52 protein-coding genes, 1 pseudogene and 1 riboswitch are annotated in these 54,710 nt (G+C 70.5%); of the genes and pseudogenes, 22 read left to right on the top strand and 31 right to left on the bottom strand.

Annotated elements, in window-relative coordinates; all coding sequences use genetic code 11:
* Positions 1-100: 100 nt before the first annotated feature.
* The gene (locus K7W41_RS13490) at positions 101-889 is read left to right on the top strand and encodes a Nif3-like dinuclear metal center hexameric protein (protein ID WP_380055228.1); all 789 of its coding nucleotides are present in this window, start codon (positions 101-103) and stop codon (positions 887-889) included.
* A gap of 286 nt (positions 890-1,175) precedes the next feature.
* The gene (gene tmk, locus K7W41_RS13485) at positions 1,176-1,832 is read left to right on the top strand and encodes a dTMP kinase (protein WP_224609470.1); all 657 of its coding nucleotides are present in this window, start codon (positions 1,176-1,178) and stop codon (positions 1,830-1,832) included.
* A gap of 103 nt (positions 1,833-1,935) precedes the next feature.
* On the opposite strand, the gene K7W41_RS13480 is transcribed toward tmk, so the two are convergent.
* The 6 genes from K7W41_RS13480 to gnd all read right to left on the bottom strand — a co-directional run bounded on the left by K7W41_RS13480 (position 1,936) and on the right by gnd (position 9,506).
* Positions 1,936-2,745 carry a glutaminyl-peptide cyclotransferase gene (locus K7W41_RS13480; RefSeq protein WP_380058187.1) on the bottom strand — a complete coding sequence of 270 codons (810 nt, stop codon included), beginning with the start codon at positions 2,743-2,745 and terminating at the stop codon, positions 1,936-1,938.
* A gap of 104 nt (positions 2,746-2,849) precedes the next feature.
* On the bottom strand, positions 2,850-3,962 hold the full coding sequence (gene queG / locus K7W41_RS13475) for a tRNA epoxyqueuosine(34) reductase QueG (protein WP_224609467.1): 1,113 nt from the start codon (positions 3,960-3,962) through the stop codon (positions 2,850-2,852).
* A gap of 203 nt (positions 3,963-4,165) precedes the next feature.
* On the bottom strand, positions 4,166-5,638 hold the full coding sequence (locus K7W41_RS13470; protein WP_224609464.1) for an arabinan endo-1,5-alpha-L-arabinosidase: 1,473 nt from the start codon (positions 5,636-5,638) through the stop codon (positions 4,166-4,168).
* 169 nt (positions 5,639-5,807) lie between these two features.
* A complete protein-coding gene (locus tag K7W41_RS13465; protein WP_224609461.1) occupies positions 5,808-6,758 on the bottom strand; it encodes a glucose-6-phosphate dehydrogenase assembly protein OpcA in 951 nt (316 codons plus the stop codon).
* A gap of 16 nt (positions 6,759-6,774) precedes the next feature.
* Positions 6,775-8,439, bottom strand: a complete 1,665-nt coding sequence (gene zwf, locus K7W41_RS13460) for a glucose-6-phosphate dehydrogenase (protein WP_224609458.1) — start codon at positions 8,437-8,439, stop codon at positions 6,775-6,777.
* A complete protein-coding gene (gene gnd, locus K7W41_RS13455; protein ID WP_224609455.1) occupies positions 8,436-9,506 on the bottom strand; it encodes a phosphogluconate dehydrogenase (NAD(+)-dependent, decarboxylating) in 1,071 nt (356 codons plus the stop codon). The genes zwf and gnd overlap by 4 nt, the downstream gene beginning before the upstream one ends.
* Positions 9,507-9,756: 250 nt before the next feature.
* On the opposite strand from gnd, the gene mqnC reads away from it, so the two are divergent.
* Entirely contained in the window at positions 9,757-10,941 is a 1,185-nt protein-coding gene (gene mqnC, locus K7W41_RS13450; protein ID WP_224609452.1) for a cyclic dehypoxanthinyl futalosine synthase, read from the top strand.
* A 283-nt stretch (positions 10,942-11,224) separates the two neighbouring features.
* Here the strand turns inward: mqnC and K7W41_RS13445 are convergent, their stop codons facing one another.
* The 4 genes from K7W41_RS13445 to K7W41_RS13430 form a co-directional block, all read right to left on the bottom strand.
* Positions 11,225-11,491 (bottom strand): hypothetical protein, encoded by a 267-nt coding sequence (locus tag K7W41_RS13445; RefSeq protein WP_224609449.1) that lies wholly within the window; start codon positions 11,489-11,491, stop codon positions 11,225-11,227.
* A gap of 363 nt (positions 11,492-11,854) precedes the next feature.
* Positions 11,855-12,430 carry a YcjF family protein gene (locus K7W41_RS13440; protein ID WP_224609445.1) on the bottom strand — a complete coding sequence of 192 codons (576 nt, stop codon included), beginning with the start codon at positions 12,428-12,430 and terminating at the stop codon, positions 11,855-11,857.
* 260 nt (positions 12,431-12,690) lie between these two features.
* Complete coding sequence (cysS, locus tag K7W41_RS13435; RefSeq protein ID WP_224609442.1) at positions 12,691-14,160, bottom strand: cysteine--tRNA ligase; 1,470 nt, start codon at positions 14,158-14,160, stop codon at positions 12,691-12,693.
* A gap of 128 nt (positions 14,161-14,288) precedes the next feature.
* Positions 14,289-15,245: a LysR family transcriptional regulator gene (locus K7W41_RS13430; RefSeq protein ID WP_224609439.1), complete on the bottom strand. Its 957-nt coding sequence runs from the start codon at positions 15,243-15,245 to the stop codon at positions 14,289-14,291.
* A 129-nt stretch (positions 15,246-15,374) separates the two neighbouring features.
* Here K7W41_RS13430 and K7W41_RS13425 point away from each other — a divergent pair, with 129 nt between their 5' ends.
* The 3 genes from K7W41_RS13425 (at position 15,375) to K7W41_RS13415 (ending at position 18,740) form a co-directional block, all read left to right on the top strand.
* Positions 15,375-15,668, top strand: coding sequence for a hypothetical protein (locus K7W41_RS13425; RefSeq protein WP_224609438.1), 294 nt, complete (start codon positions 15,375-15,377; stop codon positions 15,666-15,668).
* Positions 15,669-15,932: 264 nt separating this feature from the next.
* Positions 15,933-16,526 carry a phosphate signaling complex PhoU family protein gene (locus K7W41_RS13420; RefSeq protein ID WP_224609682.1) on the top strand — a complete coding sequence of 198 codons (594 nt, stop codon included), beginning with the start codon at positions 15,933-15,935 and terminating at the stop codon, positions 16,524-16,526.
* Between the two features lie 444 nt (positions 16,527-16,970).
* Entirely contained in the window at positions 16,971-18,740 is a 1,770-nt protein-coding gene (locus K7W41_RS13415) for a M3 family oligoendopeptidase (protein ID WP_224609681.1), read from the top strand.
* A 51-nt stretch (positions 18,741-18,791) separates the two neighbouring features.
* On the opposite strand, the gene K7W41_RS13410 is transcribed toward K7W41_RS13415, so the two are convergent.
* The 3 genes from K7W41_RS13410 to K7W41_RS13400 all read right to left on the bottom strand — a co-directional run bounded on the left by K7W41_RS13410 (position 18,792) and on the right by K7W41_RS13400 (position 22,191).
* The gene (locus tag K7W41_RS13410) at positions 18,792-20,402 is read right to left on the bottom strand and encodes a S49 family peptidase (RefSeq protein ID WP_224609434.1); all 1,611 of its coding nucleotides are present in this window, start codon (positions 20,400-20,402) and stop codon (positions 18,792-18,794) included.
* Positions 20,403-20,410: 8 nt separating this feature from the next.
* Entirely contained in the window at positions 20,411-21,259 is an 849-nt protein-coding gene (locus K7W41_RS13405) for a group III truncated hemoglobin (RefSeq protein WP_224609432.1), read from the bottom strand.
* A 215-nt stretch (positions 21,260-21,474) separates the two neighbouring features.
* The gene (locus K7W41_RS13400; RefSeq protein ID WP_224609429.1) at positions 21,475-22,191 is read right to left on the bottom strand and encodes a c-type cytochrome; all 717 of its coding nucleotides are present in this window, start codon (positions 22,189-22,191) and stop codon (positions 21,475-21,477) included.
* Between the two features lie 125 nt (positions 22,192-22,316).
* On the opposite strand from K7W41_RS13400, the gene K7W41_RS13395 reads away from it, so the two are divergent.
* Positions 22,317-23,063 carry a cobalamin-binding protein gene (locus tag K7W41_RS13395; protein ID WP_224609426.1) on the top strand — a complete coding sequence of 249 codons (747 nt, stop codon included), beginning with the start codon at positions 22,317-22,319 and terminating at the stop codon, positions 23,061-23,063.
* Between the two features lie 340 nt (positions 23,064-23,403).
* Here the strand turns inward: K7W41_RS13395 and K7W41_RS13390 are convergent, their stop codons facing one another.
* The 4 genes from K7W41_RS13390 to K7W41_RS13375 are packed head-to-tail and all read right to left on the bottom strand — an operon-like array spanning position 23,404 to position 25,796.
* On the bottom strand, positions 23,404-23,991 hold the full coding sequence (locus K7W41_RS13390) for a TetR/AcrR family transcriptional regulator (protein ID WP_224609423.1): 588 nt from the start codon (positions 23,989-23,991) through the stop codon (positions 23,404-23,406).
* 57 nt (positions 23,992-24,048) lie between these two features.
* Positions 24,049-24,717: an LrgB family protein gene (locus K7W41_RS13385; RefSeq protein ID WP_224609420.1), complete on the bottom strand. Its 669-nt coding sequence runs from the start codon at positions 24,715-24,717 to the stop codon at positions 24,049-24,051.
* A gap of 4 nt (positions 24,718-24,721) precedes the next feature.
* Positions 24,722-25,093, bottom strand: a complete 372-nt coding sequence (locus K7W41_RS13380) for a CidA/LrgA family protein (RefSeq protein WP_224609417.1) — start codon at positions 25,091-25,093, stop codon at positions 24,722-24,724.
* 1 nt (position 25,094) lies between these two features.
* Positions 25,095-25,796: a 5'-methylthioadenosine/adenosylhomocysteine nucleosidase gene (locus tag K7W41_RS13375; protein ID WP_224609414.1), complete on the bottom strand. Its 702-nt coding sequence runs from the start codon at positions 25,794-25,796 to the stop codon at positions 25,095-25,097.
* A 69-nt stretch (positions 25,797-25,865) separates the two neighbouring features.
* On the opposite strand from K7W41_RS13375, the gene K7W41_RS13370 reads away from it, so the two are divergent.
* Positions 25,866-27,065: a MalY/PatB family protein gene (locus tag K7W41_RS13370; protein ID WP_224609411.1), complete on the top strand. Its 1,200-nt coding sequence runs from the start codon at positions 25,866-25,868 to the stop codon at positions 27,063-27,065.
* A gap of 34 nt (positions 27,066-27,099) precedes the next feature.
* On the opposite strand, the gene hisG is transcribed toward K7W41_RS13370, so the two are convergent.
* Positions 27,100-27,750 (bottom strand): ATP phosphoribosyltransferase, encoded by a 651-nt coding sequence (hisG, locus tag K7W41_RS13365; RefSeq protein ID WP_224609409.1) that lies wholly within the window; start codon positions 27,748-27,750, stop codon positions 27,100-27,102.
* Complete coding sequence (gene hisZ, locus K7W41_RS13360; RefSeq protein ID WP_224609406.1) at positions 27,747-28,919, bottom strand: ATP phosphoribosyltransferase regulatory subunit; 1,173 nt, start codon at positions 28,917-28,919, stop codon at positions 27,747-27,749. The genes hisG and hisZ overlap by 4 nt, the downstream gene beginning before the upstream one ends.
* A gap of 199 nt (positions 28,920-29,118) precedes the next feature.
* Between hisZ and K7W41_RS13355 the strand changes: the two genes are divergently transcribed.
* The 7 genes from K7W41_RS13355 (at position 29,119) to K7W41_RS13325 (ending at position 34,213) form a co-directional block, all read left to right on the top strand.
* Positions 29,119-29,688, top strand: a complete 570-nt coding sequence (locus K7W41_RS13355; RefSeq protein ID WP_224609403.1) for a hypothetical protein — start codon at positions 29,119-29,121, stop codon at positions 29,686-29,688.
* 55 nt (positions 29,689-29,743) lie between these two features.
* Positions 29,744-30,343, top strand: a complete 600-nt coding sequence (locus tag K7W41_RS13350; RefSeq protein WP_224609398.1) for a DedA family protein — start codon at positions 29,744-29,746, stop codon at positions 30,341-30,343.
* 40 nt (positions 30,344-30,383) lie between these two features.
* Positions 30,384-31,106 carry an endonuclease III domain-containing protein gene (locus K7W41_RS13345; protein WP_224609395.1) on the top strand — a complete coding sequence of 241 codons (723 nt, stop codon included), beginning with the start codon at positions 30,384-30,386 and terminating at the stop codon, positions 31,104-31,106.
* Positions 31,103-32,179 (top strand): 3'(2'),5'-bisphosphate nucleotidase CysQ, encoded by a 1,077-nt coding sequence (locus tag K7W41_RS13340; protein WP_224609394.1) that lies wholly within the window; start codon positions 31,103-31,105, stop codon positions 32,177-32,179. The genes K7W41_RS13345 and K7W41_RS13340 overlap by 4 nt, the downstream gene beginning before the upstream one ends.
* Positions 32,176-32,754, top strand: a complete 579-nt coding sequence (locus K7W41_RS13335; protein ID WP_224609390.1) for a GNAT family N-acetyltransferase — start codon at positions 32,176-32,178, stop codon at positions 32,752-32,754. Before K7W41_RS13340 ends, K7W41_RS13335 begins: the two co-directional genes overlap by 4 nt.
* Before the next feature lie 5 nt (positions 32,755-32,759).
* Positions 32,760-33,683 carry an NAD(P)-dependent oxidoreductase gene (locus K7W41_RS13330; RefSeq protein ID WP_224609387.1) on the top strand — a complete coding sequence of 308 codons (924 nt, stop codon included), beginning with the start codon at positions 32,760-32,762 and terminating at the stop codon, positions 33,681-33,683.
* Between the two features lie 167 nt (positions 33,684-33,850).
* Positions 33,851-34,213 carry a hypothetical protein gene (locus K7W41_RS13325; protein WP_224609386.1) on the top strand — a complete coding sequence of 121 codons (363 nt, stop codon included), beginning with the start codon at positions 33,851-33,853 and terminating at the stop codon, positions 34,211-34,213.
* Positions 34,214-34,485: 272 nt separating this feature from the next.
* On the opposite strand, the gene mnmA is transcribed toward K7W41_RS13325, so the two are convergent.
* Positions 34,486-35,664, bottom strand: a complete 1,179-nt coding sequence (gene mnmA / locus K7W41_RS13320; protein ID WP_224609383.1) for a tRNA 2-thiouridine(34) synthase MnmA — start codon at positions 35,662-35,664, stop codon at positions 34,486-34,488.
* Positions 35,665-35,739: 75 nt separating this feature from the next.
* Between mnmA and K7W41_RS13315 the strand changes: the two genes are divergently transcribed.
* Entirely contained in the window at positions 35,740-36,219 is a 480-nt protein-coding gene (locus K7W41_RS13315; RefSeq protein ID WP_224609380.1) for a hypothetical protein, read from the top strand.
* A gap of 38 nt (positions 36,220-36,257) precedes the next feature.
* On the opposite strand, the gene K7W41_RS13310 is transcribed toward K7W41_RS13315, so the two are convergent.
* From K7W41_RS13310 to K7W41_RS13290, 5 genes are all read right to left on the bottom strand, one after another.
* On the bottom strand, positions 36,258-38,756 hold the full coding sequence (locus K7W41_RS13310; RefSeq protein ID WP_224609377.1) for a hypothetical protein: 2,499 nt from the start codon (positions 38,754-38,756) through the stop codon (positions 36,258-36,260).
* Entirely contained in the window at positions 38,757-39,539 is a 783-nt protein-coding gene (locus tag K7W41_RS13305) for a hypothetical protein (protein WP_224609374.1), read from the bottom strand. It abuts the gene before it with no gap.
* A gap of 69 nt (positions 39,540-39,608) precedes the next feature.
* Entirely contained in the window at positions 39,609-40,136 is a 528-nt protein-coding gene (locus K7W41_RS13300) for a hypothetical protein (protein ID WP_224609371.1), read from the bottom strand.
* A gap of 51 nt (positions 40,137-40,187) precedes the next feature.
* A riboswitch (cyclic di-GMP riboswitch) is annotated at positions 40,188-40,272 on the bottom strand.
* Positions 40,273-40,789: 517 nt separating this feature from the next.
* Positions 40,790-41,638, bottom strand: coding sequence for a sterol desaturase family protein (locus tag K7W41_RS13295; RefSeq protein ID WP_224609368.1), 849 nt, complete (start codon positions 41,636-41,638; stop codon positions 40,790-40,792).
* Positions 41,631-42,311 (bottom strand): GntR family transcriptional regulator, encoded by a 681-nt coding sequence (locus K7W41_RS13290; RefSeq protein WP_224609365.1) that lies wholly within the window; start codon positions 42,309-42,311, stop codon positions 41,631-41,633. The genes K7W41_RS13295 and K7W41_RS13290 overlap by 8 nt, the downstream gene beginning before the upstream one ends.
* Before the next feature lie 92 nt (positions 42,312-42,403).
* Between K7W41_RS13290 and lysA the strand changes: the two genes are divergently transcribed.
* Both lysA and K7W41_RS13280 read left to right on the top strand, forming a co-directional pair.
* Positions 42,404-43,561, top strand: coding sequence for a diaminopimelate decarboxylase (gene lysA / locus K7W41_RS13285; RefSeq protein WP_224609361.1), 1,158 nt, complete (start codon positions 42,404-42,406; stop codon positions 43,559-43,561).
* A gap of 366 nt (positions 43,562-43,927) precedes the next feature.
* A complete protein-coding gene (locus K7W41_RS13280; protein WP_224609359.1) occupies positions 43,928-44,914 on the top strand; it encodes a nuclease-related domain-containing protein in 987 nt (328 codons plus the stop codon).
* Between the two features lie 63 nt (positions 44,915-44,977).
* On the opposite strand, the gene K7W41_RS13275 is transcribed toward K7W41_RS13280, so the two are convergent.
* Positions 44,978-45,622 (bottom strand): phospholipase A2, encoded by a 645-nt coding sequence (locus tag K7W41_RS13275; protein ID WP_224609356.1) that lies wholly within the window; start codon positions 45,620-45,622, stop codon positions 44,978-44,980.
* A gap of 161 nt (positions 45,623-45,783) precedes the next feature.
* Between K7W41_RS13275 and K7W41_RS13270 the strand changes: the two genes are divergently transcribed.
* From K7W41_RS13270 to K7W41_RS13260, 3 genes are all read left to right on the top strand, one after another.
* Positions 45,784-46,377, top strand: a complete 594-nt coding sequence (locus tag K7W41_RS13270) for a TetR/AcrR family transcriptional regulator (protein ID WP_224609353.1) — start codon at positions 45,784-45,786, stop codon at positions 46,375-46,377.
* A gap of 190 nt (positions 46,378-46,567) precedes the next feature.
* Positions 46,568-47,341, top strand: a complete 774-nt coding sequence (locus K7W41_RS13265) for a TerC family protein (RefSeq protein WP_224609351.1) — start codon at positions 46,568-46,570, stop codon at positions 47,339-47,341.
* A 101-nt stretch (positions 47,342-47,442) separates the two neighbouring features.
* Positions 47,443-47,730: an NAD(P)H-dependent oxidoreductase subunit E gene (locus K7W41_RS13260; RefSeq protein ID WP_224609348.1), complete on the top strand. Its 288-nt coding sequence runs from the start codon at positions 47,443-47,445 to the stop codon at positions 47,728-47,730.
* Between the two features lie 78 nt (positions 47,731-47,808).
* On the opposite strand, the gene K7W41_RS13255 is transcribed toward K7W41_RS13260, so the two are convergent.
* The 3 genes from K7W41_RS13255 to K7W41_RS13245 form a co-directional block, all read right to left on the bottom strand.
* The gene (locus K7W41_RS13255) at positions 47,809-49,068 is read right to left on the bottom strand and encodes a S41 family peptidase (RefSeq protein WP_224609345.1); all 1,260 of its coding nucleotides are present in this window, start codon (positions 49,066-49,068) and stop codon (positions 47,809-47,811) included.
* Between the two features lie 462 nt (positions 49,069-49,530).
* Positions 49,531-50,085 carry a hypothetical protein gene (locus K7W41_RS13250; RefSeq protein ID WP_224609342.1) on the bottom strand — a complete coding sequence of 185 codons (555 nt, stop codon included), beginning with the start codon at positions 50,083-50,085 and terminating at the stop codon, positions 49,531-49,533.
* Entirely contained in the window at positions 50,082-50,795 is a 714-nt protein-coding gene (locus tag K7W41_RS13245; protein WP_224609339.1) for an SDR family oxidoreductase, read from the bottom strand. Before K7W41_RS13245 ends, K7W41_RS13250 begins: the two co-directional genes overlap by 4 nt.
* A 49-nt stretch (positions 50,796-50,844) precedes the next feature.
* On the opposite strand from K7W41_RS13245, the gene K7W41_RS13240 reads away from it, so the two are divergent.
* Positions 50,845-52,023, top strand: a complete 1,179-nt coding sequence (locus K7W41_RS13240; RefSeq protein WP_224609336.1) for a class I SAM-dependent rRNA methyltransferase — start codon at positions 50,845-50,847, stop codon at positions 52,021-52,023.
* Between the two features lie 356 nt (positions 52,024-52,379).
* Here the strand turns inward: K7W41_RS13240 and K7W41_RS13235 are convergent, their stop codons facing one another.
* Complete coding sequence (locus K7W41_RS13235) at positions 52,380-52,604, bottom strand: zinc ribbon domain-containing protein (protein ID WP_224609333.1); 225 nt, start codon at positions 52,602-52,604, stop codon at positions 52,380-52,382.
* Positions 52,605-52,639: 35 nt separating this feature from the next.
* Positions 52,640-54,710 (bottom strand): annotated as a pseudogene (locus K7W41_RS13230) (hypothetical protein); the annotation flags it as partial.

The following is a 54,710-nucleotide window of genomic DNA, read 5'->3' as shown; positions in this document are numbered from 1 at the left end:
TGTTGAGGAGTGCCACCGACGCGCCTGCCTACCACTATTCCTCCGCTCGCCCACCCCCCGGCACGGCCTGCGCTGCCCCCCGCGCCGTACAATGCCGGCCATGTCGGACCTGTCTCTTCCTGGGCGTGGCGAAGTGCCGCGCGACCAGCTCGTGCGCTATCTGGGCGAGTACCTGAATATTGGCGGCTTCAAGGACCCCAGCCTGAATGGCCTGCAGATTGAGGGCGCGCCCACCGTGCGCCGGGTGGCGGTCAGTGTGGACACCAGCCTCAAGACGCTGCAACACGCCGCCGACAGCGGCGCGGACCTGCTGATTGCCCACCACGGCCTGTTCTGGGGCCAGCCGCTGCCGATCACCGGCCCCCACCGCGAGCGGGTGCGCACCGCCCTGATGGCCGACCTGAATGTGTACGCCGCCCACATTCCCCTGGACGCCCACCCGGAGGTCGGCAACAACGCCATGATCGCGCGGGCGCTGAGCCTGCAGCAGACGGTGCCCTTTGGCGAGTGGGCCGGAACCAGAATCGGGCTGGCGGGCGAACTGCCCTTTGAGCAGTCGCTGCAGGATTTTGCCGACCGGGTGCAGAAGCTGACCGGGGAAATCTGCCTGGTGCATGGGGGCGGGCGCTCGCCCACCGTGCGCCGCCTGGGGGTGCTCAGTGGCAGCGGCGCGGGCAGCATCGCCGAGGCAGCGGCCCTGGGCCTGGACACCCTGCTGACCGGCGAGCCCGAGCACAAGCACTTCCACGACGCCTTTGAATACGGCGTGAACGTGGTCTACGCCGGTCACTACGAAACCGAGGTGTTTGGCGTGCGGGCCCTGGCCGCCCACCTGGAAGACCAGTTCGGCCTGCCCTGGCAGTTCCTGCACCACCCCACTGGCCTGTGAGCAAGAGCGCGGACCGTGTTCAAAGCCGGCAAGGCGGCGGCTGCGAAAACATCGTCTGGGACGTCAACCCCGTTGACTCTCCACCCAACCTCTGCTCTGCAACTCTCCGCGTCCCTCACAAGGGGAGAGGAGCAGGGCGCCGTGGTCACCAGGGCACCGCCGCTGAAATGTTGAAGCTGTTCGCACCCTTGATGAGAGGGATGCTGTCCAGCCCTGCAACGCTGCCCCGCTGCCTTCCAGTTGGTTCCCCGGCGAAGGGTACTCCTCCCAAAGGGCATTTCCGCGCGTGACCGGCCTGTTCCTCACCTTTGAAGGCCCCGAGGGCGCGGGCAAAAGCACACAGCTCTCGCGGCTGACCGCCCAGCTGGCGCAGCGGGGCGTGCCTTGCACCGTCACGCGCGAGCCCGGCGGCACCCCACTGGGCACCCGCGTGCGTGAAGTGCTACTGGACCCGGCACTGAGCATTGACCCGCTGCCAGAGTTTCTGCTGTATTCGGCCAGCCGCGCGCAACTCGTGGCGAACGTGATTCGCCCGGCACTGGCGCGGGGCGAGGTGGTGGTCTGTGACCGTTACGCGGATTCCACCCTGGCCTACCAGGGGGCTGGGCGGGCCCTGCCAGACCACCTGCTGCGCCAGATCACGCAGGCGGCCACAGGGGGCCTGAGCCCTGCGCTAACCGTGCTGCTGGACCTGGACCCGGCCGTGGGGCTGGCCCGCGCCGCGCGCCGGGGCCACCCAGACCGCCTGGAGCAGGCTGATCTGGCCTTTCACGCCCGGGTGCGCGCGGGCTTTCTGGCCCTGGCCGGGGCCGAGCCGGCGCGCTTTCTGGTGCTGGACGCCACGCAGCCGGAAGACGCATTGGCCGAAGCCATCTGGGCGGCCGTGGCGCCCCTGGTTGGCGCCGTTGAGGGCGGTTGGTCAACGGAGTCTCTGCCGCTTTGAAGGCCCAGGCGGGGTCAAGTGCAAGCAGCTGTCCAAGCTGATCACCGCTGTTCAAAGTAAAGGGTGCGGCGACTCCACTGGGTCGCCGCACCCACTTTTCCCCTTACCGGCGCGGCGCGGCGCGACCGCCCACGCTGCTGCCCTCGGGTTTCAGGCCCGGCAGCTTGACTTCAAACAGGGTGGGCCAGCGTTTGCCGGTCAGCAGCAGGGTGCCGCGTTCGGGCACAAAGGCGATGCCGTTGGGCACGTCGTCGAAGGTGAGGGGCTGGCCGGCGCGGGCCGCCGCGCTGCTGGCCTCGCGGGTCAGGTCCGCCACGTTGATCCAGGCGGTCACCTTGCCCGTCTGCGGGTCAATGCGGGCAATACGGTCCGTCAGCCACACGTTGGCGTAAACCGCGCCCTGCACCCACTCCAGTTCATTCAGGTGGCGCACAGGCTGGCCCTGGTCCGTCACCTGCACCGTGCGGCGCGCGGCGAAGGTGCGGGGATCGCGCCACGTCAGGGTGGCGCTGCCGTTGCTCATGATCAGGCTGCGGCCGTCGGTGGTCAGGCCCCAGCCCTCGCCGGGGTAGCGGTAACGCCCGGTTTCCTTCAGCGTCTGGGCGTCAAAGGAGAACGCGAGGCCGTTTTGCCAGGTCAGGTGGTAGGCCGCGCCGCCCAGCACCGCCACCCCCTCGCCAAAAGCGCTGGCCAGCGGGGTGGGCACCTGGGCCAGCACCCGGCCCGTTTTCAGGTCTGCGCGCCGCACGCCGGATTGCCCCACCTGCCCAGTGCTTTCCATGTACACGCCGCCGCCCAGGTACTGCAGGCCCTCGGTAAAGGCCGCCCGGTCATGCGGATAGCGGGCGGTGACCGTGGGGGTCAGGGTGGGCACGGTCTGGGCGTGGGCGGCCGGCAGGGCGGGCAGACACAGCAGCAGGGGCAGCAGAAGGCGGAAAGGGCGCACAGCCTCATGGTAGACGGGCCGGGGGCGCCCCGTATGGTCAGACCTCTATCCCCCCTTTATGGGGGCCACGGTCAGGGGGCCGCGACCTCGCCCGTCAGCAACTGGGTGGCCGCCGCCTGCACCCGTTCATCGGGGTCGCGGCGCAGCGCCTCCACGTGGGCCCACTCGCCCCACTGGGCCAGGGCCCAGGCGGCGGCGTCGCGCACCTCCCAGGCGGGATCCGTGCGGCCGGCCAGCAGCAGCGGCCAGCCGGCCGGGGCGCGGGTGTTGCCCAGCACCGTCAGGGCGTTGCGGGCCAGGCCCTTGCGCCGGGGCCGCAGAAAGGCGGTGCCCGCGTACTGGCGCTCGAACTGGCGCTCGCCCACACCAAAAAAGGTGCCCAGGTCCGGCCACGCCAGTTCGGGCCGGGGGGTCAGGTGCCGGGCCAGGGGCCCCGCCTTGGCGCTCCAGGGGCAGACCTCGCTGCACACGTCGCAGCCAAACAGCCACTCGCCCACGCCAGGGCGCAGGGCCAGCGGCACCGGGCCCCGGTGCTCAATGGTCAGGTACGACACGCAGCGCCGCGCGTCGATGGCGCGGTCCGGGCCTATGGCGGCGGTGGGGCAGGCGGCCACGCAGCGGGTGCAGCGCCCGCAGCGGTCCGGGTGGCCCACAGGAGAGGTCTCCAGCGGCAGATCGGTCAGCAGCACCGCCAGCGTCACGAAGGCGCCCAGCGTGGTGCTCACCAGCATGCCGGATTTGCCGCGCCAGCCCAGAAACCCGGACGCCGCAAACAGGCGCTCCATGACGGGCCCGTGGTCCACGTAGCCCCGGGCGCGCACGCCCAGCTGCGCCGCCGCCTCTTCCAGCCGGCTCAGGAGGGGTTGCAGCTGGTCGTGGTAATCGGGGGTCCAGGCGTAGCGCGCCACCCGCCCCGCCCGGATGCCCCCTGCCGGCACGGGCGGCGGCGCAAAAGCGTGCGACACGCCCAGCACCAGCACACTCTGCACCCCCGGTAGGCGCTGGCCGGGGTCGGCGCGCACCGGCAGTTGCCGTTCCAGATAGGTCATGCCCGCGTGGCGGCCGGCCTCCAGCCACGCGGCGTATTCCGCCACGGCCGGGGCCGGAACAGCCGCTGGCGCCCAGCCCACCGCGTCGGCCCCCAGCGCGTGGGCGAGGTCGGCCAGGGTCTCGGCGGCACTCACGCGGCGCAGTATGCCGCGCGGCGCCTGGAGCAAACGAGAGGTGTGGCACGGAGGGAGGGGGCTGGGGGCGTGCGGGAGCAGGCTCTTCAGGGTGAAGATCTTGGGGACGCGCCCAATCGAGCCAGTCCCGCACAGGGCGGGCCCCCAGGTGGGGAGGCAGACGGTGACCTGCGCTCCTCACCTGGGGACCCTGAAACCTCCCTTTACCGCCGTTCCAGTCGCCAGTTCTGTGCTGCGGCGCCGTTGGGGGTCCAGGTGCGGACCTCGGTGCCGGCGTTCACGCTGCCGTTCACGTTGTCCAGGGCCAGGCGCGTCTGCGGGCCCACGAGGCGGTGGAAGCCGCCGCCCATATCCTCCAGGATCCACTGCTGGGCGCCCAGGCCGTTGCAGGGCCACAGGCGCACGTCGGTGCCCGGGGTGGTGTCCCCGTTGGCCACATCCAGGCAGTGGTCCTGCGCGCCCAGCAGGCTGCGCAGGCGGTAGGCGCCGTCACCCGCTGCTTCCAGACGGAAATTCTGGGCGGCCTGCCCGTTGCAGCCCCACTGCTGCAGCTGCGCCGCCGGGCTGGCGACCCCGTTTTGCACGTCCAGGCACAGGCCGCTGGTCTGGTTGACCAGCCGGTACACCGCGCCGCTGCTCAGCTGGTAGCCGGCGGTGGCCTCGCTGGACCGGGGCCAGTTGCCGTTCCATTCCAGCGCCTTGATGTCCAGCTTGGGGCTGCCCCCGGCAGTGGTGTCGTAGTAGTGGTGGGCAAAGTAGACGGTGCCGCCCTCCTGGTACACGTCGCCGCCACCCTGGCCCAGCTTGTTTGCGCGGTGGTTCAGCAGGACGGTGCCGCCGCCCTGGTCCAGGCGCACGCCTTGCTGGTCCACGTAGGGCCCGGTGATACTGGTCGCGCGGCCCATCACGGTCTTGTAGGTGCTGGCCAGCCCCTTGCAGCAGCTGTCCCACGAGGCCAGCAGGTAATAGAAGTTGCCCCGCTTGAAGATTGTGGGCGCCTCGACCGGGTTGTTCGGGACCCCAGGCCGCGAGGCGATGGTGGTGACCGGGCCAGTCAGGGTGGTCATGCTGCTCAGGCGCTGCACTTTCAGGCCGCTGAAAAACGAGCCCCAGGCCAGCCACCAGCCGCTGTCCGGGTCCCAGTGCACGCTGGGGTCAATGGCGTTGTACGAGGTGCCGCTGCCCGAACGCAGCATGGGCCCGTGGTCGGTCCAGGTGGTCGTGGCACACGGGTTGGTGCTGCTGGCCACCCCAATGGCCGAGTTGCGGGTGCCAAACTGCGACACCGCGTAATACAGGTAGTAGCGGCGTTCCTGGCCGTTGTAGACCACTTCCGGCGCCCAGATGTTCTTCGCGCCGTACTCGCGCGCGGCCCAGGCTGGGGCGGGAATGGCCCCCAGCGTGCGCCACGGGCCCCCCAGGCCACCGTCCGACCGGTGGACCAGGATGCCGCCCGGGGCCCCCGAACTTTCCACGCCGGTGGACATGACGCAGTAGGTGTTGCCGGCCTTGAACAGCACCGGATCGTGTGCGCCCAGCTCGCCGGCCTGCGGCACGACTGCCTGGGCGGCCAGGGAAGAGGCGGCGGGCGCCGCCGCAGAGTCGGGGACCCGCTGCGGGGCACAGGCGGCCAGCAGCACAGAGCTGGCCAGAAGAAGAGCCGTGTGAATTCGCATCAAAAACCTCCCGCCGCCCTGGCCCTTTGGGTGGGGCGCAGCGCCGCTGGTCATGGTGGGTGGGAAACCGCGCCAGTGTAGCAGGGGAGGGGGCGGAGGCATTCTGACGGGCCAAACAACAAACGAAGGCGGGCCCACAGGGACCCGCCTTCCCTTGAACCCTAGCTCGCTACAGCGTCGCCTTGGCCATGCTCCAGGCGCGCTCGAACACTTCGCCGCGCTCGGGGCGGGCCATCACACGGGCCAGCCCCTGGGCCAGCGTCATTTGCGGCACGGTCACTTCTGAGACCCGCTGCACATCGTCCCAGCGCGCTTCGACCCGCACGATATCGCCGCTCTGCGCCTGAAGGGCGATGTGCAGGCCGTCCTCGCCGCGCAGCTCCACGCCGCACAGGTCGCCGTTTTCACGGCCACAGCGGGCGCTGCGGAAGTCCACCGTGCGCAGGTCGCGCCAGCCCAACGTGTCGGCCACAAAGCCAGCGAACAGCCGCGCGGGCAGGTCCTTTTTGCCGGCGTGGCGCACGGTCATGGCGGTCACGCGCGGGAGCTGCCGCGCCGCTTCCGGCACATCGAACACCTGCGCCAGCGCCTCACGCCAGGACGCCGAGCGACTCCAGCCCAGGTCGGCCAGCGCGTAGTGGCGCGAGGGCGGCACGTCCAGCGTCAGGCTGTCCACGATCACCTGATCGGCAATTTCGGTGAGTTCGCTCAGCAGCGGGCCTTCGGGGCGGCTGTCGGCGCCCCACCACACATGATTCACAGTGGCGGTGCGAATCAGGGGCAAAATGGCGCCCTGCAGCTGCGCGGGGCTGGCTTCCAGCGTCAGGCGCTCCACGTACAGGCCGCCCTGCTGCGGCACCAGACTGGCGTGCACCAGCAGGTCGCCCACCCCGTCCATCACGCCAATGATCTGGCGCCCGGCGTAGCGGCCCTCCAGGCCCGAGAGCGCCTCCTGCACCCGCGCGAGGTGCTTTTTCACCGTCAGGGCAATCATGTTGCCGGTGTAGGCGCGCGTTTCCACGCCCGCGCGCACCCACAGTTCGTCCAGCGTGGTCTGGGCGCCGCGCACGGTGGTGTCCACCGGCCCCAGCTGGCCGGGGGTCTGGCTGATCCGGGTCACAGGTCGCCTCACCCCCTCACAGCCGCCGCCAGCGGCGGTCGGGGCCCATCAGCTCGTCGGCCTCGTCGGGGCCCCAGGTGCCGGCCACGTAGTTGGGAAAGTCCGGGCCCTTGCGGGGGCGGCGGCCGGGCTGCGCGTCCCAGGTGTCCAGAATGCCGGACACAATCTGCCACGCCAGGTCCACCTCGTCCTCGCGGGGAAACAGCGTGGCGTCGCCCAGCATGGCGTCCAGCAGCAGGCGCGAATAGGGGCTTTCGAGCTGCGCGCCAAAGGCGTCGTAGCGGAAATCCATCACCACCTCGCGCAGCACCATCTCCTGCCCCGGGGTCTTGCTGGAAAACTTCAGGCTCACGCCCTCGTCGGGCTGAATGCGGAAGGCCAGCACGTTGCGCTCCAGGCCGCCGGGGAAGATACCCAGCGGCGGGCGCTTGAACACCACGGCAATTTCCGTGACCTTTTTGGGCAGCCGCTTGCCGGTGCGCAGGAAAAACGGCACACCCTGCCAGCGCCAGTTGTCCACTTCCAGTTTCAGGGCCACGTAGGTGGGCGTGGTGCTGCCCGCCTTCACGTTGGGCTCCTCGCGGTAGCCGGGCACCTCCTCGCCGTACAGGGTGCCGGGGCCGTACTGCCCGCGCACCGCCACCTCGTCCACGCGCCCCGAAGGAATCTCCTTGACGGCGCGCAGCACCTTCACCTTCTCGTCGCGGATGGCGTTGGCATCAAAGGCGGCGGGCGGCTCCATGGCGGTCAGGGCAAACAGCTGCATCAGGTGGTTTTGCAGCATGTCGCGCACCACGCCCGCTTCTTCGTAGTAGCCCGCGCGGCCTTCTAAGCCCAGGTCCTCGGCGGCCGTGATCTGCACATGGTCCACAAAGCCCCGGTTCCACAGCGGCTCGAAAATGGCGTTGCCGAAGCGGATCGCCATGAGGTTCTGCACCGTCTCCTTGCCCAGGTAGTGGTCAATGCGGTACACTTGCGACTCGTCCCAGACGCGGTGAATGGCGTCGTTCAGCTCGCGCGCACTTTTCAGGTCGCGCCCGAAAGGCTTCTCGATCACCAGCCGCCGCCAGCCCTCGGATTCGTCGGACAGGCCCAGGCGCCCCAGGCCGTTGCTGATGGGCTCAAAGAGGCTGGGGGGGGTGGAGAGGTAGAACAGGGCGTTCTTGCGCCCGCCGTGGTCGTTCTCGGCCCGGCGCAGCTCCTTGTCAATCAGCTGGTAGACCTCGTCGCCGCCGAAGTCCCCAAACTCGTAGTACAGCAGCTCGCGGAATTTCTCCAGGCTGCCGGGCTGCGGCGTGTCGGTTTCCTTGCTCTCCTTCAGCGCGGCCAGCACAAAGTCCTTGAACTGCTCGTCGTTCATCTCCTGGCGCCCAATCCCGACGATGTTAAAGGCGCTGCCCAGCAGGCCGTCCTGCCACAGGCCGAACACGGCGGGCAGCAGTTTGCGCCGCGCGAGGTCGCCGGTGGCCCCGAAAATCACCAGGGTCGCGGGCTCTGGCGCGCGGCTGCGGCGCATCAGGGCGCGGAAGGGGTTGGTGCCGTCGGCGCCGGGGGCCTGGGCACCCCGGGCGCGGCGCGGCGCGGCCGACGGCGCAGCCTGGGCGGCTTGCCCGGCAGCCTTTTTCGTTGCCTTTTTCGGGGCCGCGCCTCCAGCGGTTGTGCCGGCCTTGCGCGGGCTCACTCGTCACCCTTCACGCGCTGCTGGCCGGTTTCGCCCAGCTGTTCGGCGGCGCTGCCCTCGCCCGCGCTGCTGGTCTGCCCAATATTCTCGGGGGCCGCCGCCTTGGGGTGGTCGCCGGGGGCCACCTCGGGCACCAGCCCTTCCTGGCGGGGCGCCTCGATGGTCTTGACCGCGTGCCCGCCGAACGCCCGGCGCATGGCCGAGAGCATCTGTCCGGCGTAGCTGACCTCCTGCTGGCTGCGAAAGCGCATCTGGGTGGCCAGGGTGATCACCGGGGTGGGCACGCCCAGTTCCACCGAATCGATGATGGTCCAGCGCCCCTCGCCGCTGTCGGCCACGTAGTCCGAAAGCTGGTCGAAATCGGCCTTGTTCTTCAGGGCCTCGGCGGTCAGGTCCAGCAGCCAGCTGCGCACCACGCTGCCGTGGCGCCACAGTTCGGCAATCTGGGCCATGTCCAGGCCAAAGGTCTGGTGGGCCTTCATCAGCTCAAAGCCTTCGGCGTAGGCCTGCATCATGCCGTACTCAATGCCGTTGTGGACCATTTTCACGTAGTGGCCGCTGCCCGCCGGGCCCATGCGGCCCCAGCCCCGGTCAGCGGCGGGGGCCAGCACCTCAAAGACGGGGCGCAGGCGCTCCACGGCTTCCTCGGGGCCGCCGATCATCATGGCGTAGCCTTCTTTCAGGCCCCACACCCCGCCCGAGGTGCCCACGTCCACAAAGTGCAGGCCCCGGGCGGCCAGTTCCTCGGCGCGCTTCATGGTGTCTTTGTAGTTGCTGTTGCCGCCGTCAATGATGATGTCGCCCGGCGAGAGGCGCCCGGCCAGATCGTCAATCACCGCCTGCGTGATGGGCCCGGCCGGCACCATGATCCACACGGCCCGCTGCCCGGGCTCGCCCAGCGCCGCGATCAGGTCGTCCATCGTGCGGGCGCCGCGTGCGCCCTGGGCCTCAATCTGCGCCACGCTCTCGGCACTGCGGTCGTACCCCGTCACGTCAATGCCGCCGCCCGTCAGGCGCAGCACCATGTTGCCGCCCATTTTGCCCAGCCCAATCATGCCGATCTTCATAACGAGACCTCCCCGGGCCTCAGAAGCGCTTCCAGTGCTTCCGGGCCGCAGTTGCCTTTTGCACTATACGTGTCGGCCCCGGGCCGCCTGAAAAAAATCTGTACGCCGCTGCCCAGTGCGGCCAGGGTGTGCCCAGCCCGGGCGGCAGTCCCTCTGGCCAGGACAGCCGGATTTCTGCCGCGTGGACGGGGGGCCAGCGCCACGCGGCAGGATGGACGAATGCCTTCCAGGGCGGTGCTACGCTGGCTCCATGACCGCCCCCGCCCTCTCTGGCCCCGGGACCGCGCTGCTTGACCAGGCCACGCGCGGCGAGCGCCTGTCCCCCAGCGAGATCGAAGCGCTGTATCACCTGCCCCTGCCCGAGGTCGCCGCCGCCGCCCACCACCTGCGCCTGGCGCGGCGCGACCCCGGCGTGGTGACGTTCCTGATTGACCGAAACATCAATTACACGAACATCTGCAATGTGGGCTGCAACTTCTGCGCCTTTTACCGCACCCGCCGCCAGAAGGACAGTTACACCCTGGATTACGAACAGATCAGCGCCAAGATCCGCGAACTGGAGGCGGTGGGCGGCACCCGCATTCTGCTGCAGGGCGGCGTGAACCCCGAGCTGGGGCTGGACTACTACACGGGGCTGCTGCGCCACGTCAAAGCGCACCACCCCACCATCCGCATTGACGCCTTCTCGCCCGAAGAAGTGCTGTTCATGGAAAAGACCTTTGGGCTGGACCTGGACGCGCTGCTCGATACCCTGATTGAAGCGGGCCTGGACGGCCTGCCCGGGGCCGGCGGCGAGATCCTGGAAGACGAGGTGCGCGCCAAGGCGGCCCCCGCCCGCATTCGCAGTGAGGACTGGTTCCGCATCATTGACGCGGCGCAGCGCAAGGGGCTGTACACGATTGCCACCATGGTGATCGGCTTCGGGGAAACGTACGCCCAGCGCGCCGCCCACCTCGTCAAAATCCGCGACCAGCAAGACAAGGCCTTGCGCGACTACGGTGGCAACGGCTTTTCGGGCTTTGCCATGTGGACCCTGCAGACCGAGCACACCCGCCTGCATGGCAAGGCACCCGGCGCCACCGCCCACGAGTACCTGCAGCAACTGGCGATTGCCCGCATCGCCCTGGACAACATTCCCAACGTGCAGGCGTCGTGGCCCGCACAGGGCTTCAAGGTGGCGCAGGCGGCGCTGTACTACGGCGCCAACGACCTGGGCAGCACCATGCTGGAAGAGAACGTGGTGTCGGCCGCCGGGGGGCATGGCCGCCACCGCGCGACCGTGCGCGAACTGATCCGCATTGCGGTGGACGCGGGCTTTACCCCCGCCATTCGCAACAGCCGCTTTCAGATCATCGACTGGCCCGATGCGGAGGCGGTGCTCAGCCGCGCCGACGAGAATCCCGAGGCGGCGCGGGCGGTGGGCGCCGGGCAGTAGAAGAGGGGGGAGGCTGGTTCGGCCGGGCACCTGAAACGCCTTGTGGGATCGAGCTGCGGGGGCTTAAGCCGTGCTCGTCGCGGGTACAGTGTGTGGTCGATGCAGAGGGCTGGAGAAAGGCAGAGAGGCGTCAGAGTGACGCCTCTCTGCCCAGCTGTTTTCCTGGAGCCGTCCGAAAAACGCTGGCCGGTTCACCCCCGCACCCCTCTCCCCAAACGCGCCGCGCCGGTTAGAGACATGCTCTAACCGGCGCGTGTTCTCGAATTCTTCTGCTGCTCTGCGCTCAGGCGGCGCCGGAGTAGGGTTCGTCGGGGGCGTGGCCGTCGCGGGCCAACTGCTGTTCCAGATCGCTGATTGCACTGGCGTACAGCTCGGCGCTCACCTCGGGCAACATCGCCAGTTCCAGGGCGGCGTCCTGCACCGAGTGGTGCTGGCTGCTGTGCTGCCAGCCGGCCCCCTCAGCGTGCAGCAGCACGAGGCCGGCGCGGATCAGAATCCGAACGCGGCCCGTGTCCGTCCGCGTATCGCTGAAGTGACGGGTGATGCTCATGGGGTCAGCATACGTCCACTGCATGACGAATTTCATACTCCAATGTGATGACTTCTCAACTTTCGGTCAGCTTGCGTCAGTTTCTGTCCCGCTTTGGTGGCCGGAAAAGCGAACGTGGAGAAGACAGAGAGCCCATCTGGGCCACAGAAAAACGGCGCCAGCCTGAACCGGCGCCGCGTGGTGGTAGAGGAGGGGTCCGCCCACCCCCAGCAGGGCTCAGTGCCTCGCCCCTCCTCCATGCCAATACTTCAGAACAGCGCAGAAACGTTTCCATTCCCGGGGCGAGGCACTTTTTTCGCTGCTCGCTCTGCGACGCCGCTGTTCCAGCCTGCTCGGTTGATCTCAAGATCAACAGCGAGCAACCTAGTGGCGGGAAGGGCCGCCGCTGTTTTTCTGCTCGGCGCGGCGGCGCAACTCCGAGGCCAGATCGGAGAAGTCCTGGGCGCCGGGCAGCACGCGGCGCGAGTCGCGCTTGGCTTCCTGCACCACCTTCACCTGATCGCGCCGCGAATCCGGCAGGCCCAGGGCGCGGCGCTCGAAGTAGTTCTGCGCCAGCCGGCCCAGCGCGAAGGTCCAGCCGTACACCGCCGGGGCTGTGATCAGGCCGCCAATCACCGGCAACGCCAGCTTGGCCAGCCCGCGCATCACCTGCCGCGCCGCCATGCCGTAGGCGATGGTCACGCCAATTTCGCGCGCAATTTCCAGTGAGCGCTCCGGCGTGATGTCGAAGCCATAAATCTTGCCGATGTGCAGCACCATCTTGCCCTGCACCGGGGTGATCAGGAACATGTCGGCGAAGGGAATGGGCTCCACCGCAATGGCCCCCGAAAGCAGCGCCGCACTCTTGATGACTTCCTCGGCGTTTTCCTCGCGCGACAGCGTGGGGTCCACGTCCAGGTTGAAGTTGTCGAGCACCTGTTTGACAAGCGGGGGCAACATACGCGGAGTGTACTCTGCCCCCCAGAGGGCGCCCACCTCCAAATTGTTTAGGTTCGCGGCCCTGCCCTGGCGCACCACACAGAAAAAGGACACGCCCAGGGGGGGAGGTGGCGTGTCCTTTAAGGAGGGAAGGATGAGGGTGAAACCACCGCTCGCCTGTCATGCTACATGGCCCGACTGACACGTTGCTGACAGCCCGCTCAGGTAAGGAACGGGCCTTCTGTCACGGCCGGCTCATGCAGCCCCACCGGCCTTTATGTTCAGCGCTTCCAGCGGGGGCCGTCCTTGGTGTCCTCTACCGTCACGCCCACGCGGGTCAGGGTGGCGCGCAGTTCGTCGGCCTCGGCGTACTGCTTGTTCAGGCGGTAGTTCTGGCGGGCCTTGAGCACCAGTTCCATCAGGGCGCCCACCACTTCGGTGTCGTCCTGGCCCCGGGCGGCCGTGCCGGAGTCGGCAAACAGGCCCAGGACATCGCCGCCCAGGGTGCGGTAGGCGTCGCGCGCCCGTTCCAGCGTGCTCTGTGGCACCGGCCCCGCGTTCAGCGCCGCGTTCAGGTCGGTGGTCAGGCCAAAGAGGGCCGCCACCGCCTTGGGCGTGTTGAAGTCGTCGCGCATGGCGTCCTCAAAGGCGGCGGTGTGGGCGGCGATCCTGGCGTCCAGGGCGGCGTCCTGGCCGGCAGGTGCGGTGGGCAGGCGGCGCTCGACTTCGTTCAGGGCTTCGCTCAGGCGGCGGTAGCCACTGCGCGCACTCTCAAAGGCCGCATCGCTGAACTCGGTAATCGAGCGGTAGTGGCTGCCCACCAGCAGAAAGCGCACCACCATCGGGTCGTGCTGGGCCAGCACGTCCTGAATGGTCAGGAAGTTGCCCTTGCTCTTGCTCATCTTCTCGCCGCCAATGGTCAGCATGTTGTTGTGCATCCAGTAGCGGGCAAAGGGATGCCCGGCCGCCTCGGCCTGGGCAATTTCGGCCTCGTGGTGGGGAAACTGCAGGTCCAGGCCGCCGCCGTGAATGTCGAAGCCCTCGCCCAGGTACTTCAGGCTCATGGCGCTGCATTCAATGTGCCAGCCCGGAAAGCCTAAGCCCCACGGCGAGTCCCAGCGCATGATGTGCCCGGCCTCGGCCCGCTTCCACAGGGCAAAGTCGCGGGGGTCGCGCTTTTCCTCGCGCACGGCTTCGCGCGTGCCCTCTTCCTGGTCGTCCAGCTTGCGCCCCGAAAGCTTGCCGTATTCGGGCCACGAGCGCACATCGAAATACACGCTGCCCTGCGACTCGTAGGCGTGGCCGCGCTCGATCAGTTCGGCAATGAGCTGAATCTGCTCGGTGATGTGCCCGGTGGCACGCGGGTTGATGCTGGGCTTCAGGACATTCAGGGCCTCCATGTCCTTTACGAACGACCACATGTACTTGTCGGCCACTTCCATGGGCTCCAGCTGTTCCAGGCGGGCGCGGGCCAGCATCTTGTCCTCGCCGTCGTCGGAGTCGTTTTGCAGATGCCCCACATCGGTGATGTTCGCCACGTAGCGCACCTGATACCCGAAATGCACAAACGCGCGCCGGATCACGTCGAAGGCCACCTCTTTCTTGGCGTGGCCCAGGTGGGCGTCGCTGTACACCGTGGGCCCGCACAGGTACATGCCCACGCGGCCCGGCGTGGTCGGCACAAAGGGCACCTTCTGGCGCTGCAGGGTGTCGTACAGAACGATGTGGGGGTCCGGCTGGGGGTGGGTCATGGGGGCTCCTGTGCACAGAGGCAGGGCAAGTGGGGCAATAAAAAACCGCGCCGCCAAGAGGATGGGGCGCGACGCGGCAGACCAGGGCTGCGGGCCGCTAGGACGGGCAACACAGGGTCAACATGGCCCTAATGTAGCAGAGGCGGCGCCGGGCGGGGACCGGGGCCAGGCCGGGGCGCGGTGTCCGGGGGCAGGCAGGTCAGGGCGCCCTGCAGGGCAATACTGAAGGCGCGTAGAAGGGGCAGCCCCGCGCGGTGCGGCAGGGTAGCGAGCGCCAGCGGCCGGGCCAGGGGTTCAGGCAGCGGCAGGGCCACCACGCCGCCCGGCTGCGGGGTCAGGGCCAGCCGGGGCATCACGCTGACGCCCAGGCCGTGCGCCACCATGCCCAGAATCACGCTGTCCTCGCCCACCTCGCTGATCTGGTCGGCGCTCAGGCCGCAGCCGCGCAGGTAGGCCATCACGCGGCGGTGGCAGGAGTTCAGGCCGCCGGGCAGCAGCAGCGGGCCCTGGGCCAGTTCGGCCGGGGCCACCGGGTGCGTGCCGCGCGAGGCCGGGGCCACGAACAAGTATTCATCCACGATCAGCGGGGTCAGGCGCAGGTCCGGGCTGTGCTCACCGATCACGATGGCGGCGTCGGCCTGCCCGCTGCGCACCAGGGCCTCGCCGCCGCCCTCGGTTTCGCCGTCCAGTAGCTGTACACGCACGCCCGGGTGGGCCGTGCGGAAGGCCGCCAGCGCCGGCGGCAGCAGGTGGGTGGCGGTGGAGCGAAACGACGCCACCCGTACGGTCCCCGACAGCGCCCCGCCCTCCTGCGCGGCGTGCAGCGCGTCCTCGGCGGCCTGCAGGCTCAGGCGGGCGTAAGCCAGCAGCCGCTCGCCCGCTGGGGTGGGCACCGCGCCGCCCCGGCCCCGGCGCAGCAGGGGCCGCGCGGTCAGCGCCTCCAGCTTGGCCACCGCCTCGCTCAGCGACGACTGCGACGCACCCGTCCTGGCCGCCGCTTCACTGAAGCCGCCAGCCTCGGCCACGGCCAGCAGGGCCCGCAACTGGGCCAGGGTGGGCAGCACCGGCGCACGCTCGAACGACATGCCCCAGTGTAGACCCCGCGCCGCCCACCGCTGGATCGGGTTTCCCGATGGGCGGGGCCGTGCGCCCGCGCGCCTGCCGATGGTCAAAGGTGCAGGCGCGGGCGCACGCTGGGCCCAGAGGTGATGTTGATGACGGCTGCCCCGCGTCCCCCCCGTGTTGTTCTCCCCCTGTCTCAGGCGGTCCCCCTGCTGGCGGCGCCCCCCGCCGCGCGGCCTGTATACGTGCTAGAGGTGCTGGCCCCAGACGGCGCCGTGCCCACTGTGCCCGGCTGGACCCTGCGGGCGTGGCCGGTGGCCCGCCTGGGCGACCTGACGCTGCAGGCCGTGCCCCAGGGCCACGAGGACCGCCCAGCCGACCTGCGCCGGGTCCTTCAGGACGCAGGCCTGACCCCGCTGGGCCCCGTGCGCCGCCACGCGGGGTAGGGGCCTGCCCGAGTAGGGCGTCCCTCCACGCGGAACGCCTGGGCAGTGCCGTCGGGGCTGAAGAACGGGGAAAAAGGGCCCCTGCACCCCAAAAAGCGTCTTCAGGTCTTCGTGATTCCCCCGGCAGAGGTTCTTGACCCGCCCATCACAAGGCGGCACGATACTGGCCGCATGACGAACGGCCTGCGTCCCTCCGCGCCCCAGCCCGCGCCCCCTGGCCCGGGTGGCGAGGGCGCGGCGCTGGTCACGGCCCGCTTTCTGCGTATGCTGAGCCTGACCCTGGCACAGCTGGACGCCATGAAAGACGCCAACGCCCGCGCCGAATTCGCCGGCCTGACCCGGCAGGCCCAGGCGCTGGAGGCCGAGACCGACGCCCTGGAACGGGAAATCGAGGACCTGTGCCTCGCCGCCTTTGGGGCCGGGCCCACGGAGCAGGAACTGGCCTTTTTCCTCATGGTGTTCCGCAGCCTGACCAACCTGGAACGGGTGGGCGACTACGCCTTTTCGGTGGCGCGCGACCTGGAAACCTTTGCGCCGCGTGCGCGCAGCGCCACCCTGCAGGACCTGCTGCCCCTGGTGCGCCTGCTGAGCATCATGGTTGAGCGGCTGTCCTACGCCTTTGCCGAGCGCGATCTGAGCGCCGCGCGCGACGTGATGCGCCTGGACTACGAGCAGGTGGACGCCCTGTACGAGCAGATGCAGCGCGCCAGCCTGACCCGCTTGATGGAGCGCCCCGAAGACACCGATGTGGCCCTGACCGCTGGCCGCATGGCCCGCAACCTTGAACGCCTGGGTGACCATCTGGTGAACGTGGCCGAGCGCCTGGAAGTGCTGATCGGCCAAAACGCGGTGCACTGAGAGCGGGGCTGGTTGAAGCGTTTCGGGGACCGTTTCAGGCTGAGCGAAGTGGGTCGGGGGAAAGAGAAGCGGTCCATTGGGGTGTGGTGGGGCGCCTTCCGACCCTGTTCCGAATTGCGCGAAGGAGGCGTGGCCTTTCAAAAGGCGCATTGGTCGCGTCAATGTTCTCGCCTTTTCAATAAGCCCGGTTCAACGGTGATTTCCCCCCGTCCCCTTGAGAGAAGAGGCCGGGCGGGGGTGACACGCAGATCAGCCCCAAAAGCGTTACTTCCTTGAATCATCCTCAAAGACGAAGCGAATGCAGCCCAGCACAGCCGAAGCGAGGGGCGGCTCTTTCCCAGAGCCCCGGCTCTCCAGCTGCCGCGCCCTAAGCCGTTCAGCCTACATTTGCCCGGCCCCAGGCGCACCCTAGACTCTGAAGCTGTGACCACAACCCTGCCCGAGATGCCCCGCTGGCGCACCGACGACCTGTATGCCGGCCTGGACGATGCCGCCCTGACCCGCGACCTGGAGGCCCTGCGCGCCCAGGTGGAGCAGCTGGAAGCACTCTTTGACGCGCAGGGGATTCAGGCCGGCGCCCCGGTGACGGCCAGCGGGCTGGCCCAGGCCCTGGACGGCCTGAACCGCGTGCTGCACGAGGCCGGGCCGCTGCGCGCGTACCTGTACGCCTTTGTCTCCACCGACAGCCGCAACGAGGCGGCGCAGGCGAAAGTGGCGACCCTGACCACCCTGACGCTGCCGCTGGGGCCGCTGCGCTCGCGCCTGACCGCCTGGGTGGGCGGCCTGGACGACGCGGCGCTGGCCGCGCTGCTGGACCAGGACGAGGTGGTGCGCGCCCACGCCCACACCCTGCGCGACGCGGTGCGCGAGGCCCAGTACCAGATGTCCCCCGCCGAGGAAGACCTGGCCGCCCGGCTGCACCCGGCCAGTGGCGGGGGCTGGGGCAAGCTGCACGGCAACGTCAGTTCCACCCTGCGCGGCGAGTTCCGGGGCCAGTCGCTGCCCGTGACCGCCCTGCGCGCCCTGGCCAGCGACCCGGACCCCCAGGTGCGCGAGGACGCCTACCACGCCGAACTGGCCGCCTGGAAAACGCAGGAGGTGGTGTTTGCTGCCTGCATGAACGGGGTTAAGGGCGAGGCGGGCACCCTGGCCGCCCGCCGGGGCTTTGCGGACGCCGTGGCCCCCAGCCTGATGAGCAACGGCATTGACCGGGGCACCCTGGACGCCATGCAGGCGGCGGTGGTGGCCTCGCTGCCGGACTTCCGCCGCTACTTCCGCGCCAAGGCCGCGCGGCTGGGCAAGGCGGCGCTGGACTGGTGGGACCTGTTCGCGCCTGCTGGCCAGAGCGACACCCACTGGACCTACGAGGCGGGCGCCGAGTTCGTGGAGCGCCAGTTCCGGGGCTACAGCGCCGCGCTGGGCGACTTTGCCGCGCAGGCGTTCCGGGAAGACTGGATTGACGCTGGCCCGCGCGACGGCAAGCGCAGCGGGGCCTTTTGCATGCGCTGGCAGGGGGGTGACAGCCGCATCCTGATGAACCACGACCCCAGCCTGGATTCCGTGAGCACCCTGGCCCACGAACTGGGGCACGCCTACCACAACCGTCAGCTGGGCGACCTGCCGCCCCTGCAGCGCGAAACGCCCATGACCCTGGCCGAAACCGCCAGCATCTTCTGCGAGACGATTATTCAGAACGCCGCCCTGCAGACCGCCCAGGGCCAGGAACGCCTATATGTGCTGGAAACCCAGCTGATGGGCCACGCGCAGGTGATCGTGGACATCCACAGCCGCTTTCTGTTCGAGCAGGCCGTGTTCGAGCGCCGCGCGGGTGGCGACCTGAACCCCAGCGACCTGAACGACCTGATGCTCTGGGCGCAGCGCGAAACTTACGGCGACGCCCTGGGCACCCTGCACCCGTACATGTGGGCGGTCAAACCGCACTATTACGGCCGGTCCTTTTACAACTACCCGTACACCTTTGGCCTGCTGTTCGGCCTGGGCCTGTATGCCCAGTACGAGCAGGCCCGCGCGGCTGGGCAGGAAGCCGACTTCCAGGCCCGCTACGACGCCCTGCTGGCGGCCACCGGACAGGCCACGCCGCTGGAACTCGCCGCCCGCTTTGGCATTGACCTGCATGCCCCCGCCTTCTGGGAAGGCAGCCTGAACGTCATCCGCCGCCAGATCGAGGCGTACGAGGGGGTCAGTGGGCAGTAGAAAGTGGGAAGTGGAAAAACCACAACCCACTTCCCACTCACCACTGTCCACCTACCGAATGTTGATGTCCTGATCAAACCATGCCAGCACGCGCTCACTGCCAAAGGGCCACAGGCTGAGCTGGGCGGCGCGGGCGGCCTCCTGCGCGAATTCGGGCAGGGGGCCGTGGCCCTTGGGGGTCACGTTCCAGGCGGGGGCACCTTCGGGCAGCCCGGCCAGTTCGCGGGCGCGGGCCAGTCCGGTGCGCAGGTCGCCCAGTTCGTCCACCAGCCCGCGTTCCAGGGCGTCGCGGCCACTCCAGATGCGGCCCCGGCCCAGTTCGTTCACCCGCTCCTTGTTCAGCTTGCGGCCCTCGGCCACGCGGGTGGTAAAGCGGTCATAGACCTCCACGATGCCCTTTTCCACATGCCCGCGTTCCTCGTCGCTGTAAGGGCGGGCGGCCGAGTACATCAGGGCGCGGTCGCGGCCCACGCGCTCGGGGTTCAGGCCGTGGCGGCGGTTGAATTCCTGCAGCACGGGCTTGCCGCTCACCACGCCAATCGAGCCGGTCAGGGTGTAGGGCGAGGCCACAATTTTCCTGGCGTGCGTGGCCACGTAGTAGCCGCCACTGGCCGCGTACTCGCCCATCACCACCACCACGGGTTTCTCGCTGCGCTGCACCTCGCGCCAGATCAGGTCGCTGGCCAGGGCACTGCCGCCGCCGCTGTTTACGTACAGCACGATGGCCTTCGTGGTCTTGTCCTCCTGGGCGCGCTTGAGGGCCGCGACCACCGTGTCCGAGCCGGCCATGGGTCCGCCCAGCAGCGGCAGGGGCAGGGGGTTGTTGCGGCTCTTGCCCGTAATGATGGTGCCGATCAGGGGTACCACCGCCACCCGGCCGGCCTTCGCTTTGGCCTTGGGGCGGCTGGGCGTCAGCCAGTTCACCACCGCCGCAAAGGGGCGCGAGGCGGGGCCAATCAGTTCATCCTCGTAGGCCACCTTGTCAATCAGGCCGGCCGCCTGGGCACCCTGCGCGCTGGTCAGGTCGGCCGTGAGCCACGCCAGGGCCTGCGCCTCGCTGACCCCGCGTGCCGACGCCAGATCGCTCACCCAGGCGGTTTCCAGGCTGTCCAGGTAAGCCTGCAGCTGTTCGCGGTTGGCCTCGTCCATGTGGTCCTGCGAAAAGCGGGTCAGCGCCGCCTTGTATTCCCGGATGCGCAGGTTCTCGAATTCAATGCCACGTTTTTTCAGGAACTCGCCCAGGAAGGTGCTTTCCAGGCCAAAGCCGCCTAGGTTCACCTCCGCCGATTCGGGGGCCACCAGTTCGCGGGCGCCACTGGCGGCGATCAGCGTGACCATGTTCAGGTGCGGCAGGTAGGCCACCACCCGCTTGTCCTGCGCCAGTTCGTGCAGCAGGCCCCGGATGGCGTGGGCGGCCGTGGGCGACGCCGCGAATTCCCCAAAGCGCACCAGCACGCCGTGCAGCCACGCCGCGCCCCGCAGTTTCTCAATGCGGCCGGCCAGGGCTTCCAGGGTTTCGGTGCGGTTCAGCAGGGCCTGCACCGGGTTGCCGGGCTGGCGCTCCGGGTAGGCGCCGCTCAGGTCCAGCACCACCCAGGTGGGCCGGGTTACCCCACCGGGCAGCGCGTCTTTGGCCTGGGGCAGAAAGGGAATATTGGGCATGGTTCAGGCTACGGCGCCTGCCGCTGAGAAGTTCCCCGCGTCCTCAGGCGCGCGCCCATAACCTGGGCCCGCTGGCCCAGCAACTCGGCGGCCGGGGGCGGCAGCAGGTCGCGGGCGGTGGCCTTCCACAGCGCCAGCCAGCGCGCCAGATGCGCCGCGCGCAGCCCCAGCCCGGCGTGCGCCGTGTTCAGGTTGCCGCGCCAGGGCGGCCCGTGCGCGCCGCTGCCGCCCAGCATCGTGACCCAGAAGGCTGTGACCCTCTCCAGGTGCGCGGGCCAGTCCTGAACCTGCGCGGCGAAGACCGGGCCCAGCAGGTCGTCGGCCTGGGCGCGGCGGTAGAACGCGACCACCACAGCGCGCACGGCGGCTTCCCCGCCCACCGCTTCCAGGGGCGAGGCGGGGCGGCGTGAGGTCCAGCCCGGCAAGGCCGCCAGAAAGTCGGCGCGCACCTGGGGCGGTAACTCCGGCCCGGCCCAGGCGACGGCGCGGTCCAGGCGCCAGTGCAGCGGCACCTGCAGCGGGCCTGGGCCGGCCCAGGCCAGAGCCTGCGCCCCGCGGGGCAGCGCCGACCAGTCCGGGGTGCTGGGGTACACCGTGGCCCCCAGCGCCCGTCCCAGCAGCGCCGCGCCCGTGCCCCAGCCCAGCACGGGCACCCCCGCGCGCAGGGCCCCCGACACCAGCCCCAGCTGGGCCCAGCGCTCTGGACGGCCCTGCACGTCGGCCACTGGCAGGCCGTCGTGGGGAAGCAGCAGCGCGGCGGCCGTGGTCAGGGCCGCTGGGGCAGCGGGCGCTGTGCCCGGCCACCCCGGCAGGGGAGACAGGGTGAGCAGGGGGGCGTCAGGTGAGGGCTGGGTCATCGGGGACCTTGTGGGGGAGAGGCGGACGGTGGGGTAGCCCAGGAGACGCGGCGCGCTGTGTCAGGCGGCGGGCGTTTACAGACTGAAAAGAAATTGGGGAACCGGTGTTCGTGACTGGCCCCCGCGCCACGCTTGGCGCAGCGGCGCCCTTCTGCCCGTATTAATAGCGCAGCGGCGGCCCACCAGGAAGTCGGCCGCCGCTGCGCTGCCGCGCCTCAGTTCAGGGTCTTGACGTAGCTGTACAGGTTGGCGATGTCCGAAGCGGTCAGCTGGTCCTCGCTGAAGCGGGGCATGGCGGCCGAGAGCACGCGCTCCGGGGTCTTGCCTTCGCGCAGGGTGGCCGTGAACTGCTCCAGGCTCCAGTCCTTGACCTTGGCCAGCGAGGGGCCCACCAGGCCCTGGCCCTGGGGGCCGTGGCAGCCCGCGCAGCCCTTGCTGGCATACAGGTCGGCGCCGGCGGTGTTGTCGCCCTGGGGTTCGGCGGCAGCGGCGCGGGTGGCGGGCGGCTCGCCGGTCTGCGCGGCCTCTTCCTGGGCCGGGGGGTTCTTGGCGGTCCCCTCAGTGCTGGCGGCCGGGTCATCGCCGGTGCGCAGGTCGCTGCTCTCGATCACCGCGCCGTTGGGGCCGGTCTGGGTGCCGCCGTCGTTGTCGTCGCGCACGTTCCCCAGGGCCCCGCCCGCGCCGGCCGGACCGGTCGCGGCTTCCTGGGGGCTGGGCGCTTCCTCGCTGCCCCGGGTGCCGATGTTCTGACCTTCCCCGGTGGCGCCCTTGGCCTCGGTGCCGCCGGCCTGCGCGCCGCCTTCCTTGGCCTCGCCTTCTTTGCTGTGGCTTTCTTCGTGGTGCGGCGTGGTCGCAATGCGGTACCCCGCGATAGAGCCGCCCAGCGTCAAGGCCAGCAGCAGCGTCATGGTGACGGCGAACGTGTTCTTCATGCCCCCGAGCCTACCACACGGTCAGGGGGCGTTTGCCCGTGCCAGTGCGCATTTCGTTGTCTTTTGCTGCGCCGCGCGGGCGGCGTGCCCGGCCCCGGCGCACCCAGACCCCCTAGACTCGGCGCATGCGCCTGGCCAGCCTGACCTGCAGCAACACCGACATTCTTCATGCCCTGGGGGCCACGGGGGCGCTGGTGGCGGTGGACAGCCACAGCGACGCGCCGGGCCTGGACCACGCCGCCCGCCTGGGCCCGGACCTGAACATTGACGTGCCCGCGCTGGTGGCCGCCCGCCCGGATCTGGTGCTGGCCAGCCTGAGCGTGCCCGGCATGGAGCGGGTGGTGGCCGAGGTGGAGGCGGCGGGCCTGAACATGGCCGTGCTGGACCCCACCACCCTGGACCAGACCCTGGAGAGCATCAGGCAGGTGGGGGCCCTGATTGGCCGCGCGCCGCAGGGCGAGGCCCTGGCCCAGGCCCTGGACGCCGACCTGACGGCGCTGCACCGCGAGACCGAACGCCCGGTGCGCGTGGTGGTGGAGTGGTGGCCCCGGCCCATCATCGCCGCCACCCGCGAGTCGTGGGTGACCGAACTGCTGGCCCGGCTGGGGGCGGTGAACGCCCTGGGTGACCTGGACGGCCGCAGCCGCCCCCTGACGCTGGAGCAGGTGCGCGAGGCCCGCCCCGACCTGATCGTGTGTTCGTGGTGCGGCGTGAAAAAACTGCGCCCCGAGGTGATCGAAGCGCGCGGCCTGGGCGCGGCGGTGGTGGCGATTCCCGAAAGTGGCCTGGGCCGCCCGGGGCCCCGCTTGATTGAGGGGGCGCGGCAACTGCGCGCGGCGATAGATGGGCTGGGTGTGGGGGGTGGGACGTAGGAAAAGAGAGGGTGCGGTTGGCAGGCGGCGGGGCGCGGGGAGGCGGTACGACGGAACTTCAGGTGCGCTGATGGCACGGCGGGAAGCGGACCCGGGAAAATCCAGGGCTGGGGCGGTGGAGAAGCGTCCCTGCGCTCGTCGTGGTCGGCACTGGAAGCAGGGGAAGCCTGAATCAGCCTCGCTTCCGAACCGTGTTCAGGTGAGGCGAGCAGGCCATAAGGGAAACGTCGTGTAGGCCGCTGACCCTATTCACCCCCCACCAGCGGCTCACCTGAAGTTCCGCCTTACCTCTGCCCCGCACCCCGCCGCCCGCCACCCGCGCCCCCTCTTTTTCCACGCCCTACACCCCCCTGTCCAGCACCGCCCGCAGCCCCGCCAAACAGTCGGCGCGGTACTGGGCGAGGTCCGGCGCGGGGTCGGCCAGGAAGCGCACGCTCAGGCCCTCCACGATGGCGCGCAGCAAGCGAGCGCGGGCCTCGGCGCCGTGCTCGCCGGCCAGCCGCGCCAGTTCCAGATCGGCGGCCAGCGATTCGCGCAGGGCGGCGCGCTGCACGGCCATCAGTTCGGGGTCGCGGGTGGCGGCGGCCAGAAAGTCCAGCGACACGGTGTAAAAGCGCCGGGTGTTCTCAATACCGTAAAACTGGTTGTCCACGTAGGCGCGCAGCTTGGCTTCCGGGGTCTGGGCCTGGCGCACGGCGCGGCGGGTGGCCACGGCGATGGTGCGCGAAAAGCGGCGCATGACGGCCGCCAGCAGCCCCGCGCGGCTGCCGAAGTGGTACACCAGCGTGCCCCGGCTGACCCCGGCGTGCGCGGCGATGTCGGCCAGCGTCACCCCGGCGTAACCGCGCTCGTAGATCGCCAGATACGCCGCGCGTTCCAGGGCGGCGCGGCGCAGGCGGTCCTGAATGGGGTTGACCTTTCGCGCCATAGGCGCCCAGCATCCCGGCTGCCGGGGGGGCGCGTCAACTGCGCGCCCGGCGCGCTGTCACCGGTGTCCCAGCGCCAGCAGGCCCACCACCGCCGTGACCAGCAGCGCCGCCAGTCCCATGCCCAGCGAGGCCGCCGCGCCCGTCTGCTCGCCTTCCTCACGCGCCCGCGCGGTCCCGATGCCGTGGGCCACCGCGCCAATGGCCAGCCCACGCGCCAGTGGATGACGCACGCCCAGCCGGGTCAGCACCGGGGGCAGCAGCAGCGCGCCCAGCAGCCCCGACAGCACCGCCAGAGTGGCCGCCAGCGCGGGCGGCGCGTGCGTCAGCGGGGCCAGTTGCAGCGCCACCGGACTGGTGGCCGGGGCAGTTTGCAGGGCGCGGGTGGCGTCGGGGGACAGGTGCAGGGCCCGCGCCAGCAGGGCGTTGACGGCCAGCGCCACTCCGGTGCCTGCGGCCCCGCCCAGCACCAGCGCCCGCCACTGCCGGGCCAGCAGCGCCCGGTGCCGGTACAGGGGAACGGCCAGCGCCACCACCGCCGGGGCCAGCAGGCTGGTGAGGGGGCGGGCGGCCTCTGCGTAGCTGCTGTACGGGGTGCCGGACAGCAGCAGCGCCCCGGCCACCGCCAGGGTGGCGATCAGGGTGGGATTGGCCAGCGGCGTCCGCTTGCGCGCCTGCGCCCACACGCCCAGTGCAAAGGCCAGCAGGGTCAGGGCCAGCCACCCCACCGCGTTACGCCCCGGGGCGCAGCAGCCGTCCGGCCAGCAGGCCGGCCGCGCCCGCGCCCAGCAGCAGCGCCGCCGTCAGGGTCAGCAGCCACAGGCCCCAGGCGGCCCCGGCACCCAGAAACTGCACCGCGCCGGCGGTGGCGGGCACAAACAGCAGGCCCAGCACCCCCAGCAGGCCATCGGCGGCGGGCTCGATCCAGGCCAGCTTCACCACACCCAGGCCCAGGGCCGCCCACAGCAGCGCCAGCCCCACCACAGCGCCCGGCAGGGGCCACTGCAGCGCGCCCACCAGGGCCTGTCCGGCCGCCGCAAAGCCCAGCAGCACGCCCAGGCCCAGCACAAAACGCACGGCGGGCGGCAGGGGCGGGGCGCTCATCTCAGGCGCTGGCCTGCCCACTCAGGCGCGCGAGCATGCCGCGCACCACCTGTTTGGCGTGGCGGGCCACCTGGGGCATGAATTCGCGGTAATCCACCTCGGCGCTCTGGTCGGCGGTGTCGCTGACTGAACGGATCACCACGAACGGCACCTCGGCCTTGGCGCACACCTGGGCCACGGCGGCGCCTTCCATCTCGGCGCAGGCGGCGCCAAAGGCGGTCCACAGGCGCTGCACGTCCTCGCGCGCGGCAATGAACTGGTCGCCGCTGGCCACGCGGCCTTCCATGACCTGCACGCCCGGCACCTCGGCCGCCGCTTCCACGGCCACCGCGCGCAGAATGGGGTCGGCGGCCCAGCTGGGGCTCTCGCCCGGCACCGTGCCCAGCGGGTAATTCAGGGCGGTGACGTCCACGTCGTGCTGCACGCAGTCGGTGCTCACCACGATGTCGCCCACGCGCAGGTCCGGGTGCAGCGCGCCCGCCACGCCGGTAAAGATCACCCGGGTGGCGCCCTGCCCCAGCAGGTAGGTGGTGGTCATGGCCGCGTTCACCTTGCCGATCCCGCCGCGCGTGAGCAGCACCGGCACCCCCTCCAGCGCGCCCCGGTGCAGGGTCACGCCCGGAAAGGTCAGGTCCTCACGCGCCTGCAGGTCCGCAAGCAAGACCTCGATTTCTTCGTCCATTGCGCCAATGATCGCCAGCATGGCGCCCAGCATAGCGGGGGCGGGGGGCGCGCGCAGGGCTCTCACGCGCGGGGGCGTATGCTCGGCGCTATGACGGACGCCCGCCGCCCAGAGGCCCCCAACCCGCGCGACACGCTGGACACGGCGGCCCTGCGCCACCCCGATTCCTTCAAGTGGACCCTGTACCCCGAAGACGTGATTCCGCTGTGGATCGCCGATATGGATTACCCGGTGGCCCCGCCCATCGTGGCGGCGTTGCAGGCCCGGCTGGCCCACGGCCTGGGCTACGCGCAGCTGCAGGGCGACCCGGCACTGAAAACGGCCCTGAGCGCCAAGCTGGCGGCGCAGGGCCTGGGTGGGCTGCCGCCCGAGGGCATCACTTTTCTGCCCGGCGTGGTGCCCGGCATCTACGCGGCCGTGCACGCCCTGACCAGCCCCGGCGAACTGGTGGTGACCATGACGCCGGTGTACCACCCCTTTCACCTCGCCATTACCGACCAGGGGCGGCGGGTGGCCGGCGTGCCCCTACGCGACACCGAAGGCGGCTACGAGATCAACTGGGCGGCGCTGGACGCGGCCTCGCGCGGCGCGCGGCTGCTGCTGCTGTGCCACCCCCACAACCCCACCGGGCGCGTGTGGACCGCCGACGAACTGCGCCGCCTGCGCGACCTTGCGCTGGCCCGCGACCTGTTCGTGATGAGCGACGAACTGCACGCCGACCTGCGCTTTACAGATGAACCCTTTGAAGCCTTTGCCGCCGATCCCCGCGTGCAGAGCCGCACCCTGACCCTGACCGGGCCCTGCAAGGCCTACAACACCGCCGGACTGGGCATTGGCGCCATGATCAGCCACAACGCCGGGCTGGTGGGGCGTGTGCGGGCGGCGGCGGGCGGCCTGATGGGCCACGAGAGTGCCCTGAGCGTGACCATGTGGCGCGCGGCCCTGCAGGAGGGCGGCCCCTGGCTACAGGAGACCCTGGCGTACCTGCGCGGCAACCGCGACCTGCTGCTGGCCTACGTGCGCGAGCACTGGCCCTGGGCGCGCGTGCATGCGCCCCAGGCCACCTACCTGGCGTGGCTGGACCTGCGCGCCCATCCCCGCGCCGGGGACATGCAGGCCTTCTTGCTGGAGGAAGCGAAGGTGGCGGTGCACGACGGCCCGGTCTTTGCCCACGAGGCCCACAAGCCGCAGTATCAGGGCTTTATCCGCCTGAATTTCGCCACCAGCCGCGAGCTGCTGCGCGAAGCGTTAGAGCGGATGACGAGGGCTTTTGAGCAAAGCAGTCAGTAGAGAGTGGGCAGTGGGAAGGTCCACTGCCCACTGCCTACTCCCCACTTCCCATTTCCTGCGTCAATTCCCGCAGCGCCTCAATCAGGGGGCGGAGCCGCTCGCGGCGCACCTTGAGGGCCGCGCGGTTCACGATCAGGCGGGCGGTGGAGTGAAACAGCACGTCCACCTCTTCGAGGTTGTTGGCGCGCAGGGTGCTGCCAGTCTGCACGAGGTCCACCACCGCGTCCGCTAGGCCCGTGAGGCAGGCCAGCTCAATGTTGCCGCTCAGCTTGACAATCTCGGCGGGGATGCCCTGGGCGTTCAGGTAGGCGCGGGCGGCGCGGGGGTACTTGGTGCCCACCCGGGCAATCTCGCCCGCCGCCCCCACCTCGCGGATCAGGGACAGGCGGCAGCCGGCAAAGTGCAGGTCCACGGGCTCGTACACCGCCCGGCCAGACTCGATCAGCACGTCCTTGCCCACAATGCCGGCGTCGGCCACGCCCAGGTCCACGTAGGTGGGCACGTCCTGGTTGCGCAGTTCCAGCACCGTCACGCCGGGGAACTCGTGGCGCAGGGCGCGGGATTTCTCGGGCACCGTGAGGGGCAGCCCCGCGCGGGCCAGCAGCGACACCGCCTCGTCCAGAATGCGGCCCTTGGGCAGGGCCAGGGTCAGGTGCCCCTGGCCGTGGGTGGGGGGCGGGGTCATGCGTCCACCGCCGTGAACTCGGCGCCGCCAGGGCCGCTGCCCACCATGCGCTGGATGCCGCGCGCTGCGCAGAAGGCCTGCAGTTGCGCGCGGTTCTCGGTCCAGGCCAGCTCGGCGTGCAGGCCCTGGGCGCGGGCGGCCTCGGCGGCCGGCAGGTCCAGGGCCAGCACCACCTCGGGCTCCGGGGGCAGCATGGGGGCCAGGGCGCGCATCAGGCGTTCCAGGCCCAGGGCAAACCCCGCGCCAGGCAGGGACCCGGCCCCGCCCCCCAGGGCGTAGCGCCCGCCGCCCAGCACCGGCTGGTTCAGGCCGGCGGCGTAGGCGCGGAAGGTCAGCCCGGTGTAGTAGTCGTAGCGGCGGCTGACCCCCAGGTCAAACAGGAGGGGCCCCGCGTACAGGCGGGCCACGGCGCGCAGGTGGGCCACCGCCTCGTGGGCCCGCTCGCCCTGCGCCAGGGCCTGTGCGGTGTCCAGCACCTCGGGGCCGCCGTACAGATCGGTCAGGGCGTGCAGGGTGCGCCGGGTGTCTGTGCCCAGGCCAAAGCGGTCGCACAGCAGGTCCACATCGGCGCCGCTTTTGCGGTCCACGGCGTCGTGCAGCGCGGCGCGGGCGGGGCCGTGCAGGCCGGCGTCTTCCAGCACCGCGTCCACGAAACCGGGGTAGCCCACCTCCAACTGCGCGCTGACCCCCACGGCGCCCAGGGCGGCGGCGGCCAGATGCAGCAGTTCGGCGTCGGCGGCGGGGGTCTCCACGCCAATCAGTTCCACGCCCAGCTGGTTGAATTCGCGCAGGCGGCCCAGTTCGCTGCTCAGGGCGCGCAGCCACAGCCGCCCGCTGTACTGCAGCCGCAGCGGAAAGGGCCCCTGCGGAAAGCGGGCGCGCACCAGCCGGCCCACGGCCGTGGTGAATTCACTGCGCAGCGCCAGCACCTGCCCGCCCGAATCAATCAGCTTGAAGGCCAGCGCGTCCTGGGGATGCTGCGGGCTGGCGTATTCCAGGGCCGGGACCTCCACGCCCCGGTAGCCCCAGCGGCCAAAACACGCCGACAGCTGGGCACGAATCGCCTCGCGCTGGGCCCATTCCGGGGGCAGCACGTCGCGTGTGCCCTCGGGAATAGACGCCGACAGGCGCGCGGGGTCAGGAGCAAAAGCGGCACTCACGCCGGGCATTGTAGGGCGGGGGAGGAGAGGGGGGAGGGTTGATGGTTGATGGTAGACCGGTGATGGAGGTGGAGCGGGCGCCGAGTTGCCGGGAGAGAAGTGCAGGTGCAGGCGCCTTAGCGCCTTCCTGACCCCAATGGCCTCTCCACGCCCTTCCCCTCCCTCCACCATCAACCATTCCCCATCCACCCCCTATACTGCCCCCCGTATGCGCGCCATCGCCCTTGCCCTGCTGGGCGCCCTCACGCTCTCCCTGGCCAGTTGCGCCCGCACGACCGACACCTTCAAGCCCCGCATCAGCGTGACGGCGGGCGAGGGCGGCGTGGGGCGCAGCCCCAGTTTTCTGATTCAGGGCTACGCGCTTGACGACGTGGGGGTCACGCAGATCACGGTGGACGGCAAGCCCATTCCCATCCAGCCGGGCAGCCACAAGATCGCGCGCTTTCAGTTTCAGGCGGTGCTGAGCACGCCCACAGGCAAGTACACCATCGCCGCGCGGGACGCGGCGGGCAACGAGTCCAGCCTGGTGCTGCCCGTGAGCGTGGACCCGACCCGGCCCGCCATCAAGGTCACGCGCTTTGAGCGCAGCGGCAACGTGATCCGGGTCTCTGGGGTGGCCACCGACAACGTGCGCGTGGCGCAGGTCACCGTGGACGGCAACCGCCTGAACATCACCCCGGGCCCCCGCGTGGAGTTCTACGCCGAAACCACTGGCATCTGGGCCGACATCCTGGTGACCGACACAGCGGGCAATCGCACGGCCCTGCGGGCGCGCTGAGGGCTGTGGGGGCAGGGCCCCAAATGCCCCCGCGCCATGCTCTAGGCTGGGGCCCATGGACCTCACCAGCGTGATTCTGTCGGCCTCGTATCTGGGGCTGCTGGCCATCGTATTTGCGGAAACGGGGCTGCTGGTGGGGTTTTTTCTGCCGGGCGACAGCCTGCTGATCGCCGCCGGGCTGCTGGCCGCCAGCGGCAAGCTGAGCCTGGGCGGGGTGATGGCGGCCGTGGTGGTGGGCGCCATTGCCGGGTGCGTGGCGGGATACGCCATCGGGCGGCGCTTTGGGCCCGCCGTGTTCGCCCGCCCGGATGCCCGGCTGTTCCGCCCCGAATACGTGACCCAGGCCGAGCAGTTTTTTGCCCGCTACGGCGCCCTGGCGGTGATCAGTGCGCGCTTTGTGCCCGTGGTGCGCACGCTGGTGCCCACCCTGGCCGGGGTCAGTCGCATGCCCTTTGGGCGCTTTACCGTGTACAACGTGGCCGGCGCGCTGCTGTGGGGCGTGGGCGTGCCGGCCCTGGCCTACTGGCTGGGCGCGCTGGTGCCGCACCTGGACCGTTACATCCTGCTGATTGTGGGCGCCGCGCTGGTGCTGAGCGTGGTGCCGGTGGCCCTGAAACTGCTCGCCAGCCGGCGCACCCCCCCAAGCGCGTTCTGAAGCACCTTCGCCCGCCGCAGGCTGCTCTAGCCTGCGCCAGATGCCGCGCCCGCCCCAGCCCTTCGCTGTTCCAGACCACCTGCCCGAGGTCACGCGCCGGCTGGTGGCCGAATACCTGCCCGGCGCTGAGCCGGGGCCGCGCACCCGCCCCGGCGCGCTGCTGGACGCGCTCATCCGGACCATCCTGGGCCAGCAGAACACCCGGGACGCCGCCGACCGGCAGTTCCGCGCCCTGAAAGCCGCCTACCCGCGCTGGGAGGCCGCGCTGCTGGACGGCCCGGACGGTCTGGAGGCCACCCTGAAGGCAGCGGGCGGCGGTCTGCACCGCGCCAAGGCGGCGCATCTGTATGGCCTGCTGAGCGCCCTGGCCGAGCAGGCCGGCGACGAGGACCACCCCCTGGGCCTGGAGGGGCTGGCCGCCCTGGACGACGAGGACACCCGCGCCGCGCTGGAGGGACTGCCCGGGGTGGGGCGCCACACGGCCAACCTGACGCTGCTTTTTGACCTGCACCGCGCCGCCATGCCGGTCGAAGGCCATCTGGACCGGCTGGCCCGGCGCCTGGGCTGGGTGCCCGACGGCTGGACCCCCGCCCGGGTCGCGCGCTGGTACGACGCCGTAACCCAGCGCACCCACGGGGCCCGCTGGGCGCTGCATGTGGCGGGCGTGCGCCACGGCCGCGCCACCTGCACCCCGCGCCACCCGCGCTGTGGCCGCTGCGTGCTGGCCGACCTGTGCCCCTCGGCCGCTATCCTCGGGGCATGACGGTGAGTTCTGAACATCGGCCCTCGCTGGCCCGGGAACAGGCGGTGGCCGAGGGGCTGGCGCGCGAGGCCGGCGCCCTGCTGCGCACGCACCTGCGCGCCGGCTTCACGGTGGAGCACAAGACCAGCCCCGACGATCCCGTGACCGCCGCCGACCGCGAGGCCTCGGTGCTGATTCTGCGCGGGCTGGCGCAGTCGTTTCCGGGCGACGGCCTGCTCTCTGAAGAAGAGGCCGACAGCCCCGCCCGGCTGGCCCGTGAGCGGGTGTGGATCGTGGACCCCATTGACGGCACCCGGGAATTCGCGTCTGGCAGCCCCGACTACTGCGTGAGCATTGGGCTGGCGGTGGGCGGCGAGCCGGTGCTGGGCGTGGTGTACGCCCCGGCCACCGACGAACTGTTCAGCGGGGTGGTGGGCGAGGGCGTGACCCTGAACGGGGAAGCCGTGCCCCCGCCCGCCCCAGGCCCAGACTGGCGGGTGGCCGTCTCTGACAGTGAATATGGCCGCGAACTGCACGCCGTGCCGCTGCCCGGCATGGCGCCCAGCGGCAGCATCGCCCTGAAGCTGGCCCGTATCGCGGCGGCGCAGGCCGACGCCACCTTTTCCATGTCGCCGCGCAGCGAGTGGGATCTGGCGGCCGGGCACGCCCTGCTGCGCGCCGCTGGGGGCGAACTGCGCCGCCGCGATGGCCGCCCCATTGCCTACAACCAGCCGCGCCCGCACCTTGAACAGGGCCTGATCGCCGGGCACCCGGCGGCGCTGGCGTGGCTGGACGCCGCCCTGGCCGAACACCGCGTGCCGCTGGCCCACCTGGGCCTGACCCCGGCCGACCCCGCGTGGGCGGTGCTGCCGCCCGAGGATCAGGCAGCGCTTTCGGCGCACCCGGGCGTAAGCGTGCGCCACGCGGGCGGGCGGCCCCTGGCCCTGCTGGTGGTGGACCCCCAGACCCGGCAGGTGCAGCGCGCCGAGGGCGACGCCTTTCACCTGGAGCGCCTGACCCGCGACGTGACCCGGGCGCTGGGGCCCCTGCAGGCCGGCGGGGCTGGCGCCGGCGCAGGTGACGCTGGGGCATGATTCAGCCGCCTCCCCAACGGATTCGCGTGACCCTGAAGCCGGTGCTGGACTTCACGGCGGCCGAGTGGCGCACCCTGCACACTTTTTTTCGCAGCCGCGAACTGGCCGATTGGAACGACGCCCGCCCCATTCGCATGCCGGGCTGGTTGTTCCGCCGCGTCATGCGGGAAGAGGAGCGCACCGGCGAGCGCGCGGGTTTTGGCGTGCTGGACGAGCGCGGCCAGCTGATCGGGAGCGCCGAACTGTACGACCTGCGCCCGCCGCCCCCCCTGACCCCCACGGCCGCCACCCTGGGCGTAATGATCGGCCGGCCCGAACTGTGGGGCCAGGGCTACGGCCGCGCAGCGGTGGGCGCGCTGCTGACCTGGGCCTTTCAGGAACGAGACGCGCCCCTGAGCCGCGTGCGCCTGACCACCTTTGCCCACAATCGCCGCGCGCAGCGGGCCTTTGCAGCCTGTGGCTTCCGTGAGGTGGGCCGCACCGCCCGCGCCGGCCGCACCGACGTGCATATGGAACTCACGCGCGCGCAGTGGCTGGCCGCCCAGGAGGCCAGCGCCCAAAACGCGGCAGAATAGACCCCATGCGCGTTCTTGTTCCCGATGTGCCGGAATTCCGTGCCCTGGCCGCCCACGACGAGGGCAGCGTGCCCGGGGTCACCTTCGGTTTTTACAGCCGCACAGAGGTGCCGGATGGGCCCGCCGACGGCGTGGTGCTGTGGCTGGTGGGCCCGGACCAGCGCCGGCAGCTACTGGGCACCCCGGGCCTGAACTGGGTCCTGACCCTCACGGCGGGCATTGAGCATGTGCAGGGCCACCTGCCCGAGGGGGCCACGCTGTACAACGCCAGCCGCCTGCATGACCGCGCGGTGGCCGCGCATGTGCTGGCCGGCATGCTGGCGGCCTCGCGCGGGCTGCACCTGTTCCGCGACGCCCAGGCGCGGCACCAGTGGGCCTCGCCCGCGCTGCCGCAGACCGCCCGCCTGAGCACCCTGGAGGGGCAGCAGGTGGTGCTGTGGGGCCACGGGCACATTGGGCGGCAACTGGAGGCCCTGCTCTCGCCGCACGGCGCGCAGGTGAGCGGCATTCGCAGCGGCACCTCGGCCACCGAGCGCGCCGAACTGCTGGCGGCGGCCGACTGGGTGGTGGTGCTGCTGCCGGGCACCGAGGAGACACGCGGGATCGTGAACGCGCAGACCCTGGCCGCCCTGAAGCCCGGCGCGTGGCTGTGCAACGTGGGCCGGGGGCCCCTGATCGTGACCGACGATCTGGTGGGCGCCCTGCAGAGCGGGCACCTGGGCGGCGCCGTGCTGGACGTGACCGACCCCGAACCCCTGCCCGCCGATCATGTGCTCTGGACCCTCCCCAACGTGATCCTGACCCCGCACATCGCCAGCACCACGGCCGATCTGGTGGCGCGCGGCGCCGAACTGGCGCGCAATTTCCTGATTGATCTGCAGCAGGGTGTGGAGCCCGAAGGGCGGGTTGAGGTGGGGGGACTGTACTGATGCGAACCGTTCTACGCCTCCCGCTCCTGCTCTGCCTGAGCACCCTCACCGCCTTTCCCAGCCAGGCTACCCCCTCCTCACCGCAGGCCAGGGCCGCCGCGCTCGGCGTTCAGACAGGCCAGACCTGGCGCGTCCAGTGGACGACTAGCAAAGCCAGTGCAGTCACCGTGCGCGTCCCGCCCTTCACGACCGGGGACGAGCGCATGCAATTTTTCGAGTGGAGCGCCACCCTGAAAAAGAAGAACGCCGTGACCTTCGAGGGACGTCTCGGAAGCGTGTTCTTCAGCACTCAGACCGCAGGCCGCAGCGAGGACCTGCTGTACGACGTCAACACCTTGATCGTCACCTTCGTTCCCTTCAGTGGTGCCGAACCGTTCGCATGTTACTTGCGGGTGACAGAGAAGATCCTGCCTGGACAGACCCGCACCGGCGTGACCAGCCAGAACCGCCCGGAGCAGATCGCAACGGCCCAGCTGGAAGGCGAGCCCGGTCAGCTGAAGACCTGCAACGTCACGCGCCTGAAAGGATAAGGATTTCGGCTGGATTGGAGCTGCGGTGAATCCCGACCGGGTTCGTAGAGCTGCGCCAGCAGGGGGAGCAGGAGACAAGGTGATGGAGAGGGGTGAAAGCACCGAAGGGGGCAAAGGGGGTTATCCGGAATCTGTCTGATCCGGAGTCCACCTGTTCCGCCAACATATCGAAAAAGAGCCACTGTGTCGGCGCCACGCCCGACAGCCCGTGCTCCTCTTGCTCGCTTTGCGAAGCAGCTCTGTGAGTCCGTTCGTATGATCTGGAAAGCCGATCAGCTCAGGTTGACGGCAAGCCGCTTTCTTGGCACGGGCCTCAGCGGGGGCAGCTCGCGCACATGGTCTTCAATCAGGCCGCCGCCCAGCAGGCGGGGCCCGTCGTACAGCACCGCGCTCTGGCCGGGCGCCACGGCAAACTGCGGCTCGGCGAAGGCCAGCTCAAAGCCGTGTTCGTCGGCGTGCACCACGCGGGCCTTGACCGGCGCGGTGCGGTAGCGCACCTGCACGTCCAGCTCGGTCGGTAGGGCAGACAGGTCCAGCAGGTAGTTGGCACTGCCAGCCCGCAGCCCGGTCCACAGGCAGTCCTCGTAATTGCCCACCCAGACGGTATTGGTGGCCGTGTCCAAGTGAACCACGTGGCGCACCCGGTGGCTCTGGTACAGGCCCAGGCCCTTCTTCTGGCCCAGGGTGTAAAACTGCGTGCCCAGGTGCTCGCCCACCACCTCGCCCGTGGCGATCTCGCGGATGAAGCCGCTGGCCTGCGGCAGGTGCTCGGCCACAAAGTCCTGCACCTTGCCCGGCACGAAGCAGATGTTCTGGCTTTCGGGCTTGCGGGCGGTCAGCAGGCCGCGCGCCTCGGCAATGGCGCGCACCTGCGGCTTTTCCAGTTCGCCCACCGGAAACAGGATGTAGGGCAGGGCCTCGCGCGGGGTGCCCCACAGGAAATAGGTCTGGTCCTTGCGGGGGTCGTCGCCCCGGTGAAACTGCACCTCGCCCGCCGCCGTTTCCACGCGCTTGACGTAATGCCCGGTGGCCACGTAGCGGCAGCCCAGCATCTTGGCCTTTTTCACCAGTTCGTCGAACTTAACCTTGGTGTTGCAGTTCACGCAGGGGTTCGGCGTGCGGCCCCGCGCGTATTCATCCAGAAACGGGCCCACGATGTGCCGCTGAAACTGCTCGCGGTAGTCCAGCAGGTAAAAGGGCACGCCCACCTGCTCGGCCACCCGTCGGGCCTCGTAGGCAGCGTCGGGCGAGCAGCAGGTGTCGAAGGTGTCCACGCGCTTGTCGTCGGGCCAGAAGCGCATCATGGCGCCCACCACCTGATAGCCCTGATCCTTGAGCAGCGCGGCCGTCACGCTGCTGTCCACCCCGCCGGACATGGCGCACAGCACACGTTCCCCGCTGCCGGCAGCAGGGGCGGGGACGGGCGGGGACAGGGGCACAGGCGCGCTCATACAGCCGGGCAGCTTAACAGAGTGGGCTGTGCGCGGCGGTGAGGCGCGCGGCAATTGCGCAGTAGGCTTGGATGGATGCGTCTGCCCGTTCTTCCGGCTCTGCTGCTGGCCTCGGCCGCTCTGGGGGCGCCTCTAAGCGCCTATGGCAATGCCCGCTTCAACTACTGGGTTGACATTCCACAGGGCCTCATTGCCCAGCGCCCACCCGACAACGGCGACGGTCAGAGCTGGCAAAGTGCCGATGGTCAGGTCAAGCTGAGCGTGTGGGGCAGCCACGCGCCCGGGGTGCTGGAGCAGGCGAGTCCTGGCGCCTGGATGGCCTGGACCGCCCGGTTCTGGGCCGAGAGCGGCGCCCGGGTGACCTACCGCCGCCTGCTGCCGTCCGGGTTTGTGCTCAGCGGCTTCCAGGCCGATGGCCGCATCTTCTACGAGAAGGTCCTGGTGCGCGGCGGCGATGAAGCGGGCGTGCTCACCGTGTATCCGGTGGCCCGGCGGGCGGTCTGGGACCGCATGACGGCCCAGGTGGCCGGCAGCCTGCGCTGGGGGCAGCGGTAGGCGCCCAGCGCAGGGCCCCACCTGGGGGCAGCCCCGCGTCAGGGGGCCTGGGGCGGCAGCGGCGCCGGGGTCAGGTCCTGCACCTCGTCGATCCGCACCTCGCGGGGGCGCCAGAGCAGGTTGATCTCCAAGGCCTGTTCCTCGCCGCCGTGCAGGGTGACGTCAACCGGCGCTGGCAGTGCCTGGCCCACCAGCAGGGCTTCGGCGTCGGGGCACAGGCGCAGGGTATAGGTCCCGGGCAGCAGTCCCACAAAGCGGAATGACCCGTCGGGGTTAGGGCTCACGGTGACGGGCGACTGCCCTGGTGCCGTCAGCTCAAAGCTGAGCCGGGTCAGGGCCGGAACCTCGTCAGCCAGGGCCTCGCGCACCCCGGGTTCACTGGACCGTTCGGGCAGCTGCACCTGAATGCGGCCGCTCAGGGTGGCGGTCTGTAGCCCACGCACCTCCAGCCGCCTTGTTTCCTGGGCCCGCAGGTCCAGCAGCAGCGGCAGGGTCGGTTCCAGCTGCGTGCCTGGGGGCAGTGTGCCGCCCAGCAGGCTCAGGGCCACGGTGCCGGCCGGCAGGGCCTCGAACACAAAGCGGCCCTGGGCATCGGTCTCGGCCGCCAGGTCGCCTGCGCGCAGCAGCAGCCCCGGCGCGCCTGCGCCGCCCGGCAGCAGAATGCGGCCCTCAAGGCGGGCCAGGTCGGTGCGCCGCTGCACTGGCAGGTCCAGGGCCAGATTCACCGACGCCCGCACCTCCGCACGCCAGCGGGTGTCCTGGCGCGACACCTTGGCACTGAGCGTGGATGTGGCGCGGTCCGGGGGCGTGTGGGTGGCGCTCAGCTCGGCGCTGAATTGCCCGGCCATCAGGTTGGTGCTGGCCACACTGACGCTGTAGGCGCTTTGCGCGCTGGCCCGGTAATCGGCGCGCAGCCCACCCGAGAGTGTGGTTTGCCCGCTGCGCAGGTCGTGGCTCACCCCCACCGTGGGCAGCAGTTGCAAACTGCCCTGCCGGCGCGTGGCGCTGAGCTGGTAGGCCAGTTGTGCTCCGGCACTGGCACTGGGCGCCGTCCAGGTGATCTGGTGGCGCAGCGGCGTGTCCTGCCAGGTGTGGCCCAGGGCGCCGGAAACGCTCTGGGTGGTGGGGGTAGACAGGTAATTCAGGTCCACCTGCCCAAAGGCGCGCCGCACCGAGGCCGATGCGCTCAGGCGCGGGGTCAACACCTCGCCGCCCTGCGCCCCCACCTGCAGGCCCAGTGTGAGGGCCGGGCTGGGGCGCAGGGTCAGGCTGGCCGCCACCGAGCGGGTGGGGGTCGCCGCGCCCTTCCAGCCTGCGGTGGCCCCCGCATACTGCAGGTTCAGGTCGGCTGCCGGTGTCTGGTAGCTGCCCTGCGCCTGGGCCGCAGCGGTGCCGGTGGTCAGGTTCAGGGCCACCGCCCCCGTGACCCCCGCAGTGCCGGGCCCCAGTGGGCCGCGCAGCTCTCCGCCCAGGCCAGCTGTCACCGCGCTGCCGGTGCGGTCCAGGTTCAGCCCCAGCTGCCCCTGGGGGCCCTGAAAGGTCAGGGTGCCGCCCACGCTGGGCTGCGCCTGCCGCTGCCCCGCATAGGCCCCCACGGTCAGGGGGCCCAGGCGCCGCGTGCCGGCGATCCCCAGCATCTCGCCCGCAAACAGGGGATTGGCCTGGGGGGTCAGCTGCCCGGCGCTCCAGGACAGATCGGGGCGGCGGTAGGCCACCCGGAAAGCAGTGCGGCTGGCCAGCAGGTCCAGGATGCCCGGGTCGCCCTGAACCGGCGCGCCCTGCCCACTGACCGTGAAGTCCAGCTGCCCGGGCGCGCTGGTCCCGGTGCCCAGGGTCACCCGGAGGGGAAAGACGTGGTACAGCTCCTCCACGGACGGCTGGCGCCGCACCCGGTCGGTGGCGACCCGGCTGGTGGCGCCCGGGCCCTGCCCCTGCACCTGCAGCGTGACCTGCAGCCGTCGCGCGCGCCCACTGAGGGGCACCTGCACCTGTGCCTGTACCTCGGCGGCCTCGCCCGGGGCGAGGCGCAGGCTGCTGCGGCTCAGGGTGACCTGTACACCCTCGCCCTGCGCTGACAGGCGCAACACCTGCGGCACGTTGCCGCTGTTGGTCACCCGCCACGTCACGTCGTAGCTGGAACTGGCGCTGGCATCTGGGGCGCTGAGCACCGTGACTTCCAGCCGGGGCTGGGCAGGGACGTTCAGCCGCACCGCCGCCGAGCCCTGCAGCGTGGCGACCTGGAGGTTCAGCTCGCCGGCCGGCAGCTGTGCGGGCGGCAACAGGGTCAGCAACTCCACGCGGCGCTCACCGGGCGCCAGCGCATAGTCCAGGTCGCCGGCCAGCAGCGACCATCCAGGGGGCAGGTCCAGGCGCAGGGTGCCGCGTTCGACCTCAGCCGAGGGATTGTCCAGTGTCAGCGCAAAGGTCAGCGGCGTGCGCGCCTCGGCGGTCAGCGGGGCTGGTGGGGGCGTCACGGTGACCGCCTGGGCCCCCACACCCAGCAGCAACCCCAGCAGCACCAGCGCGCGCCCGGTCATTCAGTTCACCGTGAAGGCGTACCGCGCGCCCACCAGTTCTGCGTTCTTGTCGTCGGCCAGCACCAGAATCTGGTACTTACCAGCGGGCAGACCCGTGATGGCATAGGTTTCGAGCACACTCATGCCGGGGTACACGCGGCGGGGGCGGCCCGCGATCTTCTGCACCAGTTTGCCGCTGGCGTCGTAGATCTCGGCCCGGGTGGTGGGCACGGCCAGGCGCGTGCCTGTATTGCTCAGGGTGACATTCAGCTGCATGCCGCTCCCCGAGCGGCCCAGCTGGGGGTCCTGGAACTTCAGCTGGCTCTGGCCACCGGGCACCTGCACGACCACCTGCACGGCATACCGGGTGACCTGCTGCAGGCTCAGGCTGTTGGGCCGGGTGGGGGCCGCTGCGCCACTGCCGGTCACCGGGGTCACGAACACCACACCCCAGTGGCTGCCTGGGGCGGCATTCCGGGGCACCTGAATGCGGTAGGGCACGGTCACCTTGCCCTTTGCGGGCACCGTGACCAGCGTGCTGGAAAATTTGATCCAGTCCGTGTTGCTGCGCTCCAGGGCGCCGGGTTTCAGGTAAGCCGTGCCCGCCTTGGCGTCCGACCGCACGTCGCCCAGCGAGAGCTGGGTCTGCACCGGGGCGGCGCCCGTATTGCTCAGGGTCAGTGAGCCCTCCAGCGTGGTGTTGGGGCTGGCGGTGTGCTCGACCACCAGGGGGCTGGTGACCTGCACCTGCGCCCGGGCGGCGCCCAGGCTGATTAAGGTGGCCAGAACAGCAAGCTTCTTCATGCCAGAACCTCAAGAAAACCGGGGAAAGTGCCGGTGGCCCCTTTCCCCGCTGGTGGGTGTGTGTTGCGCTTACAGGCCGGTGCCGATGGTGTAGGTCAGCGTGCCCGTAAAGTTCTCGAAGCCGCGCGTGGCGGTCACCGAGTAGGCCACGTTGGCGGTGCCGCCGGTCGTGAACTGGGCAATGCCCGTGATCAGGTTCTGGGCCGCGAAGTTGTTGCCGCTGAAGTTCACCGCGGCGCCCGTGCCGCCGTTGCCTGCAGCGGCTGTGCCCACCGTGGGCGTCAGGCTGATGGTCATGCCAGCGGGCAGGCTGGTGAGGCCGCCGGCCAGCGCCAGCGACACGGTGATCGAGCGGTCGCCATCGGCAGTGTTGTCCTGGGTTTCGTAAGCCACGCTGGCACTGCCGGCGGCCTGCGCGGTCGTGCCGAACTCAGCGTTCACAAAGTCCACCGAGAGGTTGCCCGTCACACTCAGGGTATCGGTGCCGCTGTTGGTGGCGGTCACGGTGGTGGACTGGGTGGCGGCAGTTGCCGCTGCCAGAACAGGAGTGGTGGAGCACAGAGCCAGAGCCGCCAGAATCACATTGATCTTGTTCATGATGATCTCCCTTTCTTACAGACAAGGGCGTTTCGTGGCCTGTCCACGAATTGCGCGCCGAGTCGGTCGCACCACTTGCTCCCTCTGCCCGAGGTGCCCGGATTACAGGACAGAGATCAACGCACCTCTTCGCCTGAGTCATCTCGAAACGAAGTGCACGAAAGATGCCGCCTGGGCGCTCACAACCCTCTGACATGAGACAGATTGGGCAAGAATGAACACATGGGGGAACTCGGGCGCTGTGGTGGTGCAAGAGGTAGGGGCGGCTGCCAGCGTTCGGTAAAATCTTTTGAGCAAAAAACCGCTCTGAATGGGAGAATTGGTGAACGGGCCTCTCGGCCTTCGCCCTTATCCCGCTTTTCTCTTCTGTTGCCAGACCTCTTTCATGAAGGGGCTGACGCTCTGACAGAGGCTTTGTCAGGGCCGGATCAGGGGAGAGCCGGACCCCAGCTGCACCTAGTGCGCCGCCCACCTGTCGTGGAGCTCGGTCAGGCGTGAAGTACAGGGGCGGCAGGTCGCCAGCTGCACCCAGTGCGCCGCCCACCTGTCGTGGAGGTGCCGGCCACCCGGGCGTTGTTCAAAGGCGCATCAAAGGTGCAGGCAAGAAAGACGGCGGCTTCTTCGCCGCCGGTCACGTTCTCCCTGTTCCCGCTCTACCCGTCCTGTCTTGGCCGCCAGCCGGGGGGGCGCAGCAGATAGTTGAGGCGGTCGCGCCAGGTGCGGGCCCCTTTCACATCGCGCCACAGGGCCGCGAATTCGTGAAAGGCCACGCGGACCGGGTGGTAGGTGTTGATGTTGTGCACCAGCCCGTAGCGCACCCGCTCGGTTTCGGCCTGAAAGGTGCCCAGCAGCCGGTCCCAGATGATCAGAATGCCCGCGTAGTTCTTGTCCAGGTACACGTCGTTGCTGCCGTGGTGGGCGCGGTGGTGGCTGGGCGTGTTGAACACGTATTCAATGGGCCGGGGCAGGCGCCCAATGCGCTCGGTGTGCACGAAAAACTGGTACAGCAGGTTCCAGGACTGCGCCAGCAGCACCATCCAGGGTTCAAAGCCCAGCAGCGGCAGCGGCAGCCAGAAGGGCAGGGCGGTCATGGGCACCCAGGTCTGGCGCAGGGCGGTCGACAGGTTGTAGTGCTGGCTGGAATGGTGCACCACATGGCTGGCCCAGAACAGGCGCACCTCGTGGCTGATCCGGTGAAACCAGTAGTAGGCAAAGTCGTCCAGAAAGAACAGCAGCACCCACACCCACCACGCCTCTGACGGCAGGCGCAGCGGCGTCCACAGGTACAGGGCGGTGTAGATGCCCAGCACCACTGCTTTCCAGAACACGTTGATCAGCACGTTGCCAATCCCCATGCTGAGGCTGGTCAGGGTGTCGCGCGCGGCGTAGCCCATCTTCGGCTCGCCGTGTTCGTCGTGGTCGCCCAGGAACCGGTAGGCGGCCCACTCGATCAGCAGCGACAGCACGAAGACCGGAATGGCGCGTTGCAAGAGGTCAATCATGGGTGCCCCCCGGCCACAGGTGCAGGCTGTCCAGGGCGGTGGTCAGCGCGGCCTGGCGCGCGGTGTCGGGCCCCAGGGCCAGCGCGGCGTGCAGGGCGCGGTAGTGGTCCAGGGCACGGGTCTGGCGGGCCACGTCGCGGAAATACAGGGGCCCGGCCTGGGTGTAGACCTCGTGGAAGGCGCCCAGCAGCAGCGGCGCCAGCGCATTGCCACTGCCGTGGGCCGCGAGGCTCTGGACCGTCCAGTCAAAGGCGGTAAAAGCCTGCGGGGCGTCCGGGGTGCCGGGTTCGGGCGGGGCGCCCAGGTGCGCGCGCAGCGGCGCCGGGTCCAGCCGCGCCGAGGCCGCCATCCAGTGCGGCAGCAGCGCCGCGCGCAGGTCCAGCAACTGCGGCACCAGCCCGCTCAGGTCGCCCGCCCGCGACAGGTGGGCCAGCACCCGCAGCCCGCCTTCTTCCGGGTGGCAGACCCGCGTGGGTTTGCCCTGGCGGATCTCCAGCAGGCCGTCGCGCGCGAGGCGCTGCAGGGCTTCGCGCAGGGTGGGGCGGGTGACCCCCAGGCCAGCGGCCAGTTCGCGTTCGGCCGGCAACAGGCTGCCGGGGGGATAGGTGCCGTCCAGCAGCCGGGAAAGCAGCGTTTCCTCGGCGTGCAGGGCGGGGCGCAGCGGCTGGGTCATGCAGGGCCTCCGGGGCAGAACCAAAGTGGTCAGTGGTCTGACCAGTTTGGGCGGTGGGCGCGCCGCTGTCAACCCCCGCTACACTCGCCCCCATGAGCCTGCCCGACGCCGCCCTGCACGCCGCTGCCCAGCAGTACGGCACCCCGCTGTACGTCTACGACGCCGCCGAGCTGGACGCCGCCCTGGCCCGGGTGCGCGCGGCCTTTGGCCCGGCCCGGGTGCACTACGCCATGAAGGCCAACCCCAACCTCACCCTGCTGCGGCGCCTGCAAGCGGCCGATGTGGGCTTTGAATGCGTCAGCATCGGTGAACTGGCTCGCGCCGCGCACCTGGGGGCCCGGGGCGAGCATGTGCTGGTGAATGGCCCGGCCAAAACGGACGCCGAGTACCGTCTGGGCGCCGAACTGGGCGCCACTTTTATCCTGGACCGGGAAGAGGAGGTGCGCCTGCTGCCCCCGGCCGCCCGCGTGCTGGTGCGGGTGAACCCGGCCCTAAACGTGAGCACCCACGACCATCTGGCCACGGGCGCCGCCACCAGCAAATTCGGCGTGACGCCGGACCAGACCCCGCGCGTTCTGCAGGCCCTGCGGGACGCCGGGCACACGGCGCTGGGGCTGCATGTGCATATCGGCAGCGCGATCCGCGACGCGGGGGATTTCACGGCGGCCTTTGCCCGCTTGCGCGACCTGCGCGCCCACACCGGGCCACTGGCGGTGCTGGACGCAGGCGGCGGCTGGAGCCTGGACGCCGACCTGCACGGCATTGCCCGCGAGGCCCACGCGGCAGCGGCGGCTTTTGGCGCCGAGTTGTGGGTGGAACCGGGCCGCTATCTGGTGGCGGGGGCCGGCACCCTGCTCACGCGTGTGGTGGGCACCAAGGTCACCGGCCGCCCTTTTGCCCTGGTGGACGCCGGCATGACCGAACTGCTGCGCCCCATGCTCTACGGCGCGCAGCACCCGGTGCGCCCGCTGTGGGACCGCCCCGGCACCGGGCCCTGGGACCTGGCTGGGCCGGCGTGTGAAAGTGGCGACATCCTGGCCCGGAACGTGTCGCTGGCCGCGCCCCAGAGCGGCGACCTGCTGGCGATTGGCGAGGCCGGGGCCTACGGCGCCGCCATGAGCAGCACCTACCTCACCCGCCCCCGGCCCGCCGAGGTGCTGTACGACGGCGGAACGTGGACCGTGATCCGCCGCCGCGAAACGCCGCAGCATATCTGGGCGCTGGAAGAGGGGGAGAGCACAGGGCAGTGAGGGTGCGGGGCAGGCACAGGAAGCTGGTCCTCTGGGGCGCCCGTTCTACCTGGGTCCAGGGCCTAGAGGAAAGGCCGTAATTGAACGGGTCCGGCTTGGACAAGGGGGCCGTTCCTTTCGCGCGCTGCCGGACGGGATGGCCCACCCGCAGTTCGCCGTTGCTGGCGGGCTGGGTGTGTGGACCAGTGAAGCCGCCTGATACCTCTGGCTTCTGCAGCCCAGACTGGCTGTCCCGGCACTGGCCGGTCACCGTGGACACGCGGTGGGTCTGGGGCCGGGCGGTGCCCACCCTGCGCTGTGGTGCCAGTCGCGAGCTGACCCCGCGCCCTGTGGGCCCCCAGCGCCGGGCGCTAGGCTGCAGGCACCATGATCGTCAAGGAACTGGAAGCGCAGCAGCACAGCGACCCTCTGCGCCGTGCCGGGCATGATGCCGAACGCCAGATGGCCCATTACTTGAAACGAGCCTTTGGAGAAGACTCGGGCATTCATGTGCTGAATGACTTGAGGCTTCAGCGGGGTGAAGAGATCGCGCAGATTGATCACCTGGTCATTCACCGCTGCGGCGTGATCCTCATTGAAAGTAAGTCCGTCACAGCGCAGATTGGCATCAACGAACGCGGCGAATGGGCCCGGTACTGGAAGGGTCAGGCGCGCGGGATGCCTTCGCCGATCCTGCAAGCCCGGCGTCAGGGTCAACTGCTGCATGCCCTGCTCAATGACCACACTGAGCAGTTACTGGGCAAAATCTTCCTGGGCAAATTGCAAAAGGGATTTGGCACCATGCACGTAGATGTGCTCGTTGCCATTTCGGATAGCGGCGTCATCCGTGGCGGCAAGCATGTGCCGGCCGAGGTCCTGAAAGCAGATCAGGTGCCAGAGCGGGTGCGCGAACTGGTACAGTACTACGCACGGGCCAACAGCGTCTTTTCCCTGAATTTTAAGGACAGCGGTTATGAAGCCACCCCCGCCGAGGTGATGGGCATTGCCTCGTTCCTGCGCGCCCGCCACACCCCGGCCGAGGCGGCATCGGCACCAGCAGCGCCCCCCACCCCGGCGCCCCGTGCCCAGGCCGCCTCTGCGGTGCCAGCTTCGGTGCGCACCTCGCAGGAACGGCAGGCGCAGGCCCGGCCACAGCCAGAGGTGGCCTGCCGCGCCTGTGGGTCTGCGAACCTCAGCGTGCAGTACGGCAAATACGGCTACTACCTCAAGTGCGCCGACTGCGGCGGCAACACGCCCGCCAAGCCAGTCTGCGCGGCCTGTGGTCAGCCCGCCCGGCTGTCCAAGAGCGGCGCCGAGTTCACCGCCACCTGCCCGGGCGGCCACCGCTGGGCCTACTGGACCAATCCAGCGTAGGGGGCCGCGTCCATAGGCCAGCGGGCGAGTCGAACCCGACTCGCCCGCTGGCCAGTTTTTGCCTTAGAAGCTGCCGCTGCCGCCCAGACGCACGGCCTGGTAGTAGGCGTAGGCCGCGCTGTAGCACGCCGGGCGGGCGTACCAGCTCTTGGCGGCGCAGATGGATTTCATGTTGGTGTGAAAGGCCTCGTCGCTGGTCTTGCGGTTGGCCTCGGTGCGCTCGTAGACCTTCAGGTTGCGGTAGGCAAAGTCGTGCACGTTGCACGCCGGGCGGAAGTCCTCGCGGTAGCCCAGGCCCAGGCCGTCGGGGGCGCTGCAGCCGTCGCGGCTCCAGTCCAGGCCGGTGTAGGGGCTGCTGGTGCCGGCGTAGGCGTTGTACTGGCTGTTGTAGTTGCTCACCGAGCCCCAGCCCACGCGCTTGATGTACGCGAGGCGGTCGCTGGCGTAATCCAGCCCGGTCAGGGCCGGCACCTGGGGCAGCGTCAGGGCGGCGGGGCGCTCGCCGTAGGCTTCCTGCAACGAGGCCAGCAGGCCGGGGTCGTTGCCGTAGCGCGCCAGGATGGCCTGACTGCCGGCGTCCTGCAACTCGGGGCGGGCCGCGTAGGCGGCGACCGCACTGTCCGCCGCGCCCTGAACTCCAGGCGTGGTTTGACCGCAGGCAGCAAGAACGGAAGAGAGGACGACGGCGGGAACCAGGGTTCTACGCATAACGGACTCCTTGTGGTGCAGCGGTGTGTTGTGGTGCGTCTTTGATTCTATAAAGGATTGTCAGGGTTCTGTCTAGACCGCGAGTCCAAAGTGTCACGTTGCGCAGGCGCTGGGCGCGGCCCGGCCGGCGCGGGTGTCAGCAGCGCGTATCATGAGGGGCGATGACCGTGCCGCCCCTGTCTGTTCCCGCCGCGCCCGACACCACCCGCGCCCGCATTCAGCAGGAAGCCGCGCGGCTGTTTGTGCAAAGCGGCTACCACGGGGTCAGCATGCGCGAGGTGGCCGAGGCCGTGGGCGTCACCAAGCCGGCCCTGTACCACCACTACGCCGACAAGGAAGCCCTGTTCCTGGCGATGCTGGAAGGCACCCTGGCAGGCCTGAGCCGGCTGGTGCAGTCCGCCGAGGCCCAGGTGGGCATTCGCCTGCAACTGGACACCCTGGTCTACGAACTGCTGGCCAGCGCCCCGGAGCAGCGCGTGGGCCTGCAACTGGCCGGCGAACTGCGCCATGTCAGCCCCGAGCGCCGCGCCGCCTTCGAGCAGCATTACCGTCAGGTGTGGGTGGGCGGCCTGACCGCACTGTTCGAGGCGGCCTCGGCGCGTGGGGAACTGCGCGCCGATGTGCCCCCTGCGCTTCTCACCCGCGCCTTTCTGGCCCTGACCTACCCGCTGGTCACTGGCACCCCCCCCGCCGATCCCCAGGGCACCGCGCGCGCGCTGCTGGCGATATTTCTAGATGGCGCGGCCCGCCGTTAGGCCAGCGCGGGTGAGCTTGACTCAGCTGCGATAAAACTACCTTCATCCAATCCTCATGAACGGGCCGGTGTGGTCCGGGAACATGGGCCCTGGCGCGCCGCACGGGCGCGGTTTCGGGTTTTTCCTCCCCCAGCGGCATCCTGGACGTGCGTGGCAGCGTCCGCTTTTTCGTTTCGTGGAGTGACACAACATGGAATCACTGTTTGGGTGGATCACCCAGCCGGAAGCGTGGCTGGCTTTCGGCACGCTGCTCTTGCTCGAAGTCGTGCTGGGCATCGACAACGTTATTTTCATCTCGATTCTGGCGGGCAAGCTGCCCCCGGATCAGCAGCAGCGCGCCCGCACCATCGGCCTGCTGGCCGCCATGCTGATGCGCCTGGCCCTGCTGTTTTCCATCAGCTGGATCTACAGCCTGAAAGCAGAGCTGTTCACGCTGCTGGGCATGGGCTTTTCCGGGCGTGACCTGATCCTGATTTTCGGCGGCCTCTTCTTGCTCTACAAGGCCGTCAAGGAAATGCACGAGCAGCTTGAGGGCCCCGGCGCCCACCATGAAGGCCCCACGGCCGGGCGGGTGGCCGGCGCCAACTTTGCGGCGATCATCGGGCAGATCATGCTGCTGGACATCGTGTTCAGCCTCGACAGCGTGATCACGGCTGTGGGCATGGCCGACGACCTCGGCGTGATGGTGGCGGCCGTGGTGGTCACCGTGCTGATCATGCTGGTGGCGGCGCGCCCCATTGGCGACTTTGTGCAGGCCCACCCCACGGTGAAGATGCTGGCCCTGGCCTTCCTGCTGCTCATCGGCGTGAACCTGATCGCCGACGGCTTTGGGTTCAAGATTCCCAAGGGCTACACCTACTTTGCTATGGGCTTTGCCATCGCCGTGGAGCTGCTGAACCTGCGCGTGCGCCGGGGCAAGGCGGTGGCCCTGCACGAAACAGGCCGCCACCCCGACGCCCACTGAACCGCACACCCGCGTTGTCCCCGGTCCCCGCTACTCTGGCGGGGGCTTTTGCCGTGGCGCTGGGGGCACCCGTGCCCACGGCAGGCCAGTCATGGGCTAGCATGGGCCCGCCTGAAGGAGAGGCCCACGTTTTGCCCGTCACCCGCCTGGAAATCTGTACCGAACACCTCAGCATTGATCAGCGTGAAGAACTGCTGGACGCCGTCTGGACCGCGCTGCGCATCAGCCCCGGCATGGTCACCGCCGACGGTAACGTGGAACTGGTGCTCTCGCAGTGCGGCGGCCTCGCCCGCCCCGAGGACGCGCCGCTGGTGCGCGTGAACGACCTGGAATACCGCAACGTCACCCCAGGCCGCCTCGTGACCCTGATGCGGCGCTGGGTGCGCTAAGAGCGAGGGGCTACTGGCGCGGGCCTTGGCTCGTGGGCCCGGGGCCCCCTGGCTCGCCCAGCCTCTCTCCCCTCATTTTTACCGGCCCGGGGTCTGCCCCTGCGCGTCCAGGGCGCCCAGCGCGGCGTCCAGGGTGCTGTCCTGGCCGGTCTGGGTCAGGCGCTGCAGGTCGGTGGGGGCCAGCAGGTCGGGCTGCACGCGCTCGGGCAAGGGGCGGTCATCCGGACCGTACGCGCGCAGGATGGTCACGGCCACCACGCCGCCGTCGGGCAGGTCGCGGAAGATCACGCCGCTGTTGCCCACGCCCTTGGTGGGTTCGCCCACCGCCAGGACACCTGCGCGCTGAGCGTAAAAGGTGAACACCTCGGCGCACGACGCCGTACCCGGGCCCACCAGCACGGCGGCCGGCCCGGACCAGACCGCCCCGCCGGGCCGCTGGCGGTCCCCAGGCCGGGCTTCCTCCCCGCCCCGGCCCGCGTACACCCAGCCTCCCACCTGATAGCGGGTGCGGTACTCCACTGGCCCAAAGACGCTGGCCGCCGCCACGCACTCGGGCAGGCTGCCCCCGCCGTTGTAGCGCAGGTCCACGATCAGGGCGCGTGCCCCCTGCCGCTGGGCGTCGCGCACCCGGGCCAGAAACAGTTCGGCGGCGTCGGCGGGCAGGAAGCTGGGATAGGTGATCAGCGCCACGCGGCCATCTGTCCCCGTCCAGCTCAGGGTGGGTTCGTCGCGGGCCTGCAGGCGTTCGGTGTCCAGGGTGAGGGTCTGCTCGGGCTGCCCGGCGCGGCGCACCGTCACCGCAATGGGCGCGCCGGCCCGTTCCAGGCGCACGAATTCGGTTGGGCCCACGGGGGCGTTCTGGCCGTCCCGCTTGCCCGCCGCCTCGCCGTTCACGGTGGTGATCAGGTCAAACAGGCGCAGGCCCGCGCGCTCGGCGGGGCTGCGCGGCATCACCGCGACCACCAGCAGTCCACCCTCTATACGGCTGAGGCGCGCGCCCGTGCGGAACACCGCCGCGCCGCGCTGGATCTCGCGCAGGCGCTCGGCGGCTTCGGGGTCGCGGACGTTGGTGTGCGGGTCGCCATACGCCGTGAACAGTTCGGTCAGCACCGCCCGGCCGGTGTCGTAGGAGCAGCTGTCGCCCTGCGGCGCGCAGAGGGTGTCCAGCTGCGCGGCGTAGGTGCGGCTCAGGTCGTCCAGGTTGGCGGTGGACCAGCCGAAATACCGCTGGCGCACGCTGTCGGTGGCGGCGCGGAACAGATCAGTGGCGGGGCTGGCCTGGGCAACGCTCAGGGTCAGCAGGGCCGCCGCCAGGACTCGGCGCAGGGTGGTGGGCACCCCTTCAGGCTACGGCAGCGCCACGCGCATAAGAGGGCGCGGCGCACCTTCTGACGGGGGCGCCGGGGTGCGCCAAGTGGGGGCTGGGGTCCAGGCTCGAAGGCGGTGAAGAAACGGGGCAGAGGTGGGACGCTTGGGCGGCTGCCAGCTGATCCTTTGGGAAAAACAGGAGTGCGGCCCGTTTCCGTGGTTTCGCGTGGAGCGGCCCGGAGAGCACCGTGTTTTCCCACCTTGCGATGGACTCGCAGAGCCGCGCCCCAGAGGTTGGGAAGGGGATAAGTGGGCCAAGCGTCTTAGACGACGCTTCTCGTATGCCCTGCCTCGCTTAAAAGATGGGCCGACCTCTTGGGAAAAGGGCCTGACGCTGTGGGAGGGACAAGGCTCACCACCTCACTGGAATGGGGCGCCCCAGTTCTTCCCGGGATGCCCCACTGCGGCTCAGAATGGCCGCCAACCCCTCCCTTACAGCCGCGCCCGCGCCGTGACGTTGCTGAGGTTCAGGGTGTCGCCAAAGGCACTCTGGCCCCCGGTAAAGCGCAGACCAAAGTAGCCGTGGCCGGTCTTCGCGGCCTCATCCAGCGCCGGGCCGCCCAGCGTAAAGGGTCGCGCCTGCCCAGGCTGCAGGCTCAGGCGGCCAATTCGCTGGGCGCTTTCAAAGGCTGCGTCGCACAGCACCATGCGCGGCGCCGCAGGTGTGGCGGGTGACACCGTGCAGGTGGCCGGCAGGGCCGAGAGGGCCGGGCGCACGTACAGTTCGGCCTCGCGCAGGGTGCCCAGGCCAGTGGTGCGGTAGGTGGCTTGGCCGTCCAGCGTGACCTGCTGCAGCGCCGCCGGAATGCGGTTGCCCGCCAGGGCGTCGCGCTCCAGGTACACCACCTTGTCTGTCAGGGGGCCACTGGCGGGCAGGGTGAGGCTGGCGTCGTCCACATCCACGCGCGGGGTGGGAATCAGGCCGCAGGCGCCCAGCAGGCTCAAGCTCAGCAGGGCGCCCGCCAGACGGGGCAGTCGGCCCCTCACGGGTAGGCCACCTCCTGCACGGTGGGGTGTAGCAGCACCTCGTCCACCCGCAGGTGGGCCGGGGCGCTCAGGGCATAGACCACCGCCTGGGCCACGTCCTCCGGGCGCAGCCACGCGGCCTTGTAGGCTTCGCCCTGCTGGGTATCGCCAAAGTATGTGTCCACCATGCCGGGGCGAATCTCGGTCACGCGCAGGCCGTAGCTCTGGCCCTCGTAGGCCAGGGCGTGGGTCACGGCGCGCTGGGCGAACTTGCTGGCGGTGTAGAGGGCCCCGTTCGCAAAGGTGCGCCCCGACACGTCGCTGGTCACGTTCACCACCTGACTGCCCAGGCCCTGTGCGTGGCGCGCCTGAAAGTGCTCAATCAGCGCGCCAGTGGTCAGGATGGTGCCCAGCACGTTGGTGTCCATCACGCGGCGGTATTCCTCCGGGGTGATGTCCTGCACCGGCACAAAGCTGCCCACGCCGGCGTTGTTCACCAGGGCGCCCGCGCCCAGTTCGCGGGCGCGGGCGGCAAAGGCCTGCACGCTGGCGGGGTCGGTCACGTCCAGGGGCAGGAACTCGGCGCCGGGTTCGGTCAGGCCTGTCACGTCGCGGGCGCCGCCCAGCACGCGCGCGCCCTGCCCGGTCAGGGCCTGCACCACGGCCCGCCCAATGCCTTTGCTGGCGCCGGTCACGGCCACTGTGCGGCCGGTCAAGGTCTGTTCGCTCATGCCGGGCAGGGTAGCAAAGGCGGGCAGGCGGCTTTGCTACCCTGCGCAGGTGAAGAAGTCCCCCACCGTCACCCTCAAGCCCCAGGCGGTGCGCCGCATTGCCGGGCGCTATCCGTTCGGCCACAGCGGCGACATTGCCCACGCCGACGACGGTCTGGCCCCCGGTGAGGTCGTCAACGTGCGCGGCCCCGACAGTGCCAAGGTCATTGCGCGCGGGTATTTCAATCCCCAGGGCGCCACGCCCCTGCGCCTGCTGACGTGGCAGGACGAGGACGTGGACCTGAAGTTCTACCGCGCCCGCGTGAGAGCCGCCCTGGCCCGCCGCGCCGGACGCATTGTGGGCACGGACGCCCTGCGCGTGCTGCACGCCGAAGCCGACGGCCTGCCCGGCGTGGTGGCCGACCAGTTTGGCAGCGTGCTGGGCGTGCAGCTGCGCAACGCCGGGGTGGAGCGCCACCGCGAGCTGATCGTGCGCGCCCTGAAAGAGGAAACCGGGGCCCAGAGCGCCTATGAACGCAGCGACACCGGCGAGCGCCGCAAGGAGGGCCTGGACCTCGTGACCGGGACCCTGTGGGGCGAGGTGCCGGCGCGGGTGGAGTTTTTCGAGGACGACCTGACGCTGCACTTTGCCCCGATGGACGCGCAGAAGACCGGCTTTTTTCTGGACCAGCGCGACAACCGCCGCCTGATGCGCGCGCTGGTGCGCCCCGGCGCGGGCTTTCTGGACGTGTACTCGTACACCGGGGGTTTCAGCCTGCACGCGGCGCGGGCCGGGGCGCAGGCGGTGGCCGTGGACAAGGACAATGTGGCCCTGGGCGCCCTGGAAGGCGCGGCCCGCAGCAACGGTCTGTCGGTGGGGGTGCGCTGGGGCGACGCCCTGGAACAGCTGGCCGCCCTGGAAAAGGAAAAGCGCACCTTCAGCGCCGCCGTGCTTGATCCCCCCACCCTCGCCAAGCGCCGCGACGACGTGCCGCGCGCCAAGCGCATCTTTACCGACGGCGCCGCGCGCGCCCTGCGCATGCTGGAAATGGGCGGGCACCTCCTGATCAGCACCTGCGCCCACTACATCCGCGTGGATGACCTGCTGGACGCCGCCCGCGTGGCCGCCGCCGAGGCAGGCACCGACGCCGAGGTGGTGGCCGTGACCTACCAGCCCGCCGACCACCCGCACCGCCTGAGCGTGCCGGAAAGCCTGTACCTGAAAAGCATCCTGCTGCAGAAGGGCTAAGCGTCAGGGCGGGCGTGCAGGACCGGGCGCCTCAGGGCAGCTCGGGCCGTTCTTCCATTTTCCCAGCGCTTTTGCCCTGGTACAGAGGCCGTTCAGCTTGAGAACACCCAGGGCAGAACGGGATGGTTCCGGTCTTCGGTGCTTTCCGGGGCCACTGCCCGGAACTCCGTCCTTGCTCCTGCGCCGCTGCACTACTGGGCGAGCCCCTCTGGTTGGCAACATTCCGTCACGGGTGATGGAGCTTTTCGGGGGCTGTATACGCCTCCCTTCGCCGCTCTGCGCCCCCGGCCAGGGCAGCACAACCCCTTCTCTATCCCGCCTCTCTGCCCTGTGGGCTGCGCCAGTGCGTCCCCGCCTTACCCTGGGGGGGCAGTGTCCAGCAGGGCGGCGCCGCAGCCGGTGCAGAAGCGGGCGTAGGGGGTGCGCAGCGGCGCGCCGCATCCCGGGCACCCGCGCAGGAGCGCGCGCCCGTCGTTGGGGCAGTAGCGCTCGCGGGCGGCCAGCGGCACCGCGCGGCCACACAGGGGGCACAGGGCGTAGCGCGCCCGGGTGCGGGGCGGCGGGGCAGCAGGAAGGGTCATGCCGCCACCATGACGGCCGCAGGCTGACGGGCCCCTCACGTTTCGGGCTCAGGGCCGGGGGCCGGGCCCAGCAGCGCCTCCCAGTGGGCGGGCAGCTCGTCGCCCACCTCGGCCATGCGGGCGCGGGCCTGGGCATACAGGCGCGCCAGCCGCTGCGGGCGCCCGGCGGCGGCCTGGGCGCGCAGGGCCAGCACCAGGGCCGGGCGGCTGTAGGGGTCGGCGGCCAGCAGCCACTCGCTGGCCTGGGCCGCCAGCGCCGCCTGGGCCGGCAGGGCCTCGGTCACGGCGCGGTGCAGGGCGCTCGCCAGGGCGTCGGGCAGCGGTTCGTCGGCGGCGCCCAGGTAGGGGCCCTGCCACAGCGACAGGTCGCCGCTGACCACGAAAGTTTCGGCGTCGGTCTGCACCTGTTCGCCCAGCAGGTAGCCGCCCGGCGTGCGCACAATCAGCCCCGGGCCCAGCGTGTCGCGCAGGCGGTGCACCAGCTGGTGCAGGGCGCCCACCGCGCGGCCCTCGGTCTGGGCGGGATAGAGCAGATCGGCCAGGGCCAGCTGTTCCAGTTCGGGGTCGCCCGCCAGCCGGGCCCCCAGCAGCGCGCCCAGCAGGGTGCGGGCCTGCCGCCCCCGCACCGGGCGCGGCGGCGGGCCCTGCACCTGCGGGTGGCCCAGCGCGCGCAGGTGCAGCCCCGGGGCCGGCGGGCGCCGCGTGGGGAGGGGAGCGGCCTGTAGCCCCGGAAAGGCGCGCCGGGCCGCCGCCGCGCGCCCATGCCAGCCGCGCGCCTCGTAGTAGGTCACACTGGCCGCCGCCCGCACCGGGTCGCCCTGCATCCGCGCGGCTTCGGCGTCCACGCGCCACGCCAGCACCTCAATCCGGGCGGCGCGCAGGTGGGCCGCTGCCGCCTCGTAGCAGGCCAGGGCGCCGCCCCGGTCCCCGGCCGCCTCCTGTGCAAGCCCCTGGGCCCACAGCGCGTAGCCGCCGCCCACTGGCGGCCCCCCCTGCGCCGCCCGCGTGAGGTCGGCGGCGGCCTGCGCGGCCCGTTCGGGGTCGCCGTGCGCGGCCTCGGCCCAGGCCAGGGCAAACAGGGCGTCACACACGTAGGCGCGCGCCCCAGACTGGCCTGCCAGGCGCGCGGCGGTGCGGGCGTGCACCCGCGCGGCCTGGGCGCCCCCGGGCGGGGCCCATTCCAGATACAGGCGCGCCAGTTCGGTTTCGCATTCGGCCTGCCAGCTGGGGGCGTCGGCGCGGGCCAGCACGTCGCGGGCCTCGTGCAGCAGGTCCTGGGCGCGCTCAAAGTCCCCGGCGCGGGCGTAGAGGGCCCCCAGCCGCTGCTGCTGAAAGGCGTGCTGGCGGCCGTCGCCCACCTGGGTCAGCAGCCGCAGGGCTTCGTGCAGGTCTGCCATTGCCTCGGGCAGCCGGGCCTGGGCCGAACGGGTCAGCGCGCGGTTGCCCAGCAGCCCGGCCGCCGCCGCCAGTTGCCCGGCGTCCAGCAGCGCCGTGGCCGCCGCCTGCTGCGCGGCCTCGCCCGCCGCGTAGTCGCCCCGGAAATAGGCCACGCCGCCCAGCACATTCAGGCAGCGGGCGCGCGCAGTCACGGCGTCCTCGTCTTCTGGGGCGGCCTCATCGGCCAGGGGGGGCGCCGCGTCCAGGCCGGCACGGGCCAGCTGCTCGGCGCCGTCCAGGTCACCCTGGTTCAGCAGGGCGCTGGCCACCAGGGCCTGGGCCCCGGGACTTAAGCGCACGCCAGCGGCCCGCGCGGCCTGGGCGACCTCCACAGCCTGGGCCAGTTGCCCGCGCGTGACCAGCAGTTCGGTGCGCGCCGACCACCAGGGGCCGTCGGGCGTGGGCCAGCGCTCCAGCAGGGCCTCGGCCTCGTCGCCCGCGCCGGCCTGGGCCAGCAGCGACACCAGCAGGGCCAGGGCCGCCGAATCCGGCGCCGCGTCGAAGGCCAGCCGGGCGCAGGCCACCGCCGTGCCCAGGTCCGCCGCGCTGGCCAGCCGCGCCGCGCGCCGGGCCCAGGCGCGGCGCTCCGGGGTGTCCAGGTGGGCGGCCTGGGCGGCAAAGCGCGCGGCGTCGGCGCGGCGCCCGGCGGCGCGGGCGGCGTCTGCGGCG

It is taken from the genome of Deinococcus multiflagellatus (genome assembly GCF_020166415.1).
Classification (GTDB): domain Bacteria; phylum Deinococcota; class Deinococci; order Deinococcales; family Deinococcaceae; genus Deinococcus; species Deinococcus multiflagellatus.
This window is presented reverse-complemented; position numbering and strand designations above follow the sequence as displayed.

Excerpts from the sequence above, each read along its gene's own strand:
- K7W41_RS13310 (WP_224609377.1), bottom strand. The coding sequence starts at position 38,756 with ATGACCGGGCGCGCGCTGGTGCTGCTGGGGTTGCTGCTGGGTGTGGGG.
- K7W41_RS13375 (WP_224609414.1), bottom strand. The coding sequence starts at position 25,796 with ATGCTGGCGATCATTGGCGCAATGGACGAAGAAATCGAGGTCTTGCTT.
- K7W41_RS13345 (WP_224609395.1), top strand. The coding sequence starts at position 30,384 with ATGCCGCGCCCGCCCCAGCCCTTCGCTGTTCCAGACCACCTGCCCGAG.
- K7W41_RS13265 (WP_224609351.1), top strand. The coding sequence starts at position 46,568 with ATGGAATCACTGTTTGGGTGGATCACCCAGCCGGAAGCGTGGCTGGCT.
- hisG (WP_224609409.1), bottom strand. The coding sequence starts at position 27,750 with ATGACCCCGCCCCCCACCCACGGCCAGGGGCACCTGACCCTGGCCCTG.
- K7W41_RS13430 (WP_224609439.1), bottom strand. The coding sequence starts at position 15,245 with ATGTCGTTCGAGCGTGCGCCGGTGCTGCCCACCCTGGCCCAGTTGCGG.
- K7W41_RS13335 (WP_224609390.1), top strand. The coding sequence starts at position 32,176 with ATGATTCAGCCGCCTCCCCAACGGATTCGCGTGACCCTGAAGCCGGTG.
- K7W41_RS13415 (WP_224609681.1), top strand. The coding sequence starts at position 16,971 with ATGCCCCGCTGGCGCACCGACGACCTGTATGCCGGCCTGGACGATGCC.
- K7W41_RS13245 (WP_224609339.1), bottom strand. The coding sequence starts at position 50,795 with ATGAGCGAACAGACCTTGACCGGCCGCACAGTGGCCGTGACCGGCGCC.
- K7W41_RS13315 (WP_224609380.1), top strand. The coding sequence starts at position 35,740 with ATGCGTCTGCCCGTTCTTCCGGCTCTGCTGCTGGCCTCGGCCGCTCTG.
- K7W41_RS13390 (WP_224609423.1), bottom strand. The coding sequence starts at position 23,991 with ATGGCGCGAAAGGTCAACCCCATTCAGGACCGCCTGCGCCGCGCCGCC.
- K7W41_RS13400 (WP_224609429.1), bottom strand. The coding sequence starts at position 22,191 with ATGAAGAACACGTTCGCCGTCACCATGACGCTGCTGCTGGCCTTGACG.
- mqnC (WP_224609452.1), top strand. The coding sequence starts at position 9,757 with ATGACCGCCCCCGCCCTCTCTGGCCCCGGGACCGCGCTGCTTGACCAG.
- mnmA (WP_224609383.1), bottom strand. The coding sequence starts at position 35,664 with ATGAGCGCGCCTGTGCCCCTGTCCCCGCCCGTCCCCGCCCCTGCTGCC.
- K7W41_RS13280 (WP_224609359.1), top strand. The coding sequence starts at position 43,928 with ATGATCGTCAAGGAACTGGAAGCGCAGCAGCACAGCGACCCTCTGCGC.
- K7W41_RS13370 (WP_224609411.1), top strand. The coding sequence starts at position 25,866 with ATGACGGACGCCCGCCGCCCAGAGGCCCCCAACCCGCGCGACACGCTG.
- K7W41_RS13395 (WP_224609426.1), top strand. The coding sequence starts at position 22,317 with ATGCGCCTGGCCAGCCTGACCTGCAGCAACACCGACATTCTTCATGCC.
- cysS (WP_224609442.1), bottom strand. The coding sequence starts at position 14,160 with ATGACCCACCCCCAGCCGGACCCCCACATCGTTCTGTACGACACCCTG.
- K7W41_RS13425 (WP_224609438.1), top strand. The coding sequence starts at position 15,375 with ATGACGGCTGCCCCGCGTCCCCCCCGTGTTGTTCTCCCCCTGTCTCAG.
- K7W41_RS13270 (WP_224609353.1), top strand. The coding sequence starts at position 45,784 with ATGACCGTGCCGCCCCTGTCTGTTCCCGCCGCGCCCGACACCACCCGC.
- K7W41_RS13300 (WP_224609371.1), bottom strand. The coding sequence starts at position 40,136 with ATGAACAAGATCAATGTGATTCTGGCGGCTCTGGCTCTGTGCTCCACC.
- K7W41_RS13470 (WP_224609464.1), bottom strand. The coding sequence starts at position 5,638 with ATGCGAATTCACACGGCTCTTCTTCTGGCCAGCTCTGTGCTGCTGGCC.
- K7W41_RS13260 (WP_224609348.1), top strand. The coding sequence starts at position 47,443 with ATGGGCCCGCCTGAAGGAGAGGCCCACGTTTTGCCCGTCACCCGCCTG.
- K7W41_RS13290 (WP_224609365.1), bottom strand. The coding sequence starts at position 42,311 with ATGACCCAGCCGCTGCGCCCCGCCCTGCACGCCGAGGAAACGCTGCTT.
- K7W41_RS13405 (WP_224609432.1), bottom strand. The coding sequence starts at position 21,259 with ATGACCCAGCCCTCACCTGACGCCCCCCTGCTCACCCTGTCTCCCCTG.
- K7W41_RS13275 (WP_224609356.1), bottom strand. The coding sequence starts at position 45,622 with ATGCGTAGAACCCTGGTTCCCGCCGTCGTCCTCTCTTCCGTTCTTGCT.
- K7W41_RS13340 (WP_224609394.1), top strand. The coding sequence starts at position 31,103 with ATGACGGTGAGTTCTGAACATCGGCCCTCGCTGGCCCGGGAACAGGCG.
- K7W41_RS13420 (WP_224609682.1), top strand. The coding sequence starts at position 15,933 with ATGCTGAGCCTGACCCTGGCACAGCTGGACGCCATGAAAGACGCCAAC.
- K7W41_RS13305 (WP_224609374.1), bottom strand. The coding sequence starts at position 39,539 with ATGAAGAAGCTTGCTGTTCTGGCCACCTTAATCAGCCTGGGCGCCGCC.
- hisZ (WP_224609406.1), bottom strand. The coding sequence starts at position 28,919 with ATGCCCGGCGTGAGTGCCGCTTTTGCTCCTGACCCCGCGCGCCTGTCG.
- K7W41_RS13350 (WP_224609398.1), top strand. The coding sequence starts at position 29,744 with ATGGACCTCACCAGCGTGATTCTGTCGGCCTCGTATCTGGGGCTGCTG.
- K7W41_RS13235 (WP_224609333.1), bottom strand. The coding sequence starts at position 52,604 with ATGACCCTTCCTGCTGCCCCGCCGCCCCGCACCCGGGCGCGCTACGCC.
- K7W41_RS13445 (WP_224609449.1), bottom strand. The coding sequence starts at position 11,491 with ATGAGCATCACCCGTCACTTCAGCGATACGCGGACGGACACGGGCCGC.
- K7W41_RS13490 (WP_380055228.1), top strand. The coding sequence starts at position 101 with ATGTCGGACCTGTCTCTTCCTGGGCGTGGCGAAGTGCCGCGCGACCAG.
- K7W41_RS13355 (WP_224609403.1), top strand. The coding sequence starts at position 29,119 with ATGCGCGCCATCGCCCTTGCCCTGCTGGGCGCCCTCACGCTCTCCCTG.
- K7W41_RS13330 (WP_224609387.1), top strand. The coding sequence starts at position 32,760 with ATGCGCGTTCTTGTTCCCGATGTGCCGGAATTCCGTGCCCTGGCCGCC.
- lysA (WP_224609361.1), top strand. The coding sequence starts at position 42,404 with ATGAGCCTGCCCGACGCCGCCCTGCACGCCGCTGCCCAGCAGTACGGC.
- K7W41_RS13295 (WP_224609368.1), bottom strand. The coding sequence starts at position 41,638 with ATGATTGACCTCTTGCAACGCGCCATTCCGGTCTTCGTGCTGTCGCTG.
- K7W41_RS13410 (WP_224609434.1), bottom strand. The coding sequence starts at position 20,402 with ATGCCCAATATTCCCTTTCTGCCCCAGGCCAAAGACGCGCTGCCCGGT.
- K7W41_RS13380 (WP_224609417.1), bottom strand. The coding sequence starts at position 25,093 with ATGAGCGCCCCGCCCCTGCCGCCCGCCGTGCGTTTTGTGCTGGGCCTG.
- gnd (WP_224609455.1), bottom strand. The coding sequence starts at position 9,506 with ATGAAGATCGGCATGATTGGGCTGGGCAAAATGGGCGGCAACATGGTG.
- K7W41_RS13440 (WP_224609445.1), bottom strand. The coding sequence starts at position 12,430 with ATGTTGCCCCCGCTTGTCAAACAGGTGCTCGACAACTTCAACCTGGAC.